At 38.6% G+C, this 57,671-nt stretch carries 50 protein-coding genes and 4 tRNA genes (1 of these 54 running past the window's edge); 36 read left to right on the plus strand and 18 right to left on the minus strand.

The genetic code is table 11. The annotated features are described in order from the left end of the window. Positions 1-284 precede the first annotated feature (284 nt). The 3 genes from CDG59_RS05135 to CDG59_RS05145 are packed head-to-tail and all read left to right on the plus strand — an operon-like array spanning position 285 to position 2,475. Positions 285-758, plus strand: coding sequence for a YfiR family protein (locus CDG59_RS05135; protein WP_087544219.1), 474 nt, complete (start codon positions 285-287; stop codon positions 756-758). A gap of 5 nt (positions 759-763) precedes the next feature. Continuing rightward, positions 764-1,987, plus strand: coding sequence for a diguanylate cyclase domain-containing protein (locus tag CDG59_RS05140; RefSeq protein ID WP_087544026.1), 1,224 nt, complete (start codon positions 764-766; stop codon positions 1,985-1,987). 8 nt (positions 1,988-1,995) lie between these two features. Further along, positions 1,996-2,475, plus strand: coding sequence for an OmpA family protein (locus CDG59_RS05145; protein ID WP_087544028.1), 480 nt, complete (start codon positions 1,996-1,998; stop codon positions 2,473-2,475). A 48-nt stretch (positions 2,476-2,523) separates the two neighbouring features. Here CDG59_RS05145 and CDG59_RS05150 read toward each other — a convergent pair whose 3' ends face one another. Continuing rightward, complete coding sequence (locus CDG59_RS05150) at positions 2,524-3,534, minus strand: metallophosphoesterase (RefSeq protein WP_087544030.1); 1,011 nt, start codon at positions 3,532-3,534, stop codon at positions 2,524-2,526. Between the two features lie 168 nt (positions 3,535-3,702). Between CDG59_RS05150 and CDG59_RS05155 the strand changes: the two genes are divergently transcribed. After that, on the plus strand, positions 3,703-5,268 hold the full coding sequence (locus CDG59_RS05155; RefSeq protein ID WP_413772667.1) for a phospholipase D family protein: 1,566 nt from the start codon (positions 3,703-3,705) through the stop codon (positions 5,266-5,268). A 16-nt stretch (positions 5,269-5,284) separates the two neighbouring features. Here the strand turns inward: CDG59_RS05155 and CDG59_RS05160 are convergent, their stop codons facing one another. Next, positions 5,285-6,097, minus strand: coding sequence for a lysophospholipid acyltransferase family protein (locus tag CDG59_RS05160; protein WP_087544033.1), 813 nt, complete (start codon positions 6,095-6,097; stop codon positions 5,285-5,287). 404 nt (positions 6,098-6,501) lie between these two features. Here CDG59_RS05160 and hflX point away from each other — a divergent pair, with 404 nt between their 5' ends. The 5 genes from hflX to CDG59_RS05185 all read left to right on the plus strand — a co-directional run bounded on the left by hflX (position 6,502) and on the right by CDG59_RS05185 (position 10,130). Then, positions 6,502-7,830: a ribosome rescue GTPase HflX gene (hflX, locus tag CDG59_RS05165; protein WP_087544035.1), complete on the plus strand. Its 1,329-nt coding sequence runs from the start codon at positions 6,502-6,504 to the stop codon at positions 7,828-7,830. A 43-nt stretch (positions 7,831-7,873) separates the two neighbouring features. Then, positions 7,874-8,236: a hypothetical protein gene (locus CDG59_RS05170; RefSeq protein ID WP_004660470.1), complete on the plus strand. Its 363-nt coding sequence runs from the start codon at positions 7,874-7,876 to the stop codon at positions 8,234-8,236. A 12-nt stretch (positions 8,237-8,248) separates the two neighbouring features. After that, the gene (locus CDG59_RS05175) at positions 8,249-8,917 is read left to right on the plus strand and encodes an LrgB family protein (RefSeq protein ID WP_005156147.1); all 669 of its coding nucleotides are present in this window, start codon (positions 8,249-8,251) and stop codon (positions 8,915-8,917) included. An 86-nt stretch (positions 8,918-9,003) separates the two neighbouring features. Next, positions 9,004-9,447, plus strand: a complete 444-nt coding sequence (locus CDG59_RS05180) for a DUF2147 domain-containing protein (protein WP_162620852.1) — start codon at positions 9,004-9,006, stop codon at positions 9,445-9,447. Positions 9,448-9,683: 236 nt separating this feature from the next. Then, entirely contained in the window at positions 9,684-10,130 is a 447-nt protein-coding gene (locus tag CDG59_RS05185; RefSeq protein ID WP_005156153.1) for a DUF2147 domain-containing protein, read from the plus strand. A gap of 61 nt (positions 10,131-10,191) precedes the next feature. On the opposite strand, the gene CDG59_RS05190 is transcribed toward CDG59_RS05185, so the two are convergent. Next, positions 10,192-12,375 (minus strand): carboxy terminal-processing peptidase, encoded by a 2,184-nt coding sequence (locus CDG59_RS05190; protein WP_004660463.1) that lies wholly within the window; start codon positions 12,373-12,375, stop codon positions 10,192-10,194. A gap of 240 nt (positions 12,376-12,615) precedes the next feature. Between CDG59_RS05190 and nagZ the strand changes: the two genes are divergently transcribed. Beyond that, on the plus strand, positions 12,616-13,635 hold the full coding sequence (nagZ, locus tag CDG59_RS05195; RefSeq protein WP_087544036.1) for a beta-N-acetylhexosaminidase: 1,020 nt from the start codon (positions 12,616-12,618) through the stop codon (positions 13,633-13,635). Positions 13,636-13,769: 134 nt separating this feature from the next. Further along, on the plus strand, positions 13,770-14,612 hold the full coding sequence (locus tag CDG59_RS05200) for a class I SAM-dependent methyltransferase (RefSeq protein WP_087536491.1): 843 nt from the start codon (positions 13,770-13,772) through the stop codon (positions 14,610-14,612). A gap of 60 nt (positions 14,613-14,672) precedes the next feature. On the opposite strand, the gene CDG59_RS05205 is transcribed toward CDG59_RS05200, so the two are convergent. Beyond that, positions 14,673-15,983, minus strand: coding sequence for an alpha/beta fold hydrolase (locus CDG59_RS05205; RefSeq protein ID WP_087544038.1), 1,311 nt, complete (start codon positions 15,981-15,983; stop codon positions 14,673-14,675). A 344-nt stretch (positions 15,984-16,327) separates the two neighbouring features. On the opposite strand from CDG59_RS05205, the gene CDG59_RS05210 reads away from it, so the two are divergent. The 5 genes from CDG59_RS05210 to CDG59_RS05230 all read left to right on the plus strand — a co-directional run bounded on the left by CDG59_RS05210 (position 16,328) and on the right by CDG59_RS05230 (position 23,633). Next, positions 16,328-17,593: a glutamate-5-semialdehyde dehydrogenase gene (locus CDG59_RS05210; RefSeq protein ID WP_005156167.1), complete on the plus strand. Its 1,266-nt coding sequence runs from the start codon at positions 16,328-16,330 to the stop codon at positions 17,591-17,593. 297 nt (positions 17,594-17,890) lie between these two features. Beyond that, positions 17,891-19,066 carry an acetate/propionate family kinase gene (locus CDG59_RS05215; RefSeq protein WP_087544039.1) on the plus strand — a complete coding sequence of 392 codons (1,176 nt, stop codon included), beginning with the start codon at positions 17,891-17,893 and terminating at the stop codon, positions 19,064-19,066. Between the two features lie 32 nt (positions 19,067-19,098). Next, entirely contained in the window at positions 19,099-21,234 is a 2,136-nt protein-coding gene (gene pta, locus CDG59_RS05220; protein WP_087536488.1) for a phosphate acetyltransferase, read from the plus strand. Positions 21,235-21,463: 229 nt separating this feature from the next. After that, the gene (locus CDG59_RS05225; protein WP_004909213.1) at positions 21,464-22,990 is read left to right on the plus strand and encodes a fumarate hydratase; all 1,527 of its coding nucleotides are present in this window, start codon (positions 21,464-21,466) and stop codon (positions 22,988-22,990) included. 100 nt (positions 22,991-23,090) lie between these two features. Beyond that, on the plus strand, positions 23,091-23,633 hold the full coding sequence (locus CDG59_RS05230; protein WP_039908525.1) for a DUF2059 domain-containing protein: 543 nt from the start codon (positions 23,091-23,093) through the stop codon (positions 23,631-23,633). A 23-nt stretch (positions 23,634-23,656) separates the two neighbouring features. Here CDG59_RS05230 and CDG59_RS05235 read toward each other — a convergent pair whose 3' ends face one another. The 4 genes from CDG59_RS05235 to tig form a co-directional block, all read right to left on the minus strand. Next, positions 23,657-24,373: a DUF2846 domain-containing protein gene (locus tag CDG59_RS05235; protein ID WP_004909219.1), complete on the minus strand. Its 717-nt coding sequence runs from the start codon at positions 24,371-24,373 to the stop codon at positions 23,657-23,659. Between the two features lie 150 nt (positions 24,374-24,523). Continuing rightward, positions 24,524-25,834, minus strand: a complete 1,311-nt coding sequence (gene clpX, locus CDG59_RS05240) for an ATP-dependent Clp protease ATP-binding subunit ClpX (protein WP_087544041.1) — start codon at positions 25,832-25,834, stop codon at positions 24,524-24,526. A gap of 28 nt (positions 25,835-25,862) precedes the next feature. Beyond that, positions 25,863-26,468, minus strand: coding sequence for an ATP-dependent Clp endopeptidase proteolytic subunit ClpP (gene clpP / locus CDG59_RS05245; protein WP_004660445.1), 606 nt, complete (start codon positions 26,466-26,468; stop codon positions 25,863-25,865). Positions 26,469-26,665: 197 nt separating this feature from the next. Further along, the gene (tig, locus tag CDG59_RS05250) at positions 26,666-27,997 is read right to left on the minus strand and encodes a trigger factor (protein ID WP_087544042.1); all 1,332 of its coding nucleotides are present in this window, start codon (positions 27,995-27,997) and stop codon (positions 26,666-26,668) included. Positions 27,998-28,381: 384 nt separating this feature from the next. Between tig and CDG59_RS05255 the strand changes: the two genes are divergently transcribed. The 12 genes from CDG59_RS05255 (at position 28,382) to CDG59_RS05315 (ending at position 41,080) form a co-directional block, all read left to right on the plus strand. Continuing rightward, positions 28,382-30,640, plus strand: a complete 2,259-nt coding sequence (locus CDG59_RS05255; protein ID WP_087544044.1) for a TonB-dependent receptor — start codon at positions 28,382-28,384, stop codon at positions 30,638-30,640. Positions 30,641-30,737: 97 nt separating this feature from the next. After that, entirely contained in the window at positions 30,738-31,421 is a 684-nt protein-coding gene (locus tag CDG59_RS05260) for a Fe2+-dependent dioxygenase (RefSeq protein WP_205666453.1), read from the plus strand. A gap of 456 nt (positions 31,422-31,877) precedes the next feature. Continuing rightward, positions 31,878-33,575: a 2-isopropylmalate synthase gene (gene leuA, locus CDG59_RS05270; RefSeq protein WP_087544047.1), complete on the plus strand. Its 1,698-nt coding sequence runs from the start codon at positions 31,878-31,880 to the stop codon at positions 33,573-33,575. A gap of 103 nt (positions 33,576-33,678) precedes the next feature. After that, the gene (gene metX / locus CDG59_RS05275; RefSeq protein ID WP_087544048.1) at positions 33,679-34,839 is read left to right on the plus strand and encodes a homoserine O-succinyltransferase MetX; all 1,161 of its coding nucleotides are present in this window, start codon (positions 33,679-33,681) and stop codon (positions 34,837-34,839) included. Further along, complete coding sequence (gene metW, locus CDG59_RS05280) at positions 34,839-35,432, plus strand: methionine biosynthesis protein MetW (protein WP_004660432.1); 594 nt, start codon at positions 34,839-34,841, stop codon at positions 35,430-35,432. Before metX ends, metW begins: the two co-directional genes overlap by 1 nt. Beyond that, positions 35,429-36,016: a tetratricopeptide repeat protein gene (locus CDG59_RS05285; protein WP_087544050.1), complete on the plus strand. Its 588-nt coding sequence runs from the start codon at positions 35,429-35,431 to the stop codon at positions 36,014-36,016. Before metW ends, CDG59_RS05285 begins: the two co-directional genes overlap by 4 nt. Before the next feature lie 94 nt (positions 36,017-36,110). Beyond that, a complete protein-coding gene (locus CDG59_RS05290) occupies positions 36,111-36,572 on the plus strand; it encodes a hypothetical protein (RefSeq protein ID WP_087544051.1) in 462 nt (153 codons plus the stop codon). Positions 36,573-36,686: 114 nt separating this feature from the next. Then, complete coding sequence (gene rdgB, locus CDG59_RS05295; protein WP_087544053.1) at positions 36,687-37,310, plus strand: RdgB/HAM1 family non-canonical purine NTP pyrophosphatase; 624 nt, start codon at positions 36,687-36,689, stop codon at positions 37,308-37,310. A gap of 166 nt (positions 37,311-37,476) precedes the next feature. After that, on the plus strand, positions 37,477-37,692 hold the full coding sequence (locus tag CDG59_RS05300; RefSeq protein ID WP_087544054.1) for a Sec-independent protein translocase subunit TatA: 216 nt from the start codon (positions 37,477-37,479) through the stop codon (positions 37,690-37,692). 12 nt (positions 37,693-37,704) lie between these two features. Further along, on the plus strand, positions 37,705-38,145 hold the full coding sequence (gene tatB, locus CDG59_RS05305; protein WP_087544056.1) for a Sec-independent protein translocase protein TatB: 441 nt from the start codon (positions 37,705-37,707) through the stop codon (positions 38,143-38,145). Further along, positions 38,142-38,909, plus strand: coding sequence for a twin-arginine translocase subunit TatC (gene tatC, locus CDG59_RS05310; RefSeq protein WP_087544057.1), 768 nt, complete (start codon positions 38,142-38,144; stop codon positions 38,907-38,909). Before tatB ends, tatC begins: the two co-directional genes overlap by 4 nt. Positions 38,910-39,091: 182 nt before the next feature. Continuing rightward, on the plus strand, positions 39,092-41,080 hold the full coding sequence (locus tag CDG59_RS05315; protein ID WP_087544059.1) for a PhoX family protein: 1,989 nt from the start codon (positions 39,092-39,094) through the stop codon (positions 41,078-41,080). Between the two features lie 40 nt (positions 41,081-41,120). Here CDG59_RS05315 and CDG59_RS05320 read toward each other — a convergent pair whose 3' ends face one another. Continuing rightward, positions 41,121-41,903 carry an NRDE family protein gene (locus CDG59_RS05320; protein WP_087544222.1) on the minus strand — a complete coding sequence of 261 codons (783 nt, stop codon included), beginning with the start codon at positions 41,901-41,903 and terminating at the stop codon, positions 41,121-41,123. A 106-nt stretch (positions 41,904-42,009) separates the two neighbouring features. On the opposite strand from CDG59_RS05320, the gene lgt reads away from it, so the two are divergent. After that, positions 42,010-42,822, plus strand: coding sequence for a prolipoprotein diacylglyceryl transferase (gene lgt / locus CDG59_RS05325; protein ID WP_087544060.1), 813 nt, complete (start codon positions 42,010-42,012; stop codon positions 42,820-42,822). A 32-nt stretch (positions 42,823-42,854) separates the two neighbouring features. On the opposite strand, the gene wrbA is transcribed toward lgt, so the two are convergent. Then, a complete protein-coding gene (gene wrbA / locus CDG59_RS05330; RefSeq protein ID WP_087544224.1) occupies positions 42,855-43,454 on the minus strand; it encodes an NAD(P)H:quinone oxidoreductase in 600 nt (199 codons plus the stop codon). A gap of 112 nt (positions 43,455-43,566) precedes the next feature. Between wrbA and CDG59_RS05335 the strand changes: the two genes are divergently transcribed. Further along, positions 43,567-44,817, plus strand: coding sequence for a YihY family inner membrane protein (locus CDG59_RS05335; protein ID WP_087544061.1), 1,251 nt, complete (start codon positions 43,567-43,569; stop codon positions 44,815-44,817). A 91-nt stretch (positions 44,818-44,908) separates the two neighbouring features. Here the strand turns inward: CDG59_RS05335 and CDG59_RS05340 are convergent, their stop codons facing one another. Together CDG59_RS05340 and CDG59_RS05345 are read right to left on the minus strand one after the other, a co-directional pair. Continuing rightward, positions 44,909-45,550, minus strand: a complete 642-nt coding sequence (locus tag CDG59_RS05340) for a fumarylacetoacetate hydrolase family protein (protein WP_087536472.1) — start codon at positions 45,548-45,550, stop codon at positions 44,909-44,911. 33 nt (positions 45,551-45,583) lie between these two features. Then, positions 45,584-46,081: a YcxB family protein gene (locus tag CDG59_RS05345; protein ID WP_087544063.1), complete on the minus strand. Its 498-nt coding sequence runs from the start codon at positions 46,079-46,081 to the stop codon at positions 45,584-45,586. A 461-nt stretch (positions 46,082-46,542) separates the two neighbouring features. Here CDG59_RS05345 and CDG59_RS05350 point away from each other — a divergent pair, with 461 nt between their 5' ends. Then, complete coding sequence (locus tag CDG59_RS05350) at positions 46,543-47,841, plus strand: SRPBCC family protein (protein WP_087544064.1); 1,299 nt, start codon at positions 46,543-46,545, stop codon at positions 47,839-47,841. A 59-nt stretch (positions 47,842-47,900) separates the two neighbouring features. Here CDG59_RS05350 and CDG59_RS05355 read toward each other — a convergent pair. The 4 genes from CDG59_RS05355 to CDG59_RS05370 all read right to left on the minus strand — a co-directional run bounded on the left by CDG59_RS05355 (position 47,901) and on the right by CDG59_RS05370 (position 48,541). After that, positions 47,901-47,977, minus strand: a tRNA-Arg gene (locus CDG59_RS05355). 262 nt (positions 47,978-48,239) lie between these two features. Next, positions 48,240-48,316 (minus strand) — tRNA-Arg (locus CDG59_RS05360). A gap of 47 nt (positions 48,317-48,363) precedes the next feature. Beyond that, positions 48,364-48,440: transfer RNA gene (locus CDG59_RS05365), tRNA-Arg, on the minus strand. 11 nt (positions 48,441-48,451) lie between these two features. Continuing rightward, positions 48,452-48,541: transfer RNA gene (locus tag CDG59_RS05370), tRNA-Ser, on the minus strand. A gap of 258 nt (positions 48,542-48,799) precedes the next feature. Between CDG59_RS05370 and rnr the strand changes: the two genes are divergently transcribed. Further along, positions 48,800-51,232, plus strand: a complete 2,433-nt coding sequence (rnr, locus tag CDG59_RS05375; protein ID WP_087544066.1) for a ribonuclease R — start codon at positions 48,800-48,802, stop codon at positions 51,230-51,232. A 71-nt stretch (positions 51,233-51,303) separates the two neighbouring features. On the opposite strand, the gene CDG59_RS05380 is transcribed toward rnr, so the two are convergent. After that, a complete protein-coding gene (locus tag CDG59_RS05380) occupies positions 51,304-51,747 on the minus strand; it encodes a hypothetical protein (protein ID WP_087544067.1) in 444 nt (147 codons plus the stop codon). Between the two features lie 137 nt (positions 51,748-51,884). Here CDG59_RS05380 and CDG59_RS05385 point away from each other — a divergent pair, with 137 nt between their 5' ends. From CDG59_RS05385 to CDG59_RS05400, 4 genes are all read left to right on the plus strand, one after another. Beyond that, positions 51,885-53,924 carry a M3 family metallopeptidase gene (locus CDG59_RS05385; RefSeq protein ID WP_087544225.1) on the plus strand — a complete coding sequence of 680 codons (2,040 nt, stop codon included), beginning with the start codon at positions 51,885-51,887 and terminating at the stop codon, positions 53,922-53,924. 39 nt (positions 53,925-53,963) lie between these two features. Continuing rightward, positions 53,964-54,170 carry a YheV family putative metal-binding protein gene (locus CDG59_RS05390; protein WP_087536469.1) on the plus strand — a complete coding sequence of 69 codons (207 nt, stop codon included), beginning with the start codon at positions 53,964-53,966 and terminating at the stop codon, positions 54,168-54,170. 10 nt (positions 54,171-54,180) lie between these two features. Next, a complete protein-coding gene (locus CDG59_RS05395; RefSeq protein ID WP_087544069.1) occupies positions 54,181-54,627 on the plus strand; it encodes a hypothetical protein in 447 nt (148 codons plus the stop codon). A gap of 226 nt (positions 54,628-54,853) precedes the next feature. Beyond that, a complete protein-coding gene (locus CDG59_RS05400) occupies positions 54,854-55,738 on the plus strand; it encodes a DMT family transporter (RefSeq protein WP_087544070.1) in 885 nt (294 codons plus the stop codon). 104 nt (positions 55,739-55,842) lie between these two features. On the opposite strand, the gene CDG59_RS05405 is transcribed toward CDG59_RS05400, so the two are convergent. Beyond that, a protein-coding gene (locus tag CDG59_RS05405; protein WP_087544072.1) for a TRAP transporter large permease subunit crosses the window boundary here: on the minus strand, positions 55,843-57,671 show its 3' portion. The gene runs 376 nt beyond the window's last position; only the last 1,829 of its 2,205 coding nucleotides appear in the window; the start codon falls outside the window, past its right edge; its stop codon occupies positions 55,843-55,845.

Here is a 57,671-nt window from a genome sequence, read left to right on the forward strand (position 1 = left end):
ACCTAACTAATCTAGCCAAATCCTTGTTTCTCAACAAGTTTTTATCTGCATCACCGCCGATGGATGTGCATTCTACACCATTCCTCTCCCAACACAACCCCCTTCCCTAATCTTTTTATTTAAGTGGACGTTTTTTAGACTAACTCAGTTACTTTTTGTCTATTTTCTTTGTCGATAAGAACTTTTTTTAAACAATTAAGTTAAGTAGAATGTACATCTTGCTTCAAATTTTTTGGCATTTTTGATTGAAAATACGGTTTATTAGTAAAAAAGTACAATTACTGTTGCTTTTAGCCTTGATCGCTACGAGTCAGATTTGTTACGCCATTTCAAATCATAATTTTTATGAATTAGCATTAACCATATTGAGTTATAGCAAGTGGTCGAATACATCTCGCCCAATTATTTGTGTAATAGATAATGCTGAGGCTTCAAGGCAATTTCAATCCAATATTAAACAACTTAGGTATGATTATCAGGTACAAGCTGTTAATTCAAAATATTTTCAAAAAACAGAATGTCATGTTGTGTATTTCTCAACAACAACACCGCAACAACAACAAAACTTGATTCAAGCTTATCCATCGCGTTCATTACTGTCATTAAGCACTAATAATCCAGCATGTGAAATTGGCAGTATTTTCTGTTTATACAACAAAAAGACCTCTTCTAGATTTAAAATAAATCTTGATGCTTTGAGTTACTCCAAAGTTCATATCGACCCCCGAGTCTTAATCTTGGCGAAGAATACGGAGTAATTAAAGTGATTTCGAATTTATATCAATCTACTTCGCTACATGCTTTATTCCGTAAATCTCAATTTACGATTTTTGCAATTACTTTTTTAATTTGCTCTTGTACTTTTGCAACAATTTCCATATTCACAATGGAAACGCACGCCAAACAAAATTTACAACTATTAAGTCAAACGCTACTTGAACGAATCCAGCCCGCTGTTGTCTTCAAGGACAAAGGAGCAATTGATCAAATTTTAGCGGACTACACAACAGAACATGCGATTCGTAGTATTCATGTTTATGTTCCAGAGCATCAATTATTAGCAGAAAGTACCAAGCAAATCGACCACACATCATTTTTACAAAGCGTATTAGATAAATGGTTTCTACATGATCCAATTAAACTGACGGTTATTCATCATAAGAAACAAGTCGGCGAATTAGTTTTATATGGCAGCTCAGAAAATATTTTACATTTCTTAAAAACCATCATTATTGGCCTTGCCATATCAATGTTTTTTATTGTGATTGCACTGTTATGGTCAGTTAATCTTACCTATCGCCAAATCATGCAAGCGATTAAACCATTAACCCATATTGCTCAATTAGTGAGTGACCAAAAAGCTTACAACTTACGTTTTCCAAATAACCATATTAAAGAGTTTCAAAATCTGAATACGGTATTTAATGAGCTCTTAGAAGAAATACAAGTTTGGCATACTCATTTACAGAAAGAGAATCTCCAACTTTCATTTCAAGCTCGCCATGACCAGCTCACAGGTTTACCTAATCGACACTATTTTTATGAAGAATTGCTCAATATTTTTAAAAACAAGAAATTTCGTCACAATTCTGCACTGATTTTCATAGATAATAATAAGTTTAAAGCAATTAATGATCATTATGGTCATCTTGCTGGTGATGCGGTATTAAGAGAAATGGCAAATCGATTAATGCAGTCTGTCAGACAAGAAGACTTTATTGCTCGTTTGGGTGGGGATGAATTCGCAATCATTTTGCATACCATCCATCATTCTGATCATTTACAAACAATCGCTGAAGGTTTACTAGCAAGTTGTGATGAGCCTTTGGATTTTAACGGTCAACTTATCCATTTTAGCTTTAGTTTAGGGATTGCATTTTCACAGTTTGCAGACAATCCAGATGATTTAGTCATGCAAGCAGATCAAGCAATGTATAAAGCTAAAAATTTAAATCCACATTGGTTTCTTTATAAACCAGAAATTTAGGACATGTTATGCGCGCTCACACTTTTAATATCTCCTTTGTAGCATTACTCTGCCTAACATTGGCTGGCTGTTTAAGTTTTGGTCCTTTGAAATATCGTCAAGTCAAAATGCTAAAAAAAGAAGGTTTCGTTTTAACAGAAGAAGGTTGGAGTCTGGGTCTGCCTGAACGTTTACTATTCGACTTTAATAAAGCAGATATTAAACCTGAAAATCAAAGAGAAATCGTTCGTCTTGCCAATCAATTGAACAAGTATGATCTGCAAAAATTAAAAGTTGTGGGTCACACTGATGATATTGGTAATCCTGAATATAACCAGAAATTGTCTGAAGAACGTGCTCAAAGTGTTTCTTCGATTTTCATTCATCAGGGTTTCAAACCAAATAATGTCACTGTGATTGGGCGTGGTGCAAGCCAACCTTTCGTGCCAAATACGTCTGACGAGAACCGCGCGAATAACCGCCGAGTTACGATTATTATTATTCCTTAGGTTGTAATTTTTTAAAAAAGCCAACTATTTAAAGTTGGCTTTTTTAATTTATATGAGTTCAATAATATCAATCGTCGGTGGAACTCGAAATCGAAATGGAACGCCAACCATGCCTGTCCCAACCGTTACAAATACATCAGCATGTTCATGTGTATAAAAACCTTTTTTGTGCCCCAAGATAGACACTTTTTTCATAATATACGTTGTAATCCAAGGAAGTTCTATTTGCCCTCCATGTGTATGACCAGCCAGCATTAATGGTCGTGTAGGTAATGCTGGCACCATATCTACTGTATCAGGGTTATGAGATAAAATGAGCCATGGTTTATCTTGTGGTAAGTCTGGCATAAATCGCATATTTGCTTTACCCGCCCATAAATCACCAATTCCAATTAAGCGAAACTCATCAAAATCGATAATCTGCCCTTCTATATCAATCACATTATTCTGCTCCAATGCATCTTTTAATAATGTCTGTATAGGTGGACCAGGATACTGCTCATCATGGTTACCAGGGACAGAATACACAGGGGCATGAATTTGTTTTAGTACTGAGAGTTCCTGAATTAAGCGATTCTCAGGTTCATAAGTCCAATCACCTGCAACCACTACAATATCTGGTTTAGCTTCATTTAACTTTTTAACAATGCTTTTTAATTGACGTTCATGCCCAGAAAACAATCCCACATGCATATCTGCAATTAAGGCCACTTTAACTGGTTGAATAAAATCACGATCCGGATTTAAACGGTATTGATGATGTTTAATATGAACCATATGTGGTTCAATAAATCGTGCATAAATCAATATGCTCGTTAAAAGGAAAACAAAAATACTCTCATGTAAACTGTAAAACTCAGACCAACCTGCATACAAGCTAAAAAACCAGAGAGGAACTAACAAATAAGAAAGATAAAATGCAGCTAGATGTACAAAAGCTTTAAAAGGATGAATCGTTTCAGTTCTTGCTTGATGAGTCCATGCCTGAGCGAATGCCCACAAGGCTAGAACAATAAAAATAATATAAAAAACTAATATAACTGTGTCCGAATTCGACATTAACACTCTCATTAATCTGACATTAGGGCATACATCGCATCTCATATTTATAATTTTTGATGAAATGCTATACTCAAGTCCAACTTTTAATCAGTAAAGATTATGACGCAATTTTCTCATCTAAATCGCAAACATACAAAAATAAGTACAACTACTTACAATAAAAGTATGCTTGCGATTTATTGCAGTATTGCGATCACAATCACAGGATGCAGCACACTACCTAAACATAAAATAGAGCCAATACAACAATCTAACATTCAACAATTAGAAATAAATCAGACAACTTTGGCTCAGATCATTCAACCTTTAGAACAACAAAATCCTGGATTGACTGGTTATCACGTTTTATTTGAACCCCTAGAAGCGTTAGCAGCACGACTACGTTTAATTGATAAGGCCGAGAAAACCTTAGATTTGCAATATTATATTTGGGACAATGACAAAGTAGGTGCTCTTGCTTTGCATGCGCTGATTCGCGCAGCAGATCGTGGTGTCAAAGTTCGATTACTTATTGATGATAACAATGCAAAGAAAACTGAAGGAATCTTCTTAGCTCTGGCACAGCATCCAAATATTGAAGTTAAATTATTCAATCCCTATCGTTTTCGCAAATACCGTGCGCTTGATATGGTTTTAGATTTAAAACGTATCAACCGCAGAATGCATAACAAAAGTTTTATTGCAGACCAACAAGTTGCCTTGATTGGTGGACGTAATATGACGAATCAATACTACAACGTGAGTGATAACTATCAGTTTTCTGATGTCGATGTGATGTTGGTTGGCAAAGCGGTCAATGACATTTCACAATCTTTTGACGAATACTGGAATCATAGTTACGCTTACGATGTAAGGGAAATTGTCAATCAAAATGCTCATCGCTTGAGCTATGAGAGCCTAAAACAGCAACTTGATGAGCATTATAATAGAGCAACGGTACAGAATTATCTTGATTTGACTGGTAACTCACAGGTAATTGATTCAATTATCAGTCGGGATATTCCTTTAAATTGGGTAAAAGCTGAGGTTGTAAAAGACTCTCCTGACAAAATTAAATCAAAAGCCAAAAAACAAGAACACCTTAATTTCCAATTGATTAACCACTTAGAACAACCTGAAAAAAATATTGACCTCATCTCGGCTTATTTTGTCCCTGAAAAAAAGGGTGCTAAAATTCTCAATGATCTTGCAAAAGATGGAATCGAAGTTCGAGTGCTCACAAACTCATTTCAGGCAAACGATGTCGCTGTTGTTCATGCATTTTATGGAAAATATCGTCAGGATTTACTGGAACATGGTGTACAGCTATATGAGTTTCTCCCCGCATTAAATAAAAATGATCTCGATAAACATACCGAAGAACTCGCGAAGAAAGCAAAAGTAAATATCAAAGGACTAAGCCGTTCCAGTTTACATGCCAAACTGATGGCGCTAGATGAAAAGCAAGTTTTTATTGGTTCATTTAATTTTGATCCACGCTCTGCTTATCTGAACACTGAAATTGGCGTGCTTTTAGATAGCCCACCTTTAGCGCAAGCTGTTCATGCGACTATGGATCAAAATCTAAGTAAATATGCCTATAAATTAGTGTTAGATGCCAATAAAAAAATTACATGGCGACGTGAAACACCACAAGGTCCTGTCATCTACACCAAAGAACCTCGAATGAAATGGTGGCAAAAGGCAGGACTGAAAATTATTTCATGGCTGCCGATTGAAGGCTTTATGTAATTTAAAGCGAGTATTGTTATGGCTGAGTATTTAAAACTTTGCTTTGTAACTCAAGCAGCCCTGCTCGCATTTGACGATCAACTTCTTTAGTTAAGCTATCTACCGTATGGTGTGTTACAGGAATTGCAGGTAGGGTCAATAAATGAGCGGTAACTTTTGGCATTTCTAAAACACGTTGCACATGTTCTACAAAAGACATTTCACCAATAAAAGGTGCGACCAGATCTAATTCACCTTGTTGATTGACATAGCAAATCACACAAATTTGAACTGGACGTTGCGCGTCAATCGCAGCACCCAATAAGCGCCCATGTACTTTTTTGACCTGACGACCATCTGTGGTTGTGGCTTCTGGAAAGAACAAAACTGGAATATCTTGTTTTAAAAATGCTGTAATTTGTTCTTTTATTCGGATTGAGTCACCAGAACCTCGCTTAATAAATAAGGTTCCACCGCCTTTTGCTAAATTACCCAAAATGGGCCATTTTTCGACTTCTGCTTTTGCTAAGAAGAAAATACGTGCTCCAGAGCCAAGTACAGCAACATCTAACCAAGAAATATGATTGCTCACCCAAAGCGCTGGTTCTCGTGGAATAGTGCCATGAATCTGCACTTCGATATTAAAAACTTCGCATAAACGGCGGCAAAAATACTGAACATAACGCGTATTCGTTGGATTATTCGGGTCTTTGTATAACCCGTGTCGATAAATGAGATAAAAACCTTCACCAATTGTTTCTAGACCTGAGGCTAATTTTTTACTATACAAGCTCAATTTAGAGATGAAATTTAATGGTGTGTTATTTGCTGCTGTTGCTTCTTGAGTCATAAATCATTAAAACCGTACGCATGTATGCACATTGCATTGAACTAGCTCACTTATATCATGCCCGTATCTATTTATAAAAGTTACCACCATGAGAAAAAACGAATGTGAATATAATTATTTTCAATTTTAAAAGGTTTTTTAAATTAAATATTATAAATAGATCGAATTAATAAATTAAGAGGTCATATGATGAATCCTCAACACACAACATCTCATAATCAAGTGAATATTCCTTATGGCTATGCTTTAAGAATATTTTTGGGCTGGTCAATTTTATATATCGGCACACTCGTTGGTTTTATCAAACTTATTCACCACCATGTCATATAAATCCATGAAGCCTTTGCCCTTTGCTTGAAGTTTATTCTAGAATAAGGCTTCAATACTCAGGATATGATAATAGCGTGGAATTTTTTGAGCGGCAACAAAGTGGTGAACGAGCAATTTTAGTCAGTGTTTCTGTGCAGTTACTCGATGACCTTGATGCTGAAGAGTTTCGATTGCTCGCTCAATCCGCTGGTGCTGAAATTCTTGAACATATTTCTGTACAAAGAAATAAACCAGACCCTAAATTTTTTATTGGCTCAGGTAAAGTTGATGAAATCGCAGAATTAGTTCAGCAGCTAGAAGCTGAATTAGTTATCTTTGATCACTCTCTTTCACCAGCTCAAGAACGTAATTTAGAAAGAATCTTAAAATGTCGTGTAATTGATCGTACAGGGCTTATTTTAGATATCTTCGCATTACGAGCACGTACACACGAAGGAAAATTACAAGTTGAACTTGCCCAACTTAAGCATTTATCAACGCGCTTAATTCGAGGCTTCACAGGTAATTTAGAACAACAAAAAGGTGGGATTGGTCTACGTGGTCCTGGTGAATCACAACTTGAAACTGATCGCCGACTCATCAAAGTACGTATTACCCAACTGAAAGACAAATTAGTCAAAGTTCAACAGACGCGATTACAAGGTCGTGCCGCACGCCAAAAAGCAGCAATTCCAACGATTTCTTTGGTTGGTTATACCAATGCCGGTAAATCGACACTGTTTAATATTTTAGCCCAAAGTGATGTCTATGCAGCAGACCAACTTTTTGCAACACTCGATCCAACCTTACGTCGTCTAGAATGGGATGGTATTGGTACTGTCGTACTCGCAGATACAGTTGGATTTGTAAGAAATTTACAGCATGATTTGGTTGAATCTTTCAAAGCGACCTTAGAAGAAACACTAGAAGCGACCTTACTTTTGCATGTAATTGACAGCAGTAGCCCTAACATGCCTGAACAAATCGAAGCAGTGGAATCTGTGCTGAAAGAAATTGGAGCCGATGCACCGATTCTTCATGTTTACAATAAAATTGATCTCAGCGGTGATACGGCAAAAATTATTTATAAGGCAGCAGATTTACCTGATCGCGTTTATGTTTCTGCGCATTCTGGGCAGGGATTAGATTTATTAAGCCAAGCTGTTCAACAATGCCTCATGGGACAGTTACAACATTTCGACTTAGTTCTCAAACCTGCTTACGGTAAACTACGCACACAACTTTATACACTCAATGTCATTCAAACTGAACAATATGATGAGCAAGGTGATTTGCATTTATCAGTTTGTATTGCTCCACAAAAATTGCATCAACTAATCAAACAAGCACATCTACCATTAGATGAAATTCTTGGAAACCAAGCAGCTTTATTTTACAGGCCTTTGGAAGAATTTGAAAAGTAAGCATCAATGTAATAATCGTTTATAAGTGAGAGTTAGAAAAAAGATGAAAGAAATTGATTGGACAGCCTGGTTTTGCACGATTCTATTAATTATTGTATTTCGTGAAGGTGCTGTTGCTATTACCACGGTCTTTCATCACCCAGAATTAGGTAATCTCGTCGGACTGATCAGCTTACTTGCAACTTTATTAATTTGGAGAAGATTTAGAAAAATCTCCAATCGCCTTATAGATACCAACAACAAAATCATGAAAGAAAGTGCATTTGCATTTTTGCCAATCTGTGCTGGCTCTTTGATCATGTTGGTACATTTAGGCAAAGAAATTCCAATCTTTTTATTTGTCTTAACCTTGAGTACTTTATTGCCATTGTGGATTTACGCCAAAATGGCGAAACGCTGGTTATAGGAGTTCATGAATATGTTAATGGTTATATATGGATTCGTGATTACCTTAATCAGTTATCTCATCGCAAAACCTTTAAACAAAAAAATTCCACAGATTCCATTAATTGTTTTTGCGATGTTTATTGTGATCGGACTACTCGCAATTTTGGGTATTCCTTATGAACAGTACATGAATAATGTGAATGGTGTCTTTAATCATTTGCTTGGTTATGTGACTGTCGCTTTGGCAATTCCACTGGCTGCAATGCGTTATGATGATTTACCAATTAAATCGATGATTGGCATTTTGTGTTTTGCAAGTATCAGTGCAGTTGCATTGCCGATGGGGCTTGCATATTTATTACACATGTCAGAACCAACAATTATGGCTTTTGCAACCCGAGCTGTAACGACGCCAATTGCTCTGAATATTGCCACACTATTACACGCTCCTCTGATGATGGTATCACTGATTGTGATTTTATCTGGAGTCATTGGCGCCGCATTTTCTCCGTGGATTTTAAAACATATCCATGATGAACGGGCTTCAGGCTTAGCTTTAGGTTTGGCAGCTCATGCAATTGGTACAGCACAAGCATGGCAGCGAGGTCCTGTTACAGGTCGTTATGCCGCTTTTGGTATGGCTGTGAATGGTGTGTTTACTGCTATATGGCTACCCACTTTTATTTTGTCTCTTTCTTAATTTGTCACAGAGATGTCAATTTATATTGAACTAGTTGTCAAAAATCCTACATAATGGGAGTTCAAACGTTAAAAGGATTTTTAATGATGGGAAAACAATTATTCGGTGCGTTGATTTTATCTGTAATGAGTAGTCTAAGCTTTGCAGAAGATATTACAGGTATGTGGCAAAGTATCGATGACAAAACTGGTGCACCAAAAGCTTTAGTCGAAATTCGTAAAGAAGCGAACGGTACTTATGCGGGTAAGATTGTAAAGATTACTCCACGTGCGGGTTACACACCAAAAGAAACGTGTGTAGACTGCCCAGCACCATATACCAATAAACCTATTTTAGGCTTAGACGTGATGACAGGCCTAAAACAAGGTGAGGGGCTGAACTATGTTAATGGTCGTATTCTAGATCCAAATTCTGGCAAAGTTTATAGTATGAAAGCAAAATTAAGTTCTAATGGCAAACGCTTACATTTGCGAGGCTATGTTGGCGTATCTGCATTAGGTCGTAATCAAATTTGGCTTCGCGATGAATAAATTTTAAAACGACATAATCACGCCGACCATCTATATTGGATCAAATTGATCACGGTTTAGCACTATAAAACACCTTTATTTCTTTCAGAATTAAGGGTGTTTTTTTATTAAACTTTAAAAAAATTCCTTGAAATTTCAATTATTAAAAAAATACACAATTGTAAAAGAATAATTGAATCTAGGATTAAAAATCCGAAATAATAGAGAGACAATAATAGTGGCTGAGTAGCTTAGACATGTACACAAAACTCATTACGTTTTTCTTCTTATTTAGTCTTAGCCATCTGACTTTCGCACAAGATATCGTAGGTACTTGGCAAAGCGTTGACGATGTAACAGGAGCGCCTAAAGGACAGGTTGAAATTATCAAAGAAGCTGATGGAACTTATATTGGTAAAGTTATTAAAATTACCCCGCGAACAGGTTATACACCAAAAGAATTCTGTACGGGTTGCCCTGCTCCTTACACGAACAAACCCATCTTAGGCTTAAATGTAATTACTAAGCTGAAGTATAAAAAGGATTTGTCTTATGCAGATGGAAAAATTTTAGATCCAAACACTGGTCGTATGTACAGTCTGGCAGCAAAGTTAAGTAACAATGGACAAAGGTTACATTTACGAGGTTATGTTGGCGTATCAGTATTGGGTCGTAGTCAAATCTGGATTCGTGTGAATAACTAAAAATCTAATCAATAAAAAAGCCCTAAATTTAAGGGCTTTTTTATATTGCTATAACTGTAGTTTAATGGCTTTGTAACTTTGCGTAGTCAATCAAAACATTTGCAGCTTCTGTAATAAAGGTTTCTTCTTCAGGCAATGCTGGTCGTGCATAAGCTTTCATTTTGGCACGTGACTCAATTAATGCATCAATCGAAGCCTGATAGCTTTCCCAGTTGGCGTAAGGTGCCTGACCTGTCGCTATACGACGCTGATTTTCAGCATTGAGTGTTTGCTTTTCTAAATCAATTAGCTCAGCTCGACGTTGAGCAATATCTAACTCAACTTTCTTCTGATCAGAACTTTTTTGTGCGATCAGTTTTCGAGCTTCTAAATAATTAAATTGTGAATCAGCTTTCACCCGCTGTTCAGAAGATTGGGTAAGCTTAGCAATATACGGTTGCACAGAACCTTCGCGCTTGAAAGGAGCTGTTGGAATGGTATCCCATTTCAATGCATTTTTAGCTTTACGCTCACCAAATTCTTCATTGTAAATATCAACAAGTTTGATATCAGGAATCACGCCTTTGTTCTGCGTACTTCCACCTGTAACACGATAGAATTTGCGTTGAGTTAACGTTGCCTGACCATGTGCTAAGGAGTCTAATTGAACCTGAGCGGTGCCTTTTCCTGTCGTGGTACTACCAATAATAATACCGCGCTCATAATCTTGGATTGCAGCAGAATAAATCTCACTCGCAGATGCAGAGGCTAAGTTAACAAGCACTGCCATTGGCCCAGCATAAATTTGCTCTCCGCCATCAGTGTCTTCAAAGACATTCACATTGCCATTGCCATCCCGAATTTGTACGACTGGACCAGACTTAATCACCTGACCCAGCATACGAGCAACTTCTTCTAATGAACCACCTGGGTCATTACGTAAATCAACCAGAACACCTTCTACTTTCTGTGCTTTGAGAGATTCAAATGCTTTTGCTGTATCTTCTGAAACTGAACGATATTCTGTACCAGCTCGACGTGAACGATAATCGAAATAGAAAGATGGAATTTCAATCACACCGAAAAGATGTTTTTTCCCATCACGTGTAATTTCAACTGTACGTGAACGAACACCCGCATCCTCTTCCTGAATCACATCTCGGACTAAACTCACATTACGTGCTTGGCTCATGGAAGCACCCGCACCGAGTAAGCGAACCGTTACTTTAGTTCCACGCTTACCACGAATCAATCCAACAATTTCTGAACTCGACCAACCAATAACATCAATCATTTTTTCGCCGTCTTGGGCAACGCCAATGATTCGATCTCCTGATTTGATTTGACCAGATTTACTCGCTGGCCCACCTTCAACAATGGTTTCAATCTTGGTGTAATCTTCATTGCCCCGTTCTGGGCGAATAGATACCCCAATACCTTCAAGTTGCAATGTGGTCTGGCGATTTAACTCCATCGCATCAATAGGAGGGTAATAATTACTATGTGGATCGTAAGTTGCCAACATTGCATTTAATGTTTTATCTAAAACATCATCGCTCTTTACACGACCAATACGTTCAAGCTGGCGCGTATAACGTTTTGTCAGCGTTTGTACTGGTGTTAAATCTTCTGGACCAGTTAAATCCTGACCATTTGCAAGCGATGGATCAGCTTTCAAAGCCTTTTGCTTCGCTTGCTCTTCTTCTTTGCTAATCGTTAAATTAATTAGCTGAGACACCAACATTCTCTGCCAATGTGCTTGTTGCTCGGCAGAAGTCTGAAAATAAGGCGCTTTTTCGCGATCAATATCAAGGTAAACACCCTTTTGCTGTAAATTTTGTGGCTTCTTCAATTCAGCCAACATAAATTCGTAGAATTGTTTCAAGCGTTCACGATATTGGGCATGAATCGCAAAAGGTCCAGTTAGGTTTCCTGCTTTTAATGAGCTACCAAAATTTGAACCATATTTATTTTTATATTCTGAAACTTCACTGCTCAGAAATAATGAATGATCTGGATCTAAGCTGTCCAAATACATATCTAAAATACGATTTGATGTCGCAGCATCTAAACGCATATTCAGATAATGCTGACGATCAACTAATGTTGCCAACTGACGTGCGACCAATGCTTGTTCTTGTGATGGCTTGATCACGGTTGAAACAACAGGAGCTTCCGTTGCCGCAAATGCCTCATTCATTGTATGAGAAAAAAATAAACCACCAGTCGCGATTGCAACTGCACACGCTATCATTTGAAGTTTCATAAAATTTTGGTACTTCCTTGGATATGGCAATTATTACATGCTAGTACAATCAATATGAACATATTTCATTCAATATTTTTACCAAACTGTAGTACAGGTTAATCATTATAAATAAATGACCAACAAGCACTTATCATCAATATCATGTAGTTTTATCATATTCTGTACTGACAAAATGTAGCAAATCATTGCACAATTTAGCTATCGCTTTTTTTACATCAAAATTCAAATGGAATCTATATGATCGGCGCATTGATGCTAGACGTTGCTGGCACAGAACTTACTCAAGAAGATATTGAACTATTACAAGCTCCGCAAGTCGGTGGCATGATTTTATTTGCACGAAATATTGAGTCTCCTCAACAAGTTCGTACTTTAACTGATCATATGCGCCAAGTCCGTCCAGATATTCTGATTGCTGTCGATCAAGAAGGTGGGCGTGTTCAACGTTTAAGACAAGGCTTCACCTTGTTACCTGCAATGGGGCGACTTGGTGAACATTATGTACATCATCCCGAACAAGCAATTGAGTTAGCCCAACAGTGTGGTTGGTTAATGGCAACTGAAGTTCTCGCTGTAGGTATCGATTTTAGTTTTGCTCCAGTCTTAGATCTCAATGATATTAGTGATGTGATTGGTGATCGAAGCTTTGCTAAAAATATGCAAGACATCGTTCCACTAGCTGATGCCTTTATGCGTGGAATGAAACAAGCAGGCATGGCGACAACTGGAAAACATTTCCCTGGACATGGTTCTGTAAAAGCTGATTCACATGTCGCTGCGGCGATTGATAGTCGCTCATATCAAGAAATTTACGACAAAGATATGCAAAGCTTTATCAAATTAATGCCTCAACTTGATGCTTTAATGCCTGCGCATGTGATTTATGATCAAGTCGATCCAAACCCTGCTGGCTTTTCTTCATTTTGGCTACAAAATATTTTACGTCAGCAACTTAAATTTGACGGCGTCCTATTCTCTGATGACCTGAGTATGCAAGCTGCATGTGTTGCTGGTGGTGCTGATGCACGTATTCAAGCGGCATTAAATGCGGGTTGTGATATGGGATTAGTGTGTAATGATCGAACAGCAGCATGTACAGCTTTAGATGGCATTCAAAAATTGGCTTTACCAAATCAACAACGTCTAGAGCGTATGCGCGGTAAAATTCCAAACATCCAAGTAGGCTCGACACTAAATTTAGATGAAAGTTGGCAGAACGCAAAAAAAGTCATTGAAGACTTTAAGAATTCGTTTTAACTTGCCAATAAGCAAAAGATGATTTAACACACCATCTCCAATTGATCTATTTAAAAATGAATAGGTCAATTTCCTCGCGCAAATGGGTTGTGCATAGGAACAGAATAAAATGAAAAAAATTGAGTCTAGGACAGATGACACAACAACTTTCGAAACACCGCCATATTTCTTTTACTGCACACTATACCGGCTATATTTGGTATCAAATGGGCATTTCGCATCCTGCATTAGCGACAACTAAAGGAAAAACACTAGCAGCCTTAGTCCATCCGATTGAAAGTTGGGCAGAAAAGTATGTTGGTGGAAGTATGCGAACAACCTTGAAACAACGCCATACCATGCTTGATACGCATTTAGAGCAATTGATTCAGCAATATCCAAACCTACAAGTACTTGAAATTGCATGTGGCTTATCGCCACGAGGTTGGTGGTTTAGACAGCATCACCCAGACATTTGCTATCGTGAGCTTGACTTACCTGATATGGCCGCTACAAAACAAGCAGCATTACAACAAATTGAACCACATGTTGATGATGTCCTATCCGTTGATTTATTTACAGAAGCATTTGCAAACGTATTTAAAGTCTTTGACCCTAAACGACCTTTGGTGATTATTAGTGAAGGCTTAATTAACTACTTTGAAAAGCCGTTACTTCAGCAACTTATTCAAGCAATTGCGATCTATGGCCGCGACTTCAAAGAACTTCATTATTTAACCGATCTTTATCCAGAACCCACTCAAAATAAATTAGCAACCATTATCTGGAATAGTAGTCGTTTATTGAAATTAATGTCACGCAGCGCTTTTAGCTTCCACTTTAAGACACCAGCAGAGGTAGAGAATTTTTTTCATGAAGCTGGTTTTAAGCAAGTTGAAGTGCTTCAACCTAAAGAATTCTTTGAACAAACACATTTAGAAAACAAGGAACAGCATCTCGGTGATCTTGTTTGGATGATTCAAGCGACCAATAAATAAAAATCAAAAAAAGAGAAGTGAATTCAAAACACTTCTCTTTTAAATTCTATTAAAAAATAATTAAATTTGTTTCTGACGCTCAATAAAACGAGATAAACGATCCGCAACGTCGAAACTACCGTGTTTAAACAAGATACGTAAACCCTGTTCAGTTGCCTCAAATGTTAAACATTCTATTTTAAACTCACCTTCTTCATCAGCCAAATGTAAGGCTAAATCTCGTGGATGCTGGCTAACAAAATCAAGCTGATCCAAATGATCAAGTTTTAGATACACCCCAAAGAACGTAATATCTACAATCTTTACTGCTACTTCGATATCTGAATGTCGATGTGATAATTTAGTGTCTGGTTTTAAAACAGGAATACGTTCTTCACCACGACGCTCAATGTTTTTCATCTGTTCGCGGTTCATTGGAATAACACCATCAAGATTGTCGATGGATTCTCCCTTTAAAAACGTAGTAAAAAGCGTCATCGTTTCTTTGCGGCGTTGTAATTGTGGAACATGGTCTGCATTGGCAATTAATGCAAATTCCATATTATTACATTGCAAAGCAAAGTCAGCATTTTCATGTGGCAAAGTAAAGCTGTCGTACTGCCCTGCTGCAACAAGAGTTTTACACTGCGCAACAGGTACATTGCTTAAACGGAGTAGTCGATTGCAATTAATCTCGTAACGCTCACGTTCAGTTGCAGTAAACTCTGCCATCTGTCTAAAGAATAAACGTTTTGCCGTTGGAGACATCCGCGTTTTATCAAGCTTGGCATGATTCACAAGATACAAAATAACTGCTTGCCCAAACTCCTCCATACGATCTTCACGCATCAAGTGTAAAGATTCCTCGAGCAACATACGCCAGCTTTTACGGGTTTTTTGCATCACACCCATCAAGACCATACGATCAATCAGTTCAGGACGTTGGTGTGCAAATGAAGATGCAACAACTGAACCCAACGACATACCCATGACAGAAACTTTATCAATCCCAACAATATCAAGCCATTGACCCAACATTTTTGATAAATCTGGTAATTCAAGAATTCCAGCTGACTCGCCTGTATCCACATTTCGAATCTGCTGATTTGCGCCCATTGATGGTAAATCAATCAATATGACAGGACCACTCTCAAAGAGTTGCTCAACACAATACTTATAAGAGTTAAAATTTTGAAATGCGCCCCCGACAATTACAATTGGCGTGTTGTAGATCGTCTTAGGATCTGCAATTGCCATATATTCAATTTTCCAACCATCTATCCATGTAGTACGCGCTGGTTGTTTAAAACTGTTTTTATTGTATATGTCGAAAAAACCAAACCCTGTGTAGGTATGATTTAAATCCGAGTCCATTTGGATTATGGAATTCATATCCTTCCTCCATCCTTGTTTATTTTTTTGCTGTAATTAGTCTCATTTTTAGTGAGTTCTAGTTACAAGTTAACAAATTTATAAAATTTGTATTACATTTATCCTATACATTTTTCATTCTATACAAATGCATGATTTATACGCAATCATTTCCTTAACCACTTATCTTGTTTAGATCAATAATATTTTTCAAAATATGTAATCAGCTTGTAAATTCAATTTTAAATCAAAAGAGCTACTCAAAATTTACAATCTATAATTTTTTGAATTATCAGTTCAGCCTATTCATTGTTCAGCATTTGACTGTTACTATCATTATAAATATATGCAATCGTCAAAATGCTATGCAAGATTCTATTCAAAACTATATGCAACAGGTTGGTACTCAGGCACGTAAAGCGTCTCGTATCTTAATGAGCGCATCAACGCATCTAAAGAACCATGCTCTGTCTGCAATTTATACTGCTTTAGAAAATAATCAAGCACAAATTTTGGCAGCCAATCAAATTGATATGCAAAATGGTCACCAACGTCAATTAGATTCTGCCCTCCTTGATCGTCTTGAACTCACTCCTGCTCGCTTTAAAGGCATGCTACAAGGGTTAAAAGATGTTATTGCACTTGTTGACCCAATCGGCGAAATTACGGATTTAGCTTACCGTCCATCAGGTATTCAACTCGGTAAAATGCGGGTTCCTTTAGGTGTAATCGGTATGATCTACGAATCGAGACCGAATGTTACCCTTGAAGCCGCATCATTAGCACTAAAATCAGGAAATGCCATTATTCTACGCGGTGGTTCAGAAGCAATTGAATCGAATAAAGCAATTGCAATCGCAATTCAGCATGGTTTACAAATTGCTGGCTTACCTGAACATGCTGTTCAAGTGATTGACACACCTGACCGCGCAGCAGTAGGTCATTTAATCACAATGACTGAATTTGTAGACGTGATTGTCCCTCGTGGCGGTAAAAGCTTGATTGAACGTGTAACGAATGAAGCACGTATTCCTGTGATCAAGCATTTAGATGGCAATTGCCATGTTTTTGTTGAAGCACAAGCAGATTTACAAAAAGCATTACCAATTGCGCTCAACTCAAAAACACATCGTTATGGCGTATGTAATGCGATGGAAACATTACTTGTTGATGAAGAAATTGCAGAAGATTTCCTACCAAGTATTGCTGAACTATATGCAGATAAACAAGTTGAACTAAGAGGTTGTGCGGAAACACAACGTATCTTAGGTGAGTCTGTTAAAACAGCCACCGAAGAAGATTGGTACACTGAATATTTAGGTCCTATTCTTGCAATCAAAGTCGTTACAGGTATGGATGAAGCAATCGAACATATTAATAAATATGGTTCTCATCATACCGATGCGATTATTACTGAAAACTTTAGTCTAGCACGTGAGTTTCTCGCACGAGTTGATTCAAGTTCAGTGATGATCAATGCTTCAACCCGCTTTGCTGATGGCTTTGAATATGGCCTCGGTGCAGAAATAGGAATTTCAACAGACAAAATTCATGCACGCGGTCCAGTTGGTCTGGAAGGTCTAACCTCTCAGAAATGGATCGTATTTGGTGATGGTCAAATACGCCAATAAGGCATTTAGATCCAAGTAAAACGCTGCACGGTAAAGCTCATTTATTTGATCTTTATCGTGTTTTCACATATTTTCATACAAAAAACCTGATCAAAATAAACAGATTCATCCTAAGAAGTTTGTATTTACACTCTATAATCATTAGATTCAATTATAAATCAGTTGTATAGGCTAAAGTCTATCTTCGCCAATATGACAACCCATGTTAAAACATTGCACGTGATTGCTCTGCTCGACACGTTGCAGCAAGATCAAAAGTGTTCGTCATAAAATTCAAAATTTGTTAGGTGTTCAAACGTGGCTAAATCTGTACTTGTAATTAACTGTGGTTCATCTTCAATCAAATACGCGCTTATCTCAGAACGCCGTGAAGATCGTATTTATGGATTAGCAGAAAACTTAGGTTCTGCTGAAGCGCGGATCAAAGGCGTTACAATTGGTGGTGAACCACTTGAACTTTCGATTCCACATGCAGATCACGCCAAAGCACTTGAAACTCTTCTTGCACGTTTAGCGAACTACAATCCACAAGCGATCGGTCATCGTGTTGTTCATGGTGGCAATTTAACCAAAGCAGAACTATTAACACCTGAAATTGTAAGTCGCATCGAAGCTGCAACACCACTTGCACCTTTGCACAATCCTGCACATTTGATTGGGATTGAAGCAACCATGCGTTTGTTCCCTGAATTACCACAGGTTGCTGTATTTGACACTGCATTCCATCAAACCATGCCTGAACACGCGTATCGTTATGCTTTACCGCAAAATTTATATACTGAACACCATGTCCGTCGCTATGGTTTTCATGGAACAAGCCACGCTTATGTGACTGAACGTGCAAGTGAACTCGCGGGTGCAAAAAATCAAGGGGGCTGGCTCAGTGCTCACTTAGGCAATGGTAGTTCAACTTGTGCGGTTTGGAATGGTCAAAGTCTTGATACTTCTATGGGCATGACTCCATTAGAAGGTGTAGTGATGGGTACACGTAGTGGTGATGTTGACCCAAGCTTACATTTATTCCTTGCAAGTAATTTAGGCTGGAGTATCCAGAAAATTGACAGTATGTTGAATAAAGAAAGTGGATTGCTTGGCTTATCTGGTCTGTCAAACGACATGCGCACTTTAGTTGAAGCTTCGGGTAATGGTCATGAAGGAGCAACACTGGCGATTGAAGTATTCTGCTATCGTTTAGCAAAATCATTATCTGCTTTGAGCTGTGGTTTACCGCGTTTAGATGGTTTAGTTTTCACGGGTGGAATCGGTGAAAACTCAGCTTATGTTCGTGAAAAAACCTTGGCTTATCTACCACACTTTGGTTTGCAATTTAGTACAGAAAAAAATAATACCTTAGCACGCGGCACTGAAGGTCGAATCGATAATGGCACAGGTCCACAAATTTGGGTTGTACCTACAGACGAAGAAGGACGCATTGCGAAAGAAACGCGTCAAGTCATTGAACAGCTCGCTTAATTCACAAAATTTAGATAAATTTTAAGGTTCTTATGAATACGATTTTACTGATTCCAACAGGTGAAGGGGTTGGTCTTACATCTGCCTGTTTAGGAATGATCTACGCTTTAGACTGTAAAGGGATTAATGCTGGTTTTCTTAAACCATTTTCTCAATTAGCAGATTCAACCGTTGATCGTACTGCAACACTTTATCGTCATTTATTTCAACATCAATCTGTTGAACCGATTGCTTATGAAAAGCTCACCCAGCTTCTTGGTTTAGGCGAAACAGATGAGCTACTCGAAGAAGCTGTTGCACTGCATCGTAAAATCTCAGCCAATCACGATGTGATTATTGTCGAAGGTCTTGTACCCAATGGACAAGATCACTTTGCCAGTGAAATTAATGCCGCACTTGCACAAGCACTCGATGCCCAAGTCGTTTTGGTCAGCACAGCAGATTTAGCTGACCCACGTAAAACAGCTGAAAAAGTTGATGCACATTTGCGTCAATTCGGAGGTGCTGCATCACCGCGCACCACAGGCATTTTATTTATGCGAACCAAAGGTCTTCCTGAAAGTACAGCAGCAATTCCTGTCACACTTGATCCAAGTTTGCGTTTAGATAAGCAAATTGCTGAATTTTCAATACAATTACAACGTTACAATCGTTTTATTGGCACAAGTGAATTACCTATCATTGGTTTAGTGCCATTCAGTAATATTCTCAGCGTACCGCGTAGCTTAGATATTGCCACTGTTGTTAATGGTACTTGGTTAAATGAGGGTGAAGCAAAACAACGCCGTATTTTACATACCAGTTTAATCGCATCGGATATTGAAGCCGAATTACATAAATTTGTTGCTGGCGAACTCATCATTAGCGCATCTCAACGTACAGATGCCCTACTTGCAGCAAGTCTTGCAAGCAGTAATGGAATTCCTTTGGCGGGTTTAGTTTTAGCTGAACAAGCCGCTCCAGCCGCGAATATTTTAGAATTCTGCCAAGGTGCTATTAAACAAGGTCTACCAATTTTACACACTTCGCTAGACACATTAGAAACAGCACAACGCCTATATCATTTTGGCAATGAAATTCCCGTAGATGATATTGAGCGTGCTGAACAAGTGACGCGTTTTGTTTCAAGCCATCTTGATAATAGTTGGCTCGATCAACATACCCAGAACAACCTGAATCCACGATTATCTCCATCTGCATTCCGCTACGAGCTGGTACAAAAATCGATTGCTGCGAAAAAACGCATTGTACTACCTGAAGGTGATGAACCTCGTACTGTACAAGCCGCAGCGATTTGCCAATCACGTGGTATTGCTGAATGTATTTTATTAGCGAAACCTGAAGCTGTTGCTGAAGTTGCTAAAGCGCGTGGGATTCAGCTTCCAGCTGATCTGCAAATTATTGATCCCGATAGTATTCGTGACCAATATATTGAACCTATGGTTGAATTACGCAAAGGTAAGCTAGATGCATTACAAGCAAAAGCACAGCTACAAGATACTGTAGTCCTTGGTACAATGATGTTAGCACTTGATCAAGTCGATGGCTTAGTATCTGGCGCAATTCATACCACTGCCAATACCGTTCGACCTGCATTTCAATTGATTAAAACAGCCCCGAACTACTCATTAGTTTCATCAATCTTCTTTATGTTGTTGCCTGATGAAGTTTATGTCTACGGCGATTGTGCAATTAATCCAGATCCAAATGCGGAACAGCTTGCTGAAATTGCGATTCAATCTGCAGACTCTGCTAAAGCCTTTGGTCTTGATCCGCGTATTGCCATGATTAGTTATTCAACAGGTACGTCAGGCGCAGGTGCCGATGTTGAAAAAGTGGCTGAAGCAACCAAGATCGCCCAACAACGTCGTCCTGATTTACTGATTGATGGGCCTCTACAATACGATGCGGCTTCAGTTGAAAGCGTTGGACGTCAAAAAGCACCTGAATCTAAAGTTGCGGGTCGTGCCAATGTATTTATTTTCCCTGATCTCAATACTGGTAACACCACCTATAAAGCAGTACAACGTGCAGCGAATGTGGTCAGTGTCGGTCCAATGCTACAAGGCTTAAACAAGCCCGTAAATGATTTGTCTCGCGGTGCTTTGGTTGATGATATTGTGTTTACCATTGCCTTAACGGCGATTCAGGCAGCGCAACAGGATTAAATCACGATCCTGATATTATAAAAAACCATCTACCAGATAAAAAGTAGATGGTTTTTTATTAGACTTGTTTTTCCATGCGGCCAGCCACACATAAGGAAAACTAAAAATTTCAACACGTCTCCTGCCTATTTAGACCTTTAGCCAAATCTAAGCTAAAACTCCCACATTCATTGCTTTTTGTCATATAATTTAGCCCGCCAGCTAATCGCCCGCTCAAGAGAAATTTGATATGACAACGATCATCAAACAAGATGACTTGATTACATCAATCAAGGATGCCCTCCAGTTTATTTCTTACTATCACCCACAAGACTTCATCCAAGCGATGAGCCGTGCTTATGATCGTGAAGAAAACAAAGCTGCAAAAGATGCAATTGCTCAAATCCTCATCAACTCACGTATGTGTGCTGAAGGTCATCGACCAATCTGTCAAGATACAGGGATCGTCAACGTTTTCCTTGAAGTCGGCTTAGATGTTAAATTTGATTTGACCATGAGCTTAGACGATGCAGTGAACGAAGGTGTACGCCAAGGTTACTTAGAAAACTCAAACGTACTTCGTGCTTCAGTGCTTGCTGATCCAGCTTTTGGTCGTAAAAACACCAAAGACAATACACCTGCTGTCATCCACTACAAACTCGTACCAGGTAATAAAGTTGATATTACCGTTGCGGCTAAAGGTGGCGGTTCAGAAAATAAATCTAAACTTGCGATGCTAAACCCATCTGATTCAATCGTAGATTGGGTACTTAAAACTGTACCAACGATGGGTGCAGGCTGGTGTCCACCAGGTATGCTCGGTATTGGTATTGGTGGTACTGCTGAAAAAGCCATGATGCTTGCAAAAGAAGCACTCATGGAAGAAATCAACATGGACGAATTACTTCGTCGTGGTCCACAAAGCAAGATGGAAGAACTCCGTATTGAGATCTTCGAAAAAGTAAATGCGCTGGGTATTGGTGCTCAAGGTCTTGGTGGTTTGACGACTGTTCTTGATATTAAAATCAAGGATTACCCATGTCACGCTGCGGGTAAACCAGTGGGTATGATTCCGAACTGTGCTGCCACACGCCACGCACACTTCCAGTTAGATGGTACAGGTGTAGCACACATCCAAGCACCTAAACTTGAAGACTACCCTGCTGTAACTTGGGACTCATCTCAATCAAAACGTGTGAATCTAGATACGATCACACAAGAAGAAATGAATTCTTGGAAACCAGGCGATACATTACTTCTTAACGGTACAATTTATACAGGTCGTGATGCTGCACATAAGCGCATGGTCGACATGTTAAATAATGGTGAAGAACTTCCAGTCGACTTAAAAGGTAAATTCATTTACTACGTTGGTCCTGTTGATCCTGTTCGTGATGAAGTCGTTGGTCCTGCTGGTCCTACAACTGCAACGCGTATGGATAAATTTACCCGTCAAGTCTTAGAAGCAACTGGCTTGTTCGGCATGATCGGTAAAGCGGATCGTGGTCCAGCGGCTGTTGAAGCAATCAAAGACAATAAAGCAACTTACTTAATGGCTGTGGGTGGCGCTGCTTACCTCGTTTCTAAAGCTGTACGTGAAGCTGAAGTTGTTGCATTTGCTGACCTAGGTATGGAAGCAATCTACAAATTTGTGGTTGAAGATATGCCTGTTTCTGTTGCCGTTGATGTGAATGGTACGTCTATCCACGCAACTGCTCCAAAAATCTGGCAAGCAAAAATTGGTAAAATTCCAGTTGTAGATGCTGCGGCACAATAATCCGCTCATCAAAAAAAATAGCCGAATCACTGCATTCGGCTATTTTTTTATTTAAAGCTTCTGTTAAATTATAAAAATGAATAACAATAACGAGGCAAATATGAACATAAATCCATTCCATTATCTATTGCTATGCCTTGCTATTTGTACTTCACAGGATGTATCAGCTACTCCTGCGCAAACTAAATCTGTTCAAGAATTAATTAAAGCCAGTGACTTAGAAAAAGTACTGAATAACTCCTTTGAAGAAATGCAACCTGCTTTAGACTTAGAAGCTGAAAGGATTATTTTAGGTATTTTAAATAAAGAAAAATTAACAACCAATCAAGAACTCTTAGCAGTATTAGAACTCAGCCAATTATTAAAAGAGACCAGTTCAAAATTATTTGCTCGACCTGAAACAATTCAAGCGATTGAAAAAATTTATAAAGACACACTCAGTGAAGAAGAAATTCAGGCTTATTTAAAGTTTTTAAAAACCCCTGAAGGTAAGTCAATCAATCAGAAAAACTTACAGATTAGTACAAATGTATTTCAATATATGAATACCCTAAGTCAAAAAACGCTAAGCGATCCTGAACAAAGCATTCAATTGAAAGAGCAATTTCTATCTATCATTCAACCACTAATTCAACAGGAATAGAAATTGCTCATTAATACAATCAATTACCAAGTTAAAGGATTCCAAAGTTTAAATGGTTTAACCAAGTGAACCTCTGACTTTTGATCATACTTAGCAGGTTTTAACTCCTGAGGCTTAGAACGAACTTTACCTGAAGCATCTTGCGCAACAAAATTATAACTAGATGATTTTAATCGAGTAAATGCAATTTCTTGACGTGCCACTTTCTCTGGCATTGACATAAATGGACCTGTTGGTTCACTTCTTGGTAACTTATTCTCTTCGTCATATTTAATGAAATAAGTTTGAGCTGCATCAACTGTAAAATCTAAATATTTCGGTTTTTGAAAATGCAAACCTGCTAGAGGACGACTTACACTTAAGCGATAAGTTCCAGCTGGTAATTCCAACCAATAATAATGATTGTGTAATAGACTTGGAATGCGATGACCATTGATAAATAGATTAGCAGCAGCAATTTCTTGACGATTCCAGCGAGTATCTGGACGATATAAATAGACTACCGCGGCTTGCTCATTTTGTGGCTTGATAGGAGCGTAATATTGACCTAATTTTTGGTTTACCCATCCACCAACAGTAAAACCACCCACATGATATTGATCAAATAAACCTGGTTTCTTATCTGTATCGACAGGAGGTAAAGTTGCTGTTAAGACGGCTGGATTTTCTTCAACTGCTTTATGACTTTGACAGCCCGCCAAAATCCCTACACAACATAATGACAATATTAAATAACGCATGACATCCCTCAAGGCGTTTTCTTGGATTTATTTTTAACAGCGCAAAACTATGCGAATTTTCCAATTTTTAAGATTAACACCTCATTAATTAATTGCAAATAAAAAAAGCATGAAAAGTCTAAGCTTTCATGCTTTTTAGATGAATGAGAATTAAGCAGATTTTGAATCTACAACTTTCAAATCTTTCTTCTCAATCAATTCAGCCGCTGTCGTTTGTGGTAAACGCTCTGGCTTATATGTCGGTTTAGCTGTTCCATTAATCACAGCCTCATCAACAATAACCGTGCCGACATCTTTGCGACTTGGTAAATCATACATTGTTTCAAGTAGTACATTTTCCAAGATAGAACGTAGACCACGTGCGCCAGTATTACGCTCAAGGGCTTTCTTCGCCACTGCTCGTAATGCAGACTCATCAAATACAAGGTCAACATCTTCCATCGTGAATAAATACTGATATTGGCGAGTTAATGCATTTTTAGGCTCTGTCAGAATTTGCATTAATGCTTCTTCATCCAGTTCTTCTAAAGTTGCAATCACAGGCAAACGACCAATAAACTCAGGAATCAAACCAAATTTGACTAAATCAGTTGCTTCGACTTGACGGAACAACTCAGAGACTTTTTTACTGTCGTCCTTATTCTTCACATCAGCCGTGAATCCAATACCGCCTTTCTCTTGACGTTGTTGTACAATTTTCTCTAAACCAGAGAATGCACCACCACAAATAAATAAAATATTTGAGGTATCAATTTGAATGAATTCTTGTTGCGGATGCTTACGACCACCTTGTGGCGGAATAGAAGCAACGGTGCCTTCAATCATTTTCAATAATGCTTGTTGTACACCTTCACCCGATACGTCACGAGTAATTGATGGATTCTCCGATTTACGGGTAATCTTATCAATCTCATCAATATAGATAATACCTTTCTGCGCTTTTTCTACATCGTAGTCCGCTTTCTGCAATAACTTTTGTACGATATTTTCAACATCTTCACCCACATAACCCGCCTCTGTGAGTGTCGTTGCATCTGCCATGGCAAAAGGAACATCCAATAAGCGTGCAAGTGTTTGCGCAAGCAAGGTCTTACCTGAACCTGTTGGTCCAATCAACAAGATATTACTTTTCGCAATCTCAATATCTTGATGTGGATGATGCGACTGACCAACTTTCAAACGCTTATAATGATTATAGACCGCAACAGATAGTGTTTTCTTTGCAACATCTTGTCCAATGACATATTGATCCAACGCAGCACGTATCTCATGTGGTTTAGGCAAAGCTTTAGTCGCCCAGTCACCTGCTTCAACTTGTTGACTGGTTTGCACTAAATCTAAGCAGACATCCACACACTCATTACAAATATATGCGTCCTCACCTGCAATCAATTTTCCAACTTCAGATTGTGTCTTACCACAAAATGAACAATGCTTTTGTCCTTGAGGATGTTCGGACATATTTACTCCACAACTTAAATCTTAAAAACTAGGGACGTTTGCTTAATACTTGGTCAACTAAACCATATTCTTTAGCTGCTTGTGCAGTCATAAAATTGTCACGATCTGTGTCACGTGCAATTCTTTCATAATCTTGACCACTATGCTCAGCCATCAGACGGTTTAGACGCTCTTTGATATAAAGAATTTCACGTGCATGAATTTCGATATCAGACGCTTGACCACGGAAACCACCGAGTGGTTGGTGAATCATCACGCGTGCATTTTCAAGACAGTAACGTTTTCCTTTAGCACCCGCATTCAATAAGAATGCACCCATTGAAGCCGCTTGTCCCATGCAATATGTAACAACATCTGGCTTAATAAACTGCATAGTGTCATAAATTGCCATACCAGCAGTTACTGAGCCTCCCGGTGAGTTGATATAAAGATGGATATCTTTCTCTGGATTCTCAGCTTCCAGAAACAACATCTGCGCAACGATAAGATTCGCCATGTTATCTTCCACTTCACCAGTCAAGAAGATCACACGCTCACGTAACAAACGTGAAAAAATATCAAATGAACGCTCACCACGTGATGACTGCTCAACGACTACAGGAACTAAAGCATTTTCAATTGTTGGAACATACATAGGTTTATTTATTCCTAAATTATTCTGACTCGATCTATGCCAACAATATGAGGGATAATCAATGAAATTGCAAAAGGTTCAACCTGAAATATTCGATTATTTATGGCAAAACCGAGTCATTTTTCGACAAATTAACACTTTCATAACATGCATAAAAAAAGGCGCATCAAGCGCCTTTCTTCTGAACTTTTAAAAGATTAGCCACGACGAGCTTGTTGTTCTTTTAATAAGTCTTCGTAGCTTACAGCCACATCATTTACTTTAGCAGCAGCCAAGATGTGATCAACAACTTGGTCTTCTAGCACAACTGCTTCGATTTGAGCACGTTGTTGTTTGTCATTTTTGAAGTATTCAACCACTTCTGTTGGATCTTCATAAGAAGAAGCCATGTCATCGATGTAAGCTTCAACACGTGCTTGATCAACTTCAAGTTTAGCATCAGCTAATACTTTGCTTACCAATACACCAAGCTTCACTGATTTTTCAGCCTGTTCCTTGAACAATTCATCTGGAAGCATGCTGCTATCAAATGCACCTGCACCTTGAGCACCAAACTGTTGAGTGAACTGTTGAATCATTTGTTGACGTTGACGGTCAATTTCTTGAGCAACCATAGAAGCTGGAACTTCAATTTCGTTTGCAGCGACAAGTGCATCAAATGCAGCTTGTTTAACTTGGTTACGAAGACCGTTGCGAACTTCACGTTCCATATTCTTACGAACGTCAGCTTTTAACTTCTCTACGCCTTCTTCTTCAGTTAAACCAAAGATTTTTAAGAATTCAGCATCAATTTCTGGAAGTTTTTGTTTTTCAACAAGTTTTACAGTGATTTTGAACTGAGCTGCTTTACCCGCCAAGTTTTCAGCTTGATAGTCTTCTGGGAAAGTCACATCAATCACTTTCTCTTCGCCTTTCTTCATGCCGATGATGCCGTCTTCAAAGCCAGGAATCATGCGACCTGAACCAAGAACCAGTTTAAAGTCTTCAGCCGCACCGCCCTCGAACTTCTCACCATCAATAGTGCCTTCGAAGTCGAAAGTCACTTGCATGTCTTTTTTCGCCATGCCCTTGGTTTCAACCCATGAAGCACGTTGCTTTTGCAAGTTTTCAATCATTACATCAACATCAGCATCGTTGATTTCTGATGATTTACGATCAATCTCTAAGTCAGCAAAAGCTTTCACTTCTACTTCTGGATACACTTCTACAGTCGCTTCATAAACTAAAGCGTCATCTTTGTTTTCAACTTTTTCAATGTTCGGCATGCCTACAGCATTGATTTTTTCTTGTTGAATTGCTTCGAATACTGTGTCACGAATGATGTCATTCACAACTTCTTGATAAATACCCGCACCATATTCACGGCGAACAACATTTAAAGGCACTTTACCTGGACGGAAGCCGTTGATCTTCACAGTTTTGGCAGTGCGTTTTAAGCGAGCTTCAAATTGCTCGTTAACACGGCTCGTCGGTACAGAAACATTTAAACGACGGGCAACGCCCGAAACCGCTTCAGTCGTTACTTGCATGGCTTCCTCGATATATAGTTAGTAGTAACAATTTTTAAAGTGCCACATTATATGACAACTTTGCTGATATACAAAATTCGACAAGCATTCTAGCAGTAAAAGTTGATCTGAACATATCAGCAAGTCATCCACGATTTATTATTTTTCATAATTTATGAATACACTCGGTTGTTCTTGGGTAATTTCGTGAAGAATTCTATTAGATCAATATGCTTAATTTTCACCCAATCAATTACAACACAATCTTACATTTCGCTACACTATTCTATTTCTTTTTCCAAATTTATATGATTTAAGCATCGTTAAATCCAATCGAGAAAAATTGCATATAAGAATAAGAATAATTATTATTTGCATGAATTTTAAGGTTTACATGGATACGATATGTCTTCTTTTATCAGAACACGTAAGAAGTTTGTTTCATCTGCGATTGCATCATCTCTTTCTATGATTGCAACTGCAGCAATCGCGCAAGATAAAGAAAATGTGGTTCAACTCCCAACGATTCATGCAGAAGCAACTGCTGAACAATTAAAAGTTGATGTATCTGCAAACAAGAAATATGTTGCGCCATTAAAAGACACACCAAAAACAGTGTCTGTCTTATCTCAAAAGTTATTGAAAGAAACAAATTCAAATACTTTATTAGAAGCACTGCGTAATGAACCTGGTATCACACTAGGTGCTGGTGAAGGCGGCATTCCGTATACAGATATTCCTTATATTCGTGGTTATAACGGACAAAGCGCGATCTATGTAGATGGTGTGCGCAACTCAACAACTCAAACACGTGATATGTTTGCGATTGAACAAGTCGAAGTAACTAAAGGCTCAAGCTCTGCTTTAACTGGCGGAAGTGGTGTTGGTGGCAGTATCAACATGATTCCAAAAGTTGCGCATGAAGGTGATGAATATCAAGCAAGTGTTGCAGGCGGCACAGATAACTATAAGCATATCGTACTTGACGCAAACAAAGACTTTGGTAATGGAATCGCGGGTCGTGTTATTGCGATGGGTCATGAAAATGAGAAACCAGGACAGCACAATGGTGCAGAATATGCTCGTGTTGGTATTGCGCCTAGTCTAGCTTTCGGTTTAGGAACTGAAAACCGTGCGACCTTAAGTTACTACTTTATCAAAAGTAATGATGAGCCTGATTCAGGCATTCCATTTAACAACCCTAACAATCCACCTCCAGGCTCGATCAAAGCTGATGGTCGCCCAGCAAATGTAAAACAAGGTTCTTACTATGGCTGGAAGGATCGTGATTTTGATAAGCGTGAAAACCACATTGGCTCATTGAAGCTTGAACATGATTTTAATGATGACTTAACAGTTTCAAACACTGCAACATATAGCCATTCTAAAGCAAGCTATATGTATACAAATCCAGATGATTCAAAAAGCAATATCTACAAAGGAAAAGTCTACCGTCGTGCAACACAGACCATTCGTGACACCGATGCATTTACCGACCAACTTTCTTTAGCTGGGAAATTCAAAACTGGAGCAATAACACATAGCTTCAATGTTGGTGCTGAATATAATCGTGAAGAAACCAATCGCGGTAACTATAATATTAGTTATCCTGGATATACAGGTACAACGACTGCTGGTTTCAATGATAAATGTAATGATAACAATGGCTGGTGCACGGATCTCAATAATCCAAGTCCGAATGATCCATGGTTAGGCACACTCACACCAAATACTAAACAGACTACTATGACCAACGAAACAGTATCTGTATATGCATTAGACAGTATTGAATTCAATAAATATTGGTTATTAAATCTTGGCGTACGTTGGGATCAATTTGATACAGAATTAAAATATAACAAAGATGTAACAGCTCGTGGTGTAACAACGCCAGCAGGTACTGTGTATTCAAATGATACAGACTACTTCTCCTATCAAGCGGGTGTAGTATTCCGCCCAACAGAGCATGGTAGTATCTATGCAAGTTTCGCAACTGCTGCCAACCCTGTAGGTATCGATCCTGACCTTGATTCACTTAGTGCTTCAAATAAAGACCTAGAACCAGAAAAAGCTCGTACATTTGAGATCGGAACGAAATGGAGCCTTTGGAACAACCGTGCCAATGCGACAGCTGCAATCTTCCGTACTGAGAAGCAAAATACACGTATTAATATCGATGCGAATACAGTAACTAATGCTGGTGAAAGTAAAGTTGATGGTTTTGAACTTGCTTTGACAGGTCACATTACTGATAAATGGGAAATGGCACTTGGCTATAGCTACTTAGATAGCGAATTAACCAAAGCAGCTTATAACTTAGTTGCTCAAGAAGGTCGCCCTCTTCCATTCGTTGCTAAACAGAGTGCTAACTTGTGGAGTACATACCAAGTACTCCCAAAATTAACACTTGGTGCAGGCGTTCAATATCGTGATCAAGTTTTTGCGAATACCAATCCAAACACAGCCACCACTTCAACGAAAATTTTACCAACGTTTACTATCTACAATGCGATGGCAAAGTATGATGTAAACAAGAATGTAAACTTACAGTTGAATGTAAATAACATTTCAAATAAGCGTTATTTTACAAGTGCTCATGCTTCACACTATGCAAACGAAGGTGATGGCCGCAACGCAGTTCTTGCGATCAACTTTAAGTACTAAACCCCTTAAAAAAATTAGGGTATTTACTTAAACTCATTTAAAATAGCCTCTCTATGAGGCTATTTTTTATAATAATCAATTGAAAGGGATATGCTCAGTGATCCATCACATTCCGAATGTTTTGACAAAAGAACAAGTCGCCGAATTCCGTAAATTAATGGAAGCAGCAGATTGGGTCGGTGGAAAAATTACAGCTGGCACACTCTCAGCTTCCGTAAAACGTAATCAACAACTTTCAGAGAGTGACCCTTTAACCCACCAACTTAGTACACTTGTGATGGATGCAATTTGGAAAAATCCAACTTTCCAAGCAGCTGCACTCCCCAAGCAAATGATTCCACCTTTGTTTAATCGCTACGATGAACACGAAAGTTTTGGTTTTCATGTCGATAATTCAATTCGTTTAGTGAGAGGGACTCATCAACAACTTCGCACAGATTTATCGTGTACTTTATTTTTGAGTGAACCTGAAGAATATGATGGTGGTGATCTCGTTATTGAAGATACTTATGGCTACCATGAAGTAAAATTACCAGCAGGTGATGTCGTACTCTACCCTTCAACAAGCTTGCATGAAGTCAGTAGTATTACACGTGGTACCCGATTTGCTTCATTTTTTTGGGTACAAAGTTTGATTAGAGATGATCAAAAGCGTCATATGCTGTTTAATTTGGATGAAAGTATTCGTCAACTTCGCATAGATCATGGTGATGCATATCCAGAAGTAATGAAACTCACCAATATTTATCACAATCTCATTCGTATGTGGTCAGAACTCTGACCACTTCATTTTTTCGCCATGCTGAATAAATTCTATAATTTTTATTAAAAAATAGACCTATTTAGAAAAAATATTCCACTCAACTATCAATTCTTGCAAAAAACAGGAAAACATTTTCCAGAATTAAGAGCTAGAATGCTGTTATAGACCTTTGCAGCCAGCTTATTTTCACCTAGACTGATTTTTATTAGATGATTAATATAGCTGCAAAACCGAATCATAATTTTGAATGGTTGATGATGAAAACAAATTACGGCTTTACCCATCCGTCGAATATAAACCATCTTGCTGCTCTCCTGATGCTGCGCCTCGCGCGCGTATAAATTTTATTGCCTAAGTTTGAAGGCATTCGATCCAAATATTCTCTTTAAATTGATTCTTATAGACACCATATATATTCGTAGCACGTTGCATTTATTTTGAAGCAGCAACCATGCTACAACAAGGAGTTATCTCATGATGTTGGCTGACCCAAGCAAAAAATACCGCCGTATGTATCAACGAGTGGATTTACCAGATCGTCAATGGCCCAATAACGAAATCAACCAAGCACCGATTTGGATGAGTACCGACCTTCGTGATGGTAACCAAGCGATTTTTGAACCAATGAACATGGAGCAAAAATTAAAAATGTTCCACATGTTGGTTAAAATCGGCTTCAAGCATATTGAAATTGGTTTCCCTTCAGCATCTCAAATTGACTTTGACTTTACTCGCAAGTTAATTGAAGAAGATTTGATTCCAGAAGATGTGTATATCGAAGTTTTGGTTCAAGCTCGAGATCATTTAATTGCGCGTACTTTTGAAGCGTTAGTTGATGCTAAACGTGCGATCGTGCATATCTACAATTCAAACGCACCAACATTCCGTCAAAAAGTGTTGAATGTAGATGTAAATGGCGCGAAACAACTTGCGATTAATGCTGCGAATAAAGTGAAAGAATATGCAGCACAATATCCTGAAACAGAATGGATTTTCCAATATAGCCCTGAATGTTTCTCAGCAACAGAATTAGAAGTTGCCAAAGATGTTTGTGATGCGGTCACGGAAATTTGGGAAGCGTCTCCAACCAATAAAGTGATCTTAAACTTGCCTGCAACGGTTGAAGTTTCAACACCAAATGTCTATGCCGATCAAATCGAATGGATGCACCGTAACTTGGCGCGTCGTGATGGCGTGATTATCTCAGTTCACTGTCACAATGACCGTGGTTGTGGTATCGCTGCTTCTGAATTGGCGATCATGGCGGGGGCTGATCGTGTTGAAGGTTGCGTGTTTGGTAATGGTGAACGTACAGGTAACGTCGATGTTGCTGCGATTGCCTTGAACATGTATACCCAAGGTGTTGCACCAAACTTAGACTTCTCTAATATCAATGAAATCATTGCAACTGTTGAAGAATGTACAGGTTTACCTGTGCACCCACGTCATCCATATGCAGGTGATTTAGTCTTTACCGCATTCTCTGGTTCACACCAAGATGCGATTAAAAAAGGCTTCGAATTCCAGAAAAACGAAGAGATCTGGGATATGCCGTACTTACCAATCGACCCTAAAGATTTAGGTCGTGATTATGATGCGGTGATTCGTGTCAACAGCCAATCTGGTAAAGGTGGTATTGCGTATTTATTGGAATCAAATTACAACGTTGCTTTACCACGCCGAGTACAAATCGAGTTCAGCCAAATCGTACAGCAACATACTGATGAAAACGGTACAGAAATCAGTGCACATGAAATCTGGACCTTATTCCAAAATACCTATGTGGATGTGAAAAATAGCCATTACCAAACCAAACATTATCAGTTGTCTGATATCAATGGCACACAAATCATTGAATTAGATATTGAAATTAACGGTGAAGTACAACGTTTACGCGGTGAAGGTAACGGTCCAATTTCGGCGATGCTCGATGCGTTACAATTGCCAATTGATGTTGTAAATTATGAAGAACGTAGTATCAGTTCTGGTGCAAATGCTAAAGCACTTGCCTTGATTGAACTTCAAGTCAAAGGCACAGGTAAAAATGCTTTTGGTGCAGGGATTCATGACAACATTGTCACCTCATCGATTGAAGCGATTATTGCATGTACCAATCGTTTAATTGAACAAGGCGTACTTACAACTGAGCAAGTTGCTGCTGCGGCAGTTTAAGCAAAGCTGAGTTGTAATATCAGAAAAAATGACTTTTGAAAGGATACCTGAATTGGTATCCTTTTATTATTGATCAAAGATTTATACAAGGCGAATCATTCCAGTGTCTTTTCCATCGGATTCAGTGGGTTTAGTCACACCACAAAAATTTCAATTTGAGCAGCCATTAGAGCTTGAATGTGGGCGTATCCTGCCACGTTTTGATTTGATGGTTGAAACCTATGGAACACTTAATGCAGATAAATCCAATGCAATCTTAATTTGCCATGCATTATCTGGGCATCATCATGCTGCGGGTTATCATCATGCAGATGATAAAAAAGCAGGTTGGTGGGATAGCTGTATTGGTCCCGGCAAAGCGATTGATACCAATCATTTTTTTATTGTTTCTTTAAATAATATTGGTGGTTGTAATGGTTCAACAGGCCCAACATCGCCAAACCCTGAAAACGAAAATCGTCCTTATGGTCCAGATTTTCCATTAGTCACTGTTCGTGACTGGGTAAAGACTCAAGCCATGTTGTCTGATCGCCTCGGAATTGATGTGTGGTTTGCCGTGATTGGTGGTTCTTTAGGTGGCATGCAAGCACTACAATGGTCATTGGACTATGCTGATCGGTTAAAAAAATGCGTCATTATCGCCAGTGCACCAAAATTATCAGCTCAAAATATTGCCTTTAATGAAGTTGCTCGCCAATCGATTCTCTCTGATCCCGATTTCCATAATGGACGTTATCTGGAAAATGACAGCTATCCAAAACGTGGCCTGATTCTGGCACGTATGGTCGGTCATATTACGTATTTATCTGAAGAAGCGATGAAACAGAAATTTGGTCGTGATTTAAAATCTGGCAAATTTATGTATGGTTTTGATGTCGAATTCCAAGTGGAAAGCTATTTGCGTTACCAAGGCGAACAATTTAGCCGCAATTTCGATGCGAATACTTACTTGATTATGACCAAGGCCTTGGATTATTTTGATCCCTCTCGTGAATATGAACATTCATTAACAAAAGCAATGAGCAAGCCTAAATGTAAATTTTTGGTGATTTCATTTACTACAGATTGGCGTTTTAGCCCGAGTCGCTCACAAGAATTAGTTGATGCTTTAATTGATAATCATAAGCCCGTCAGTTACTTAGATATTGATGCGGAACAAGGTCATGATTCGTTCTTGTTCCCGATCCCACTCTATGTGAAAACATTAAAAGCATTTTTAGGTGGAGAACAACAGTTGCAAGCTACACCGCAGGAGCAGCACTAATGCGAATAGATCAACGACTCGCTGAAAAATGGATCAGTCCGAACTCTAGCGTATTAGACTTAGGCTGTGGTGATGGTGAATTACTGGCTCATATGAGCAAACAGCACAATATTCGTGCTTATGGCTTAGAAATTGATCAAGAAAAGATTGCAATTGCCATCAGTCGAGGGTTAAATATTATTCAACAGGACTTAAACTTAGGTTTAAGCCGCTTTGCTGACCAATCTTTTGATTCTGTAGTCATGGCACAAGCTTTGCAAGCTGTAGATGCACCTGATGTATTGCTTCGTGATATGGTGCGTGTTGGCAAACAGGCGATTATTACCTTTCCAAACTTTGCGTATTGGAAGACACGTTCTTTTCTTGCATTAAAAGGTAAAATGCCTGTTTCGGAAGCTTTACCCTATATGTGGTATAACACCCCGAATATTCATTTATGTACTTTCCGTGACTTTGAAGCTTTATGTGCTGAGAATCGGATTAAAATTATTAATCGACTTGCCGTTAATGGTGACCAACAAGGTAGTATGCTCAGTAAGCATATGCCGAACCTATTTGGTGAAGTCGCAATTTATCGAGTGAGCGCTCTATGAAAAAGACATTTATCAGCACATTTTTATTTGGTCTGATCAGTATACAAGCGCATGCTGACTATGTTGCTCAACCCCAATCGGTTGCAACACAGGCAGCACGATATTCAGTGATGAGTATCAGTGAATTACAAAGCGCAGCAAAATCTGGTCAAGCTGGGGCACAATTTTATCTAGCAACACGTTATCAGTACGGTAAAGACGTTGAGAAAGATGAGAAACAAGCTTTTTCTTTATTTAAAGCGGCAGCAGATCAAGGTTTATCTGCTGCACAGTTAAATGTCGGTCGTATGTATGCAGATGGCATCGGTACGAAGAAAGATGAAGCTTTAGCGCGTAAATATTTCGAAAAAGCGGCGAGTAATGGCGATAACCGTGCCAGCTTTAATCTGGCGATGATGGAAGAGCAAAAGAAAAACTATGTTGGTGCTTACCAATGGTATGAGCTTTCAACACGTGACGGTATGCTGGATACTAAAGTCATCAGTCTTTCTGAGGGTAAGAAAACAGCGTTGGCTGCAAACTTAACCCAAGATCAAATTCGTGCTGCACGTGATCGTGCTGATAAATGGATTCAAGCACAATAGTCTTGCTTAGATCTATTGAGTGATTTAAAAACCGACTTGTGTGAGTCGGTTTTTTATTATACTGATAACATTCATATTTAATTAAGTTTATTAAATGAGCGATATAGAAAAGGCGATATTCAAAGTAAAACTAGAATTGGAAACAATAACACCAGAAGAAATCCAAAGGTGGGCAATTGAGACATTAGAAAAAAATTCATCAAATGATTTAGCTTTAGATATCTGTTTCTTATCAACCTCAGACCAAGTCACAACCTATTTTAATCAATTATCCCGAAGTCTATTTAATACAGATTTAACAAAGGAATCAGTCAATAACCTCTTAAAAGATTATATTGAAAAACATCTAGAGTTAGTAAAAAGCCAAGAGCTTCTATTTCCTTTTCTTCAGAAGCTCTTGGCTTTATCTAAGGCTATAGAGAATGAAGATTTATATGAATTATTAAACTATTATGATGATGAATTTTACTTCAGCTTTGAAGGATATTCACTTTCGGAACCAGATGAAGTTTTTAAAAGTTTCATCGAAGATTTAAAAAAATTGTATCAAAATTAGATAAAATAAAAGGAAGCGACTTTTTTTAGATTTTAGAATACAACCATTAGTTCTACCCTATTCTATAAAAACACCCTAAAATTCTACTCAATCTAAGCGAATTTAAAATTTTATATGTCTACTCCATCATGGCTCAACCAAGGCAGCCTTGTGCTTGCAAGTAACAATAAAGGCAAAGTTGCTGAATTTACCCATCTTTTTGAGCAGCTCAATCTACCTGTGGAAATTATTCCTCAAGGCAAACTAGATATTGAAGATGCCATCGAAGATGGTCTCAGCTTTGTTGAAAATGCCATTATCAAAGCACGTCATGCGTCTAAGCTTTCAGGTAAACCTGCGCTTGCAGATGATTCAGGGATTTGTGTTCCGATTCTAGGCGGTGCACCAGGCATCTACTCTGCACGCTATGCAGGTGAACATGGTAATGATGCTGCCAATAACCAAAAATTATTGGCTGATCTCGCACCTTTCCGTAAAGACGGCGAAGCAATTGAAGGTATGTTCGTGTGTGTATTGGCTTTAGTTACACATGCCGAAGATCCATTGCCACAAATCTTTCAAGGCATTTGGAAAGGTGAAATCTTAGAAGCAGCGCGCGGTGAGAATGGGTTTGGCTATGATCCCCTCTTTTGGCTACCTGAACTCAATCTTTCCAGTGCGGAACTCAGCAAGGAAGAGAAAAGTAAAATCAGCCACCGTGGTCAGGCAATGCAATTATTTAAAGCGAGTTTAATCTAATTTCTACAGAAGCCTGAACCGCATATTCAGGTTTCTTTCTCAGCATTCGTTCCCTTTCTTATAAAATCATTTTGCAGCATTCTTGTCGCAAAACTGCAATATAAGTGTCACATCCTTGTCATGCCAAACTGTTGAGATATATCCAAAGTTTTAGAGGAATATCATTATGGCGGGTTTATCAATTTGGCATGTACTCATTTTCGCAATCGTGGTTATTTTACTTTTCGGTACATCAAAGCTTAAAAACTTAGGTAAAGATGTCGGTGGTGCTGTTAAAGATTTCAAAAAGTCTATTAAAGAAGATGAAGTTACTGCGCCACTCAATGAGCCTCGCACCATTGATGCTCAAGTTAAAAATGCTGAAAGCTCAGTAAAAAGCTAAGCGAGCGGAATTATGCTGAACTTGGGAATGACTGAGATTTTTTGCTTTGCAGTTATTGCATTATTGGTTCTCGGTCCTGATAAATTACCTGAAGCTGCTCGATTTGTAGCAAAATGGTATGGGAAAATTAAAAAATTTATCAACAATATTCAGAATGAAATTGATCGAGAGCTCCGTCTTTCTGAGTTCCGCGACGAAATGCAAAAAGAAATTGAAAAGATTACTGAGCTTGAACGTCGGCTACAAAAACAATTAGATGAATTAAAAACTCAAAATCATGAGGTAGAGACTGCGCCATCAGTAACTAAACCTCAAAATTCGATTCGCTATGTGCCATATCACTCAAGTTCTATTATTCCTTTTTGTGTTCAATACCAAAAATCATCTGTGATTGGTATGGAAGCATACCCATCGTTGAATCAGGTTGATAACGAATTAAAGATTGCCGTATGAGCCAATTACCATCAACTTCAGTCAGTACTGAAGAAACCCTACAACAAATGCCGGTCATGCAGCATTTAATCGTACTTCGCCAATATCTGTTTAAGATCGTTGGCGTAACAATTTTTCTGTTTTTTTGTTTATTACCTTTTAGAAATCAAACCTATCAATGGCTGTCTGAACCGCTAAGGCAGCAATTGCCAGCCACTTCAAGCATGATCGCCACAGATGTCACGGCGACATTTATGGCCCCCTTTAAGCTCAACCTGTTTGTCGCTTTTATGCTGGCAATGCCCTATATCATTTATCAAATTTGGTCATTTATAAAACCTGCACTATATGAAAAAGAACAACATTTAGCGATTCCTTTGCTATTTGGCAGCATTCTTTTATTCTACTTAGGTGTCGCATTCGCCTATTTCATTACCCTACCTGCTATTTTGCATTTCTTTATTAGTGTGTCTCCTGAAACTGTTGCACCTATGACAGATATTAATAGTTATCTGAGCTTCTGCTTAAAACTATTCTTGGTTTTTGGTTTTACCTTTGAAATTCCAATTATTACTCTAGTGCTGATTTTGATTGGTGTCGTGAGTACACAAAGCCTCATTGAAAAACGCCGTTTTATTGTTGTTGGATGCTTTTTCGTGGCGATGTTTGTTACCCCACCTGATGCTTTATCCATGATTATGCTGGCTGTTCCGATGTGGATGCTATTTGAAATCGGTTTACTTTTTGGAAAAATATTAGAAAAGCGTAAAGCAGTTTCAGAATAATAATATCTCTGTTGAATCCCTGAATAATCTCAGGGATTTTTGTATTTTAAACTTATATTTTTCATATGGTTATAAAAATTAAATTGTCTTCAAACTGCCTTAAAAGTGTCAAAAAATTGTCATCTATCAAACATAAAATCAATCTAGATTTATTTACCATTTATTAAAGATATGGATTTATTATGACAGCCAATACAAATCAGCCAAGTCGTCGTGATATTTTAAAGTGGTTCGCGGGTGTTCCGTTTTTACCACTCGGGGCAATGGGCACAGCAGCAGCTTTAGCAGGTTGCAATGATAATAACGATACTACCGTTACCCCAACCGTACCTGCTGCAAAATTTAAAAATGCAAAATTTACACCTATGGCGGCACCTTCAACTGTACCAGAGATGGCTACAACTTCAGTTAAATCTGCTTTGACGATTACGTGGGATGACAATACAACCACCGAGTACAAACTGGGTTATCAGGAGTTTTTCCGTACAGGTGCGGAAGTTGATAATATAGATGGTGGAAAAATCATTGCAGGTAGTTATTATGATATTAATAATCAACCGATTAAAGATACTTCTGTAATCGGTCAAGAACGCCAGTTTTTCTCTGACTCTCCAGATGGTTCATCTTTAATCCACATCAATGGCGCTTCTGTATCTGGTGTGGCTAACCCTGTATTCCACGTTGTTCAATTTGAATACACGACTAAAAATCTGGCAAATCAAAGTATGTACGGCAAGTTGCCATCACCAATTGCGGTGCTTACGCTGGATCAGGATCAAAAGACGGGTCATCTGGCATTGAAGAAATACCACAATGTCGATATGTCTAAAGTTCATGGTCTATGGATCACCTGTGGTGCTAGCCTTTCTCCGTGGAATACTCACCTTTCAAGTGAAGAATATGAGCCTGATGCATTTGACCAAATCGGTTCAGATCTCGCAATGCTCAAAGCATATAGTAAAAATCTATATGGCAATGAAAATACTGCAAATGCCTATAACTATGGTCATTTACCAGAAATTATTCTTGATGGTAAAGGTCGTGCTAAGGCAGTTAAACACTACTGCTTAGGTCGTATTTCACATGAACTGATTCAAGTCATGCCAGATAACCGCACTGTAATCATGGGTGACGATTACACTAACGGTGGTTTCTTCATGTTTATTGCAGACAAAGAAAAAGACTTATCTGCTGGAACATTATATGTTGCGAAATACACATCAGAATTGAATGAGACCTCTACCGCCGCAATCAAATGGATCAAGTTAGGTCATACTGATAGTAAGACCATCGAAGACCTCGTGAATGTTCGAGGAATCAAATCTGAAAACATTATGGAAAGCTTGAAAACAGCACCAGCTGATGCAACAGGCTATACCAAGATTGTGCTGGATGGTAAATCACTCTGGGTTAAACTCAAAGAAGCCAACAATGGCTTTAGCAAGGCTGAGATTGAGCTTGCTGCTGCATTCCTAGAAACACATCGATATGCTGCCCTAAAAGGCGGTAGTATGGCTTTCACAAAAATGGAAGGTACTACCGTAAATATTAAAGATAAAGTTGCGTATTCTGCACTTGCTAATATTCAAGATTCAATGATTGAAGGCAAATCAAGTTGGGTTGCAGAACATAATATTAAGTTCAAAAATACATTGAAAGCAGGTGGTGTACTTGCTCATGATCTAAAAGGCAGTCAAGTTGACCATACCAATACGATCATTAATAGTGAATGGACACCTTACCAAAGCCATATGTTGCTTATGGGTAAAGATATTACAGTTGATAGCTTAGGTAACACGGCAGATCCAAATAATATTGCAAGCCCAGACAATTTAAAATTCTCTGAAACTTTACGTACATTATTCATTGGTGAAGACAGTGGTAACCATACCAATAACTTCCTATGGGCATATAATGTTGATACCAAGTCTTTAGATCGTATCCTCTCTACTCCAGCAGGTGCTGAATCAACAGGCTTACATGCAGTTGACTCTGTAAATGGTTGGACATACATCATGAGTAATTTCCAACATCCCGGAGATAGCTCAAAACTTTCTGCTGAATTAAAAGCAAAAGTTTTAGAAAACTATAATGGTGGTTATAGTGCATGTGTTGGCTATATCACAGCTGATGTTTTACCATCGGTTGAAAAGACAACCTCTGCTAAATAAATTTGGTTGATAAAAAATACCGACAGCCTTGTCGGTATTTTTATTTCCATAGATCTGCTTTCATTTCGATAATACGCCCCTGCTGCTCACCTTGCTGTGTTTTCTCTAGCCAATGCCATTGTTTTGAATCAAGCCTTAAAAAGTTTGAACATCGTGTTCCATAAATTGGGCTTTGAATAAAAGTTGAAGATAATAATTCCTCCATCTCCACACTAATCCCTGTATCTGGCAACAAATCAGAAATGACTTTTCGTTCATCCTCCAAAATATCCCAGACCGCAGACTCCAAATCCAATTCTGAGACTTGGGATTGCTGTAGCATGGGTAAAAGCTCCTGGGTAAAGCGTTTACGCAGATGTCTGGTTTTCTCCCAATCTTCTGACATTAAACCGTTGGAAACAACATAAACACCATTCGCTAAGACTTGCGGTGATTCCCCCCGATTACTCATGTAAACCGCTTGCTCTCGATCACCGACAAATAAATTAAAACCAGCGTAGTCTTGTTGTTGCTGTTCTAATTGTTGTGCAAAACGAAAGGGGGCTAAATCACTTTCTAAAAAAGACTGGATTAAATGCCCACGTGAAGTTGAATATTGGTTCTTATCTCGTCCATTGCGAAAATTAGTCACGATTGCCCAACGCCCAGACTCAGTGACCCCCATCCATGCCCCACCTGACTGTAAATCTTGCCCAGCAATTATCGAACTGTTATCCCATCGATGTAAAACAGCACTTGGTCGATGATAAAATTCATCACGATTTGAAATTAAACACAACGGCATATCATCAAGAACATGCCATGCAAAAACGACAATACACATTAATTCTGTTCTCACATCTTTACACATTGAATGTACAACATTTTTCACATCATTCCGCTACAATCTGCTCAAAACTTAATTTCAAATTCTAAATTGAGGAACAGCAATGCTGACCTATCCAAATATTGATCCAGTTGCGCTGAGCTTGGGACCAGTCAAAGTGCATTGGTACGGACTCATGTATCTCTTGGCATTTTTATGCGCTTGGGGCTTAGCCTCTTATCGTGCTAAACAACGTGATGGTTGGACTGCCGATATGGTCTCCGATCTGGTGTTTTATGGCGCTCTAGGCGTCGTACTTGGCGGTCGTATTGGCTATGTTTTGTTTTATGAGTTTGGCAAATTCTTAGAAAATCCGCTTTGGTTATTCCAAGTCTGGACAGGTGGGATGAGCTTCCACGGCGGTTTCTTGGGGGTCATGATCGCAATGTTATTCTGGTGTAAGAAATATCAGAAAACATGGTTTCAAACCTTGGACTTTATTGCACCATGTGTACCGACAGGTTTGATGTTTGGTCGTATCGGTAACTTTATTGGTGGTGAGTTGTATGGTCGTCAAGTTCAAGACCCTAGCTATCCATTTGGTATGATTTTTCCAACCGATCCTTTAGGTTTAGTTCGCCATCCGTCGCAAATTTATCAAGCGCTCTGTGAAGGTCTGATTCTATTTATCATACTTTGGTGGTTTAGCTCAAAGCCCCGTCCACGTATGGCAGTTTCAGCTTTATTCCTGATGGGCTACGGAGTTGCACGTTTCTTTATGGAGTTCTTCCGCCAACCCGATGCAGATCAGGGCTTTATCCTGTTTGGCTGGATGACCAAAGGGCAAATTCTCAGCTTCCCAATGATTATTATTGGACTATGGATGATGTGGTATGCCTATCAGAAAAAAATCTACGATTGGCAAATTAAAAAATAAAATAATGGGAGCAGATGCTCCCATTTTTAGATCTAAACTTTTCCTAACAACGCTTTTACGACATCACCTAAACGTTTACCTTGCGCTTCGCATAATACTTTTTCATCTGCACTCAAACTTTGATCATGACGAGGGCCACTGACATGACTTACCCCATAAGGTGTACCGCCTGTTTTAGTATTGGACAGGGCTGGAATTGAGTTGGGTAAGCCCAGTATCACCATGCCATGATGAAATAATGGCGGTAACATGCTAAGCAAAGTACTTTCCTGCCCACCATGCATCGAGCCAGAAGAAGTAAAAACACATGCTGGTTTATTATGCAAAGCACCATTCAACCATAAACTGGTGGTTTGATCCCAAAAGTATTTCATTTCGCTCGCCATATTACCAAAGCGAGTAGGTGAACCAAGTGCCAAACCTGAGCAATACGTCAAATCATCTAAAGTACAATAAACATCCCCCTCTGCAGGAACGCTCGGTTCTGCTTGGGTAACAACAGTTGCGAGATTAGGAACGGTTCGAATACGAGCTGTGATACCAGAAGACTCAATTCCATCGGCAATTAGATGAGCCATTTCTCGAGTTGAACCATATTTACTGTAATAAAGAACAAGAACGTAAGGTTGCATCACTTTAATAAATTTTGTTAAAAAGAACACTATACGACATTTTTCCTCTTTTGAGCCGTAATTAATCCTGTGCTGACACAGGATTTTATTAAAAATAACTAGGATAGAACCCATGATCTTAAATCGTTATCTAAAAAATCTGCCTTTTTTAGAAAAAACATGGTTTCAATTTATTGTATTTGTGTTACGGCGTTTCGAAGCTGATCGCTGTAGAGAACAAGCTGGAGGACTCACCTACACCACCTTGTTTGCAGTTGTTCCGATGCTGACCGTTTTCTTAGTCATTATCTCCTCAATTAAAGCTTTAGAGCCTGCTCGACAACAACTACAACAACTGATCTACAGCAACTTTTTGCCTAAAAGTACCATTGCCTTTGACAAGGCACTGAACGCATTTACCGAAAAATCCAGTAACCTCACAGTGATTGGGGTACTGTTTCTTTTTGTCACCACTGTACTGATGCTGTCTTCGATTGAAACCGTTTTCAATCGTATCTGGCGTGTCAAAGAAACTCGAACAGGTCTTGTTGGTTTTATGCGTTATTGGACAATTATCTCTTTAGGTCCAATCATTCTAGGCAGTGCTTTTGTACTTTCATCTACTGTCGCCTCAATGAATATTCTGAGCAATAATTTTGCGGGCTATCAATTAAATGGCTCCTTCCTTTTATGGCTTATTTCATTCCTACTTACAATTGTTGGCTTTTTCATTCTTTACTGGACCATTCCTAATCGTAGCGTCCCTATTCTTTCCGCTGTTATTGCTGCATGTTTTAGCGCAACAGTATTTGAAATTTTAAAAAATTTCTTTGGCTGGATTATGAGTAATTTCACCAGTTATGAAATTGTGTATGGTGCTTTTGCTGCTGTTCCAATCTTCCTTCTTTGGATTTATTTGTCTTGGAACATTATCTTATTAGGCGTAGAAGTCAGTTATGCACTGACTGCTTTTCATTCAGATAAAGAACAAAAGCGTCATCCTATCTTAATGTTATTAGACATATTGGAGTTATTTTATAAAAAGCAACAAATTGGAGAAAGTGTCAGTGAACAAGAACTTCTTGGGATTATTGGACGTGGTGAATTAGGACGTTTACCTGCATATATCTTACAGTTAGAAAAACAGAATTTAGTCAAACGTACAGACAACGATGAGTATGTATTGGCTAGAAATCTTGCGCAAGTCGATTTCTGGAGCTTTTTTACAGCACTCCCTTATCCCCTACCATTACGTCACGATGTCGCCAATATCCATCAAGATGATGAATGGATTGAGCGTTTAGGGCCATCCCTTATCGAGAGTAATGATTATTTAGCTGCAAAACTTTCGATTCCTCTTTCGACGATCTTTGAACAGAAGTAAAAGAAAGACCTCAACAGAGGTCTTTCTTTTACTGTCTCGCTTATACGAAATTAGGTAGAAGCTATTTATTAACAGCACTTGTTTTTAATCATTATGCTTGAACAAATGTATCCCAATCATATTCTCCTGATTGGGTTATTAGTTTCATGGTTAATTGATCATTTGGGTGTAATGCCCCGACGCCAGCAGGTGTACCCGTCATAATCACATCACCCGCTTCCAAACTAAATGACTGATTAATTTCAACCAATAATGCACCAATATCAAAAATCATGTCTTGGCTAAAACCATGTTGGCGTTCAACGCCATTAATCATTAAAACAAGCTCTAACTGTTGTAAATCGCCAATTTCATCCGCTTCAACCCAGTCTGCCAAGATACATGCACCGTCAAAAGCTTTTGCTCGCTCCCAAGGCTGCCCTTTCGCTTTTAAGTCATTCTGCAAATCACGTAAAGTTAAATCCAACCCTAAAGTCACAGCACCAATCGCTTCTAAAGCTTTGCTTGGATTGGTTTCCTGCGACAATGGGTGTGCGATCTGCAAACAAATTTCACATTCAAAATGACATTCACCCAAAGCCTGATTCCAACGGGCACCTTGGGCTAAGCTACTCAAACTACTTGGTGGTTTGATAAATAAAATTGGGCGATCAGGAATTGCATTACCTAGTTCTTTCGCATGTTCAGCATAATTTCTGCCTACACAAACAATTTTTGACGGACGTGTGCTCATAAAAGCTCCTTGTTCCTTAAATCGCGAATGAAGTTATTTTTTAAAACTATTTTCAAATTTGGTTTGATCTGTTGGATCATTGAATGAACGCTTCGGAACAATAATGACGGTATGATTCTTCAGCTCTAACATATACGTGAGCTTTCCAACTGCAAAAGATTGCACCTCAGCATACTGCGCTATTTGCTTTTTACCTGTTGAATAAAGTTCAAAATGATCTTGATAAAGGTCAATTCCCTGCTCACTTTTTCCAAATTGGTAGCGAACAAATTGACGTTTAAACAACATCGGTAACAACCAATAGCGCATCAATCCTTGCATAATCAGAAAAAAAGCACCTAATGCAACGTAATAACGACCAACGTCTGAGAAACCTAAATAGATTCCCCAACCAATAATTGCAATACTAATAACAGGTGTTAGAAAACGACTAAAGGTCTTTTTACCAAAAGTGACAAGAGCAAAACCATCTTGTGATTCTTCTAAATTAAGATAATAGCGCACAGATACAGTTGGACGTTGTTCAGACATTTTTGATTTCTAAGATTTGAAAAAACTCATCTATTAGAACATAAATGATTAGAGCGTAAATCAGATTTATCGTGATTTGATACAAAATTTAAATATGATGCGATAGGGCTTTTCAGCTTATTTTTAGAGAGAAAATGAGATGTCTAATTTCGAGAAAAAGTAGGCTTTATCCATGAAGATGATCTGATCGAAATCTTTCAATATGATCAGAATTGCCTTTGGCACTTTATTTTCTCTTCATCGTTCCACTTCACAATATTAAAAATCTTTTTTCTATTCAGAATGATAGATAGGCTAATTTATTATTTCTACAAATACTGACCGATCGGAAGACTATGATAAGACATGTTTTACATAATATGACTATTTTTCATACATAAAAACTTTTATTAATAGCAATGTTTCATCGCTCATCTACAGATGAAACTGAGTATATGATTAAGGAAAATCAAAGGAATCTGATGTTGTATTTGAATGGATTTATATTAACGACTCTTATTTTTAGCGTAACGCAAACTTGCTTTGCACAAATGCTGACTTGGAATGACAATATCCCAAGCGCTTTACAACCTTTTCAAAATAACCCCCAGCTTTTGGCAAGCTACACGCAAAATAATATTTTCATTTATGCACATCCAACAACTAAAACTAACCTCCCCACACTCAAATCCAATTCACAACCAAACGCCAGTTTTACATCCGCTGCACTTATTGTTCCTACCAATGTACAACAGGTTAGTAAGACGCTAACTGACTTTAATCACTATGTCGGTCTATTTCCAACACTTAAATCTGCCAAAACACTAGAACAATCTGGCAATACTGTAAAAATGAAATATCGTGTCTCCATTCCAACGCCTATTCCAGTGCTCAATTTTAATGAAGACGTTACCTTACAGCATCAGATTAAATCGAACAGTATTTCCAGTTTAGTGATTGATTCTCCTATTCCATACGGTGTAGGAAAGTTTGAATGGTTTGCCTTAGATGATCACCGCACTTTAATTACGCTCACCCAGTGGGGAGATTTAAATCAACCTAAAGGTTTTATTTTTAAAAAAATTCTGAATGCGATTCCAGAGGTCAAATTAGGGATTCCAAGCTCAACCAATGCTTTTATCCTAGAATCACTTCGAACACGCTTTATTAAACAGAATATCGTTGCCTTAAATTCAGGACAAATACCAAGCCCTCAATTAAATGAAGCTCAATTGGCTAAGATTGCACAACTGAGTCAAAATGCACAGCAGCCTGTAAGCTACCTAAATGCACCGACTAGTATTTTGTACACCCATGGACGTGAAGCCATGCGCTTCACCACCACCTATCAGTTTTATCAACAGCCAACACAGCGATTAAATAAATGGTTAAACCCTTTAGCCTATCAAGAATTATTTCCAAGACAAATCAAGAAAATCATCACCTCTCCAATCCAAAATCAGGGTCAAGATGCGGATATTCAAGTGAATGTGGGTTTAGGTGTGATTAATATTCCTTTTGCATTTAAGCTGCATTTCAACTATCCAAATACTGTTGAAAATAACTTTTATGCCAATGGTGGTGATTTACGATTGATTAAAGGAAAAATGATTGCCTCAGAGCTTAATCAAGGTACTTTATTTAAAATCACTAGCTCAATGAAAATTGATGAAAAAGCACCTTTTTTATTAAGGGCTATGCGAAGTTTACCCTATTATGATGTACTCCCCGCAGTTGGTGGGAATACTGTGTTTGTTCAGAAAATTAAACCAAAAATGTAAGGCACAAAAAAACCGCATTTAAGCGGTTTTTTTCACTTTATCTTTCGATAAATTCAAATTGGTGCGCTCAGAGAGATTCGAACTCCCGACCCCTTAGTTCGTAGCCAAGTGCTCTATCCAGCTGAGCTATGAGCGCATATTTGATGGAGCGCATTATACGCATTTTTCCCCTATTGATAAGTGTTTTTTAATAAAATAGAAATCAAATGGTGATAGATTGATCGTTACAAATTTACAACGCAATAGTCATTATATTTAAAAACAACATAAACAACTGATTTTATTTTTAATAAAAAATGAAGCGCCTTAATTTGAACATCAAATAGATATGTTATCGTTTAACTACTCCAACTTACAGGCACAAAAAAACCGCAATTAAGCGGTTTCTTCTATTAAGTTGGTGCGCTCAGAGAGATTCGAACTCCCGACCCCTTAGTTCGTAGCCAAGTGCTCTATCCAGCTGAGCTATGAGCGCATTACTTATATTGCCAATTTAGGCATGTGTTACTTTAAATCTTTACTTGGTGCGCTCAGAGAGATTCGAACTCCCGACCCCTTAGTTCGTAGCCAAGTGCTCTATCCAGCTGAGCTATGAGCGCTTTAAGTAAAGTGGCGGTGAGAGAGGGATTCGAACCCTCGGTACAGTTACCCGTACGCATCCTTAGCAGGGATGTGGTTTCAGCCACTCACCCATCTCACCGTAACACGAGCGCAATAATACAAACTAAAACCGCATTACACAAGAGATGATCCTGTTTTTTTCTCTTTTTTTAAATCAATCAAATGTTTTTTAACCAATTCTTATATTTTTTCGGCATTTTTAGCTCAACGCTTGTTAATATAGTGTTCTCTCCTTTATTCAGATTGGACAATAAACAGAATCTTGCAATCTTTGACGTGCAGTTAAAGTTTGAATGACTTATGCTAAACCGATCTGCCAGATGTGAAATGAAACGATATGACTACAAATTGGGTTGATCCCGAAGCAAAAGCAGAAGCGCAACGTTACGATAATCCTATTCCTAGCCGAACTCTTATTCTAACTACATTAGAACAATTAAAAACTGCACAGTCTCATGCAGAACTGGTTGATCACTTTAATATCCCAGATCAAAAAAGTATTGATGCATTGAATCATCGTTTAAGTGCAATGGTTCGCGACGGTCAGTTAATGAAAGATGGTTTTAAATACCAACCTGCAACCGATTTACCAAGCCATGAAGCAACGGTCTATATCAATAGTAAAGGTCTAGGTACGGCCAATATCGCAGGTCAGGATGATGTACTATTACCTGAACGTGAATTACGTCTAGTCTTTAATGGTGATCGCGTTAAAGTACGCCAAACTTCTGTTGACCGTAAAGGTAAAGCTTGGGGCTTTATTACCGAAGTCGTACAACGCCGTGTCAAACAAATTATTGGTAAAGTCGCTGAACATGAAGGTGAATACTTTATTCAGCCAAGCAATCCAAATCAGCACCAACCAATTACCTTAGAAAAAGAATTGATTGAACATGCCAATGCCAAAGTTGGCGATATGCTACGTGTTGCGATTGATGATTACCCGACTCGTGAAGAATTAGCGACAGGTCATGTTGTACAGTCTATGGCGGACAAAGCTGACACTGAAATTATTATTCCACAAACCATTTTAGAATTTGGTTTGCCTTATGAATTTCCAGAAGCCGTCATTAAAGAAGCTGAAAGTTTTAAAGAACCTTCAGAACAAGATCGTAAAGGTCGTGTTGATTTACGTGACTTGCCACTGGTCACCATTGATGGTGAAGATGCACGCGACTTTGACGATGCCGTATTCGCAGAGAAACGCGCAGGTGGTGGTTACCGTGTTGTAGTGGCAATTGCAGACGTGAGCCATTATGTCCGTTTAGACTCGCCTTTAAATGAAGAAGCTGAAGAACGTGGTACATCGGTTTATTTCCCACACTTTGTTTTGCCAATGCTGCCAGAAGCATTATCGAATGGATTGTGTTCTCTCAATCCACATGTTGATCGTCTGTGTATGGTCTGCGATTTAAAATTGTCTCGTGCAGGTAAAGTCACAGGTTATGAGTTCTACCCTGCGGTGATGCATTCCAAAGCACGTTTGACCTATAATCAGGTGGCTGCTTATTTTGACGGCGCAACCGATGCCATTCCACAAGATAAAAGCGTTCATAAATCATTAAATACCCTATTCCAGCTTTATCAGACACTAAAAGAACTACGTGCTAAACGTCATGCGATGGAATTTGAAACCATTGAAACCTACATGACCTTTGATGAGTTGGGCGGCATTAAAGAAATCTTGCCACGTACTCGTAATGATGCGCATAAACTGATTGAAGAATGCATGTTATTGGCGAACGTTGCCGCAGCTGAATACTCATTAGAACATGATATTCCAATGTTGTATCGTGTACATGAAGCGCCAGAATTCTCACGTATTCAAAAAGTCCGTGATTTCGTCAAATTACTCGGTTTACCATTCCCCGAACAACCCACTCAAGCTGATTACCAAGCCGTGATTGAAGCAACCAAAGATCGTATTGATGCACCAAGTATTCATGCGGTGTTGTTACGCTCAATGATGCAAGCCTATTATGGGGCAAAAAATTCAGGGCACTATGGCTTAGCGTATGAAGCCTATACCCATTTCACCTCACCAATTCGTCGTTATCCAGATTTATTGTTGCACCGTGCGATTAAAGCCTATCTTGACAAGAAAGTTTATCCTCTTTCAGGCGCAGCTTTAGATGATGCAGGTGAACATTTCTCTCAAACCGAACGCCGTGCCGATGAAGCCTCCCGTAGTGTCACCACATGGTTGAAATGCCATTATATGCAACAGCATTTAGGCGATGAGTTTGTCGGTATCATTAGTGCGGTGACAGAATTTGGTCTATTCGTAACGCTCAAAGACCTGTATGTCGATGGCATGATTCATGTCAGCCAGCTCGGTGAAGACTTTTTCCTGTATGATCAAGCCAGCCAAAGTTTGATTGGTCAGAATCGTGGACAGTCATTTAGCCTCGGTGATGAAGTCAAAATTCAAGTGGCAGGCGTGAATCTGGAAGAACGTAAGATTGACTTCCAATTGGTTCAACAACTGACGCATTTGGGACGTACAATTCGTCAAAAAGCGCCAAGAACCAATACTGCAAATCGTGCTTCAACCACTGAAGAGGTATTTGGCAAACCACAATCGACAACAGCTAAACTTAGTGAAGATGGCGAAAAACCTGTGCGTAAGAAAAAGGATAAGAGCAAATCGAATTCTAATTCTTATACCAAAAAAACAGGTAAAAAATCTTCTGCGAAGTCTGAAAGCAAAGAAAAGCCAAAGAAGAAAGTGAAAAAGAAAAAGTCGAATGCGAAGGCAAAAAGTGAGTGATTTATTAAGAGCAAGCTCATAGATGAGCTTGCTCTTAATTCATATGAAAGATAGAAAATTCAACACATTATTTAAACGATAGTTAATTCTCTCTCTAAATCTTTGATAAATTGTTGTAAAAGAGAGTCATCAATTCTAAAAATTATTGCTTCTTCATAACCTGCTTTTTCTTCTCCATAATATATGCCTGATGGAAATTTAACAGACCATTGTATTCTGTCGTTATCTGGAGGGTCAAAACGCTCTACTTCAAATATAAAATACATATCTATAGGATAAAAAGAAATTTCATTCACTTCACCCAAATTTAATTGCTTAAGATTCTTTAATAATGATTCCAATGCAATCTTCCATAAAATCAAATTAGGACGATTTTCATAAGAATAGATTTTATGAGGCGTAATAAGTTTAAAATCTATCCGAATTAATGTTTGCTCTAAAAATTCATCATAGAATGACTCAACTAATTCCAGATTAAGAGAAATATTTTTAAATTCATTAAACAATAAACTCATAAGCCATTTTTCCTTTTATTATTCATAGAAATTTTAGATTCATAGTATTCGAAAAAACAACTGCCCATACCTTGATTTCTCTCCGATTAAGCCCTACATCTATATCTATGTTTAAAGATGAATATGGCAAAAATAGAATGACACTCCAACAAGCGACACTTCCCCTTCCTCAATTTGATCAAATTCAACTTGCCGATTTAAAACAACAGATCGAACAAACCATTCAAAACGGTCAGAACTTCTTAAATCAACTCAATGAAGTTCCGCAAGGCTCTGAAGTCCAACTCGCAACCTTGGCAGAAGTTGATCAACTTGAAAATAACATGAGCGAATCGTGGGGCATTTTGTCACATCTCAATGCAGTCATGAACAATTCGGAAACCCGTGAAGTCTATCAAGCGCTGTTACCAAGTTTAAGTGAATACTACACTCAGTTGGGACAACACACAGCGCTGTATCAAACCTATCAGCAGATTCATGATAGTAATGTATTTCAAACATTGAGCGAAGCACAACAAAGCGCGATTAAACTGGCGCTACGTGACTTTAAACTGTCGGGTGTTGCACTCCAAGGCGAAGCGAAAAAACGTTATGCAGAAATTTCAGCGCGTTTGTCTCAGTTATCTTCAGACTTCTCGAACCATGTGCTCGATGCAACCCAAGCCTACTTCAAGCCGTTAACGGAAGCGCAACTTAAAGGCTTACCGCAAAGTAGTGTTGAATTATTAAAGCAATACGGCCAACAACGTGAGCTTGAGCAAGCCGTTGCCACACTCGACTTCCCTGCTTATTTTGCGATTATGACCTATGCCGATGATCGAGAACTTAGAGAGGAACTCTACAAAGCCTACGTGACTCGTGCTTCAGAACAATCAGAAAAAACCGAGTTCGATAATACCCCTGTGATGGAAGAAATTCTGAGCTTGCGTCAAGAAATGGCTCAACTGCTTGGCTTCAATAATTTTGCTGAATATTCATTGGCTAGCAAAATGGCACCTGATGTTGATACCGTCGATAAGTTTTTGGTCGACTTGGCCGAACATGCCCGCACACCAGCCCTTGCTGAAATTGCTGAACTCAAAAGCATTGCACAACAAGATGGAATTGAGGAACTCAAACCTTGGGATGCAACCTATTATTCTGAGAAGTTGAAACAGCAGCAATTCAACTTGTCCCAAGAAGCGCTTAAACCGTATTTCCCTGCGCCAAAAGTGGTGGACGGTTTATTCCAGATCGTGCAACGTCTTTATGGTATTCAAATCATCGAACGCCAAGCCCCTGTTTGGCAAAATGATGTACGTTATTTTGAAATTGAAGATCAAGGTCAAGTGGTTGGTGGTTTCTATTTTGACTTATATGCCCGTAACGGCAAACGCGGTGGCGCATGGATGAGTGGTTTCCGTTCTCGTGTGCAAACGGCCAATGGTCTACAAAAACCAATTTGCTATATGGTGTGTAACTTTACCCCACCGATTGGCGATCAACCTGCACTATTGACTCACGATGAAGTCATTACTTTATTCCATGAATTTGGACATGGCTTACACCATATGTTGACCGAAGTAGATAACATCTCAGTTGCAGGCACACACGGCGTGGCTTGGGATGCGGTTGAATTACCAAGCCAGTTTATGGAATTCTGGGCATGGGATAATGAAAGTTTAGACGTACTCAGCGAACACACTGAAACCAAGCAAACTTTGCCACAAGAATTGCTGTCTGCGTTACTCAATGCGCGTTTCTTTCAATCAGGCATGCAAACCTTGCGTCAGATTGAATTTGCATTGTTTGACCTAAGCATTCACCGTCAGGCACCTGCCTTAAACAGTCAGCAAATCCAAGCGACATTGGACGATATTCGCGATAAATTTGCCGTGGTTCCTGCGGTACCTTATAACCGTTTCCAGCACAGTTTCAGCCATATTTTTGCAGGCGGTTATGCGGCAGGCTATTACTCTTATAAATGGGCAGAGGTTTTAGCGAGTGATGCCTTCGATCGCTTCGAAAGTGAAGGTATTTTTAACACTGAGACAGGCAAAGAGTTTAGAAAGTTTATTCTAGCAGTTGGCGGAAAAGATACTGCAATTGATGCATTTCGCAATTTCCGAAAAAGAGAACCAAAAATAGATGCATTATTACGCCATCAAGGTTGGACGAACACCAATAAAACCGCTTAAACTACGTCATTATTGTTCACAGGGTGGTAATTAACTGACATGAAAAGACAGTTCATCGCGGGTGCAAAGTGCCCTAAATGTGGCGCCTTAGATCGTGTGGTTAAGATCATCACTGTGGATGACGAGTGGATTGAATGTATCGAATGTGCTTATAGCGAAAAACGCCCGACCCACGTGGAAGAGCAACAAACCGCTGAGCCAGATGAAATTGGGGTGATACAATTCAAACCTCGTCATTTTGACTAGAAGGTTAAAAATGATGTCCACATACCAAACTCAAAATTCCAAATTATTATGGATGATAATTGGTGGAATTAGCGTTGTTGTGGTTTTGTTTCTTGCAATTCAATGGTTTTTATCACAAAAAGATCAGCAATCGACAAGCACAACTACACAACCAATTGCCGAAAAAACAATTATATCCAAAGCAGAAACAACTGCTAGTCCAGATATAAATACGGCGAGCAGTGAAGTTGATGCACCAATACAATTAGTCGAAGAGTCAATTGTCAAATCACCACTTCCTAGCAATGACAGTTTAGCCAAAGAAGAGATTGCAAAGCTAGATGATATTCAACAGCAACTGCAAGACCAACAGCGTGACTTGAAACAACAAAATAACGATGTTGATACTTTACTTCAGCTCAAAGAAGATCAAATTAAACTTTTGGAGGCTCAAATCTCCGCACAACATAAATCTTAAAACAACAAAAGCTTTAATCCAGTTTAAAGCTTTTTACTCATTGAAATATCAATCTCATATTTCTAATCGCGATTTTTCATACAGCCCCTCATAAGTTTGTATTTACACTGATTGCGGTATGATAGATATAAGTCACTCAACAAATCTAAAATCCAGTTTAAAAGCACATTTCTTTCATCCGTTGAGAAGCATAGAATAACTTTAGTCTCAAAGCCTCGCGTCTAATATGAATTCACTTCAAACTAATCGTAACCTTTTACTTGCGATTGGTTGCCTAACAACCTCGGCCCTTCTCTTTTCGATCATGGGTATCTGTATTCGTTATGCATCACATACGGTTGATAACTATACAATTGTATTTTTCCGCAACGTGGTCGGACTTATCCTGTTTCTGCCTTTTATTTTTAAACAAGGTATTGGCTTTGTAAAAACAGAAAAACTATGGATGCATAGTTGGCGTAGTATTGTTGGACTGGCTGCAATGTATGGCTTTTTCTATGCGATTGCCCACCTGAAATTATCCAATGCTATGGTATTTACCTACTCCTCTCCTATTTTTATTCCAGTTATTGCATGGTTATTTCTAAAAGAAAAAATCACCATTGCTATGCTTTGTGCCGCGGGACTCGGCTTTATTGGGGTGTTCTGTGTGGCTAAACCCGATCAAGGTCTACTGAACTGGATTTCGGTGATTGGTATTGCATCAAGCTTACTTGCATCAATGGCTTTTGTAACTGTTCGGGCACTCACTCAAACTGAACCACCTGAACGCATCGTATTTTATTTCTGCTTGATAGGATCAGCACTTTCTGTGATTCCAATGTTTTGGGTATGGCGAACCTATCATGTAAAAGAATTATTATTTTTGATTGGCGCAGGGATACTGGCAAATGTCAGCCAAATTTTTATGTCTCATGCTTATCAACTTGCTCCTGCTGGGCAGATCGCACCAGTCAACTATATGGCGATTATCTTTGCGGGTATTTGGGGCTTTTTGCTGTGGAATGAAGTGCCAGATTTATACAGTGTGATTGGGTTTTGTATTATTTTGCTGGCAATTTTATTATGCAGTCCATTGACTCAACGTCAAAAGAAAATGATTCAACGCTAAAATATTTGATCTTTAAAAATAACTTATCAACATTGATGATGTCCAAAGCATTTTAAATCTTTGAAATAAAAAAGCACCCGAAGGTGCTTTTTTTATTTCAACACTTAGTGTTTATACCAACCAAACATTTGGAAGATATATGGTGCATAGGTCACCAACACTAAAGATGAGAACAATACGATAATCGGTAATAACCAACGCTCATAACGATAATAGAAACTTGTGTATTTCTCTTTCGCTTCCTTATCAGCGGCTGATACCTCTTCATCCCCGACAGAGAGTCGCGTCAACAAATGGTTTAAGGCAACAGGTGGTGTTACATAACCAAATTCGAATGCAACCAATACGATCATCCAGAAGTGAATCGGATGAATACCGTTCTCATAAGCAACTGGCGCTACTGTCGCAGCAACTAAGATTACCGCACCAAATGGATCTGTAGTCATACCAATAATTGCAAGTAACATTGCAATAAAGGCAAGAGAAATATAGATATTATCCAAGTGAGTTGGTAATAACTCAACCACTTCAGCACGCTCGATTAAACCACCAACGCTCGCAGATAATGCCATCAGTAGAATCAAGGCACCGATATGACCCACTGTTTCTGAAGTTGCAAAACGTAATGCTCCACCAAAACCAAAACTCTTACCACCATGAGGATCATGGCTTTTTAAGAAGTCTGATTTCTGTTCATGTTCAAGAACTAATGCCTCATGCTTTGCATCAATAACTGGAGCTGGTGCAAGTTTTGCTGCAAACAATTTGTCAAACAAAATCATTGCAATCAACACCAATGGTAAAATCATTGGCGCTGTAAATTCATTGATTGATGTATCTAACGCAAGTTTATAGAACATCACAACTGCAAAACCAATGATTACATAAGGAATCACAGGTACACATGCACGTAACATTCCAGGTACAGCAACTTTTGGTGAAGCAACACGGAACTTTTCTTCAGCAAGAATCAATGAAACGCCAAGAAAAATAAATGCAGTTAACCAGAAAACATAGATACCATGATCAAATAATTCTGTAGACGTTACATGGCGGCTATCTAGCATTGAAATCAAAATTACAAGTAAGCATGGACGAATCACCACACCTAAAGAACCCGACATTGCAGATACAGCTAATGCATATTGACGGCGCGCACCAGAGTTCCAAACCTCTTTATAAATGATTGCACCTGCGGCAATAACGAAAATACCAGAAGCGCCTGTATATGCTGTTGGAATTGCCGCTGCAATTAAGATTAACCAAGTTAAAGTTTCAGGTGCTAGATTCCACGGACGCAGGATATTTAAGAATAAATCCATCACACGCGTTTGGGTCAGTAACATACCTGCCCAAATAAACAATGCAAGGTTTAAGAAAATACCAGAGAACTCAACAATAATTCCCAAGTAGATCCCTTGCCCCATTGGATAATCCATGAAGAAAGTAAAGATTATCCCCGTGATCAGTGACATCTGTGCATACAATGGTACGCTCAGCACCGCCAAACCAAAATTACCTTTAGGTTGCGCTGTTTTAGGAATTAAAAATAATTGCACTAAGCTGATTACAGTTAAAGAGACAAAGAGTGCTATCCATAACCATGAAATCGCCAATGTCTTCGTAGTCAATTCTACGCCAGAATTCAGCAACGAGTTATATTGACTAATTGTCGATAAACTCAGTAGAGCATTACCTACAACCATATATGCTGAATAGACACGATAGTCCATCTTCGTTTTAGGTGCACGTAAACCAATGTGGTGATAGCGTAAAGAAGCTGTGATAGATGTAAACAACACCATAATCAGTAAAAGTACAGTCTGGTTTTCAGAACCTAACTTAAAAATACCGAAGAATGTGGTTTCAACTTGACGATAAGTACGAATACTTGGATGAGCTTCCAAGTGCTTCATTGCTTTATCATAGAACT

Source organism: Acinetobacter sp. WCHA29 (assembly GCF_002165335.1).
Classification (GTDB): Bacteria; Pseudomonadota; Gammaproteobacteria; order Pseudomonadales; family Moraxellaceae; genus Acinetobacter.

Excerpts from the sequence above, each read along its gene's own strand:
- CDG59_RS05320 (WP_087544222.1), bottom strand. The coding sequence starts at position 41,903 with ATGTGTATTGTCGTTTTTGCATGGCATGTTCTTGATGATATGCCGTTG.
- CDG59_RS05340 (WP_087536472.1), bottom strand. The coding sequence starts at position 45,550 with ATGAGCACACGTCCGTCAAAAATTGTTTGTGTAGGCAGAAATTATGCT.
- CDG59_RS05200 (WP_087536491.1), top strand. The coding sequence starts at position 13,770 with ATGACACAACAACTTTCGAAACACCGCCATATTTCTTTTACTGCACAC.
- CDG59_RS05230 (WP_039908525.1), top strand. The coding sequence starts at position 23,091 with ATGAACATAAATCCATTCCATTATCTATTGCTATGCCTTGCTATTTGT.
- CDG59_RS05190 (WP_004660463.1), bottom strand. The coding sequence starts at position 12,375 with ATGAAACTTCAAATGATAGCGTGTGCAGTTGCAATCGCGACTGGTGGT.
- rdgB (WP_087544053.1), top strand. The coding sequence starts at position 36,687 with ATGTCTACTCCATCATGGCTCAACCAAGGCAGCCTTGTGCTTGCAAGT.
- tatC (WP_087544057.1), top strand. The coding sequence starts at position 38,142 with ATGAGCCAATTACCATCAACTTCAGTCAGTACTGAAGAAACCCTACAA.
- CDG59_RS05385 (WP_087544225.1), top strand. The coding sequence starts at position 51,885 with ATGACACTCCAACAAGCGACACTTCCCCTTCCTCAATTTGATCAAATT.
- clpX (WP_087544041.1), bottom strand. The coding sequence starts at position 25,834 with ATGTCCGAACATCCTCAAGGACAAAAGCATTGTTCATTTTGTGGTAAG.
- CDG59_RS05350 (WP_087544064.1), top strand. The coding sequence starts at position 46,543 with ATGTTGTATTTGAATGGATTTATATTAACGACTCTTATTTTTAGCGTA.
- CDG59_RS05155 (WP_413772667.1), top strand. The coding sequence starts at position 3,703 with ATGCTTGCGATTTATTGCAGTATTGCGATCACAATCACAGGATGCAGC.
- leuA (WP_087544047.1), top strand. The coding sequence starts at position 31,878 with ATGATGTTGGCTGACCCAAGCAAAAAATACCGCCGTATGTATCAACGA.
- CDG59_RS05160 (WP_087544033.1), bottom strand. The coding sequence starts at position 6,097 with ATGACTCAAGAAGCAACAGCAGCAAATAACACACCATTAAATTTCATC.
- CDG59_RS05335 (WP_087544061.1), top strand. The coding sequence starts at position 43,567 with ATGATCTTAAATCGTTATCTAAAAAATCTGCCTTTTTTAGAAAAAACA.
- CDG59_RS05315 (WP_087544059.1), top strand. The coding sequence starts at position 39,092 with ATGACAGCCAATACAAATCAGCCAAGTCGTCGTGATATTTTAAAGTGG.
- clpP (WP_004660445.1), bottom strand. The coding sequence starts at position 26,468 with ATGTATGTTCCAACAATTGAAAATGCTTTAGTTCCTGTAGTCGTTGAG.
- rnr (WP_087544066.1), top strand. The coding sequence starts at position 48,800 with ATGACTACAAATTGGGTTGATCCCGAAGCAAAAGCAGAAGCGCAACGT.
- tatB (WP_087544056.1), top strand. The coding sequence starts at position 37,705 with ATGCTGAACTTGGGAATGACTGAGATTTTTTGCTTTGCAGTTATTGCA.
- CDG59_RS05225 (WP_004909213.1), top strand. The coding sequence starts at position 21,464 with ATGACAACGATCATCAAACAAGATGACTTGATTACATCAATCAAGGAT.
- CDG59_RS05210 (WP_005156167.1), top strand. The coding sequence starts at position 16,328 with ATGCAAGATTCTATTCAAAACTATATGCAACAGGTTGGTACTCAGGCA.
- CDG59_RS05285 (WP_087544050.1), top strand. The coding sequence starts at position 35,429 with ATGAAAAAGACATTTATCAGCACATTTTTATTTGGTCTGATCAGTATA.
- CDG59_RS05345 (WP_087544063.1), bottom strand. The coding sequence starts at position 46,081 with ATGTCTGAACAACGTCCAACTGTATCTGTGCGCTATTATCTTAATTTA.
- CDG59_RS05395 (WP_087544069.1), top strand. The coding sequence starts at position 54,181 with ATGATGTCCACATACCAAACTCAAAATTCCAAATTATTATGGATGATA.
- pta (WP_087536488.1), top strand. The coding sequence starts at position 19,099 with ATGAATACGATTTTACTGATTCCAACAGGTGAAGGGGTTGGTCTTACA.
- CDG59_RS05180 (WP_162620852.1), top strand. The coding sequence starts at position 9,004 with ATGGGAAAACAATTATTCGGTGCGTTGATTTTATCTGTAATGAGTAGT.
- CDG59_RS05390 (WP_087536469.1), top strand. The coding sequence starts at position 53,964 with ATGAAAAGACAGTTCATCGCGGGTGCAAAGTGCCCTAAATGTGGCGCC.
- lgt (WP_087544060.1), top strand. The coding sequence starts at position 42,010 with ATGCTGACCTATCCAAATATTGATCCAGTTGCGCTGAGCTTGGGACCA.
- CDG59_RS05300 (WP_087544054.1), top strand. The coding sequence starts at position 37,477 with ATGGCGGGTTTATCAATTTGGCATGTACTCATTTTCGCAATCGTGGTT.
- CDG59_RS05150 (WP_087544030.1), bottom strand. The coding sequence starts at position 3,534 with ATGTCGAATTCGGACACAGTTATATTAGTTTTTTATATTATTTTTATT.
- CDG59_RS05145 (WP_087544028.1), top strand. The coding sequence starts at position 1,996 with ATGCGCGCTCACACTTTTAATATCTCCTTTGTAGCATTACTCTGCCTA.
- CDG59_RS05185 (WP_005156153.1), top strand. The coding sequence starts at position 9,684 with ATGTACACAAAACTCATTACGTTTTTCTTCTTATTTAGTCTTAGCCAT.
- CDG59_RS05290 (WP_087544051.1), top strand. The coding sequence starts at position 36,111 with ATGAGCGATATAGAAAAGGCGATATTCAAAGTAAAACTAGAATTGGAA.
- CDG59_RS05235 (WP_004909219.1), bottom strand. The coding sequence starts at position 24,373 with ATGCGTTATTTAATATTGTCATTATGTTGTGTAGGGATTTTGGCGGGC.
- CDG59_RS05175 (WP_005156147.1), top strand. The coding sequence starts at position 8,249 with ATGTTAATGGTTATATATGGATTCGTGATTACCTTAATCAGTTATCTC.
- tig (WP_087544042.1), bottom strand. The coding sequence starts at position 27,997 with ATGCAAGTAACGACTGAAGCGGTTTCGGGCGTTGCCCGTCGTTTAAAT.
- CDG59_RS05380 (WP_087544067.1), bottom strand. The coding sequence starts at position 51,747 with ATGAGTTTATTGTTTAATGAATTTAAAAATATTTCTCTTAATCTGGAA.
- CDG59_RS05170 (WP_004660470.1), top strand. The coding sequence starts at position 7,874 with ATGAAAGAAATTGATTGGACAGCCTGGTTTTGCACGATTCTATTAATT.
- nagZ (WP_087544036.1), top strand. The coding sequence starts at position 12,616 with ATGATCGGCGCATTGATGCTAGACGTTGCTGGCACAGAACTTACTCAA.
- CDG59_RS05255 (WP_087544044.1), top strand. The coding sequence starts at position 28,382 with ATGTCTTCTTTTATCAGAACACGTAAGAAGTTTGTTTCATCTGCGATT.
- CDG59_RS05205 (WP_087544038.1), bottom strand. The coding sequence starts at position 15,983 with ATGAATTCCATAATCCAAATGGACTCGGATTTAAATCATACCTACACA.
- metW (WP_004660432.1), top strand. The coding sequence starts at position 34,839 with ATGCGAATAGATCAACGACTCGCTGAAAAATGGATCAGTCCGAACTCT.
- CDG59_RS05400 (WP_087544070.1), top strand. The coding sequence starts at position 54,854 with ATGAATTCACTTCAAACTAATCGTAACCTTTTACTTGCGATTGGTTGC.
- wrbA (WP_087544224.1), bottom strand. The coding sequence starts at position 43,454 with ATGCAACCTTACGTTCTTGTTCTTTATTACAGTAAATATGGTTCAACT.